Origin of the sequence: Allokutzneria sp. A3M-2-11 16, assembly GCF_024213555.1 — a bacterium.
GTDB lineage: Bacteria > Actinomycetota > Actinomycetes > Mycobacteriales > Pseudonocardiaceae > Allokutzneria.
Genome location: NZ_JANAVO010000002.1, coordinates 634,754 through 691,037 on the forward strand (window position 1 = coordinate 634,754; position 56,284 = coordinate 691,037).

At 70.6% G+C, this 56,284-nt stretch carries 58 protein-coding genes and 1 riboswitch (1 of these 59 only partly in view); of the genes, 24 read left to right on the forward strand and 34 right to left on the reverse strand.

Translation table 11 applies throughout. The annotated features are described in order from the left end of the window. Nucleotides 1-137 precede the first annotated feature (137 nt). The gene (locus tag NLX83_RS41085; RefSeq protein WP_256564037.1) at nt 138-263 is read left to right on the forward strand and encodes a hypothetical protein; all 126 of its coding nucleotides are present in this window, start codon (nt 138-140) and stop codon (nt 261-263) included. A gap of 74 nt (nt 264-337) precedes the next feature. Here NLX83_RS41085 and NLX83_RS21075 read toward each other — a convergent pair whose 3' ends face one another. The 11 genes from NLX83_RS21075 to NLX83_RS21125 form a co-directional block, all read right to left on the reverse strand. Beyond that, nucleotides 338-1,297 (reverse strand): ROK family glucokinase, encoded by a 960-nt coding sequence (locus NLX83_RS21075; protein ID WP_254236796.1) that lies wholly within the window; start codon nt 1,295-1,297, stop codon nt 338-340. Continuing rightward, on the reverse strand, nt 1,291-1,656 hold the full coding sequence (locus tag NLX83_RS21080; protein WP_254236797.1) for a hypothetical protein: 366 nt from the start codon (nt 1,654-1,656) through the stop codon (nt 1,291-1,293). Before NLX83_RS21080 ends, NLX83_RS21075 begins: the two co-directional genes overlap by 7 nt. Before the next feature lies 1 nt (nt 1,657). Continuing rightward, a complete protein-coding gene (locus NLX83_RS21085) occupies nt 1,658-2,866 on the reverse strand; it encodes an ArsA family ATPase (RefSeq protein WP_254236798.1) in 1,209 nt (402 codons plus the stop codon). Between the two features lie 26 nt (nt 2,867-2,892). Further along, complete coding sequence (locus NLX83_RS21090) at nt 2,893-3,333, reverse strand: SRPBCC family protein (RefSeq protein WP_254236799.1); 441 nt, start codon at nt 3,331-3,333, stop codon at nt 2,893-2,895. 22 nt (nt 3,334-3,355) lie between these two features. Further along, complete coding sequence (locus NLX83_RS21095; protein WP_254236800.1) at nt 3,356-4,141, reverse strand: metallophosphoesterase family protein; 786 nt, start codon at nt 4,139-4,141, stop codon at nt 3,356-3,358. Nucleotides 4,142-4,315: 174 nt separating this feature from the next. Beyond that, the gene (locus NLX83_RS21100; protein WP_254236801.1) at nt 4,316-5,005 is read right to left on the reverse strand and encodes an ESX secretion-associated protein EspG; all 690 of its coding nucleotides are present in this window, start codon (nt 5,003-5,005) and stop codon (nt 4,316-4,318) included. Beyond that, entirely contained in the window at nt 5,002-6,303 is a 1,302-nt protein-coding gene (locus NLX83_RS21105; protein ID WP_254236802.1) for a hypothetical protein, read from the reverse strand. The genes NLX83_RS21100 and NLX83_RS21105 overlap by 4 nt, the downstream gene beginning before the upstream one ends. A gap of 8 nt (nt 6,304-6,311) precedes the next feature. Next, entirely contained in the window at nt 6,312-6,854 is a 543-nt protein-coding gene (locus NLX83_RS21110) for a DUF3558 family protein (RefSeq protein WP_254236803.1), read from the reverse strand. Continuing rightward, nucleotides 6,851-7,261: a hypothetical protein gene (locus NLX83_RS21115; protein WP_254236804.1), complete on the reverse strand. Its 411-nt coding sequence runs from the start codon at nt 7,259-7,261 to the stop codon at nt 6,851-6,853. Before NLX83_RS21115 ends, NLX83_RS21110 begins: the two co-directional genes overlap by 4 nt. Before the next feature lie 73 nt (nt 7,262-7,334). Further along, complete coding sequence (locus NLX83_RS21120; RefSeq protein WP_254236805.1) at nt 7,335-7,769, reverse strand: iron chaperone; 435 nt, start codon at nt 7,767-7,769, stop codon at nt 7,335-7,337. Nucleotides 7,770-7,773: 4 nt separating this feature from the next. Continuing rightward, the gene (locus tag NLX83_RS21125; protein WP_254236806.1) at nt 7,774-8,151 is read right to left on the reverse strand and encodes a polyketide cyclase / dehydrase and lipid transport; all 378 of its coding nucleotides are present in this window, start codon (nt 8,149-8,151) and stop codon (nt 7,774-7,776) included. 109 nt (nt 8,152-8,260) lie between these two features. On the opposite strand from NLX83_RS21125, the gene NLX83_RS21130 reads away from it, so the two are divergent. Next, entirely contained in the window at nt 8,261-10,087 is a 1,827-nt protein-coding gene (locus NLX83_RS21130; RefSeq protein WP_254236807.1) for an AMP-dependent synthetase/ligase, read from the forward strand. 37 nt (nt 10,088-10,124) lie between these two features. Here NLX83_RS21130 and NLX83_RS21135 read toward each other — a convergent pair whose 3' ends face one another. Further along, nucleotides 10,125-11,390: a cytochrome P450 gene (locus NLX83_RS21135; RefSeq protein WP_254236808.1), complete on the reverse strand. Its 1,266-nt coding sequence runs from the start codon at nt 11,388-11,390 to the stop codon at nt 10,125-10,127. 461 nt (nt 11,391-11,851) lie between these two features. Here NLX83_RS21135 and NLX83_RS21140 point away from each other — a divergent pair, with 461 nt between their 5' ends. From NLX83_RS21140 to NLX83_RS21155, 4 genes are all read left to right on the forward strand, one after another. Beyond that, entirely contained in the window at nt 11,852-13,123 is a 1,272-nt protein-coding gene (locus NLX83_RS21140) for an AfsR/SARP family transcriptional regulator (RefSeq protein ID WP_254236809.1), read from the forward strand. A gap of 72 nt (nt 13,124-13,195) precedes the next feature. Further along, entirely contained in the window at nt 13,196-13,471 is a 276-nt protein-coding gene (locus NLX83_RS21145; RefSeq protein ID WP_254236810.1) for an AfsR/SARP family transcriptional regulator, read from the forward strand. A gap of 133 nt (nt 13,472-13,604) precedes the next feature. Continuing rightward, a complete protein-coding gene (locus NLX83_RS21150) occupies nt 13,605-13,880 on the forward strand; it encodes a hypothetical protein (RefSeq protein WP_254236811.1) in 276 nt (91 codons plus the stop codon). Then, the gene (locus tag NLX83_RS21155; RefSeq protein ID WP_254236812.1) at nt 13,877-16,687 is read left to right on the forward strand and encodes an AfsR/SARP family transcriptional regulator; all 2,811 of its coding nucleotides are present in this window, start codon (nt 13,877-13,879) and stop codon (nt 16,685-16,687) included. The genes NLX83_RS21150 and NLX83_RS21155 overlap by 4 nt, the downstream gene beginning before the upstream one ends. Here the strand turns inward: NLX83_RS21155 and NLX83_RS21160 are convergent, their stop codons facing one another. The 4 genes from NLX83_RS21160 to NLX83_RS21175 form a co-directional block, all read right to left on the reverse strand. Then, the gene (locus NLX83_RS21160) at nt 16,688-18,052 is read right to left on the reverse strand and encodes a basic secretory family protein (protein ID WP_254236813.1); all 1,365 of its coding nucleotides are present in this window, start codon (nt 18,050-18,052) and stop codon (nt 16,688-16,690) included. Between the two features lie 84 nt (nt 18,053-18,136). Beyond that, entirely contained in the window at nt 18,137-19,126 is a 990-nt protein-coding gene (locus NLX83_RS21165; RefSeq protein ID WP_254236814.1) for an NlpC/P60 family protein, read from the reverse strand. A gap of 73 nt (nt 19,127-19,199) precedes the next feature. Then, nucleotides 19,200-19,339, reverse strand: a riboswitch (cyclic di-AMP (ydaO/yuaA leader). A gap of 158 nt (nt 19,340-19,497) precedes the next feature. Further along, complete coding sequence (locus NLX83_RS21170) at nt 19,498-19,731, reverse strand: hypothetical protein (protein ID WP_254236815.1); 234 nt, start codon at nt 19,729-19,731, stop codon at nt 19,498-19,500. A 78-nt stretch (nt 19,732-19,809) separates the two neighbouring features. After that, on the reverse strand, nt 19,810-21,126 hold the full coding sequence (locus NLX83_RS21175) for an NYN domain-containing protein (protein WP_254236960.1): 1,317 nt from the start codon (nt 21,124-21,126) through the stop codon (nt 19,810-19,812). 151 nt (nt 21,127-21,277) lie between these two features. Here NLX83_RS21175 and NLX83_RS21180 point away from each other — a divergent pair, with 151 nt between their 5' ends. Further along, nucleotides 21,278-23,029 (forward strand): DEDD exonuclease domain-containing protein, encoded by a 1,752-nt coding sequence (locus tag NLX83_RS21180; RefSeq protein ID WP_254236816.1) that lies wholly within the window; start codon nt 21,278-21,280, stop codon nt 23,027-23,029. Between the two features lie 34 nt (nt 23,030-23,063). Here the strand turns inward: NLX83_RS21180 and glsA are convergent, their stop codons facing one another. Continuing rightward, a complete protein-coding gene (gene glsA, locus NLX83_RS21185) occupies nt 23,064-24,686 on the reverse strand; it encodes a glutaminase A (RefSeq protein ID WP_254236817.1) in 1,623 nt (540 codons plus the stop codon). Nucleotides 24,687-24,948: 262 nt separating this feature from the next. Between glsA and NLX83_RS21190 the strand changes: the two genes are divergently transcribed. Then, nucleotides 24,949-25,758, forward strand: a complete 810-nt coding sequence (locus tag NLX83_RS21190; protein WP_254236818.1) for an ion transporter — start codon at nt 24,949-24,951, stop codon at nt 25,756-25,758. Between the two features lie 26 nt (nt 25,759-25,784). On the opposite strand, the gene NLX83_RS21195 is transcribed toward NLX83_RS21190, so the two are convergent. From NLX83_RS21195 to NLX83_RS21205, 3 genes are read right to left on the reverse strand one after another with little or no spacing between them, the layout of a single operon-like run. Beyond that, on the reverse strand, nt 25,785-26,066 hold the full coding sequence (locus tag NLX83_RS21195) for an Lrp/AsnC family transcriptional regulator (RefSeq protein ID WP_030428690.1): 282 nt from the start codon (nt 26,064-26,066) through the stop codon (nt 25,785-25,787). 20 nt (nt 26,067-26,086) lie between these two features. After that, nucleotides 26,087-27,145 carry an anthranilate phosphoribosyltransferase gene (gene trpD / locus NLX83_RS21200; protein ID WP_254236819.1) on the reverse strand — a complete coding sequence of 353 codons (1,059 nt, stop codon included), beginning with the start codon at nt 27,143-27,145 and terminating at the stop codon, nt 26,087-26,089. A gap of 11 nt (nt 27,146-27,156) precedes the next feature. Further along, nucleotides 27,157-27,567: a hypothetical protein gene (locus NLX83_RS21205; protein WP_254236820.1), complete on the reverse strand. Its 411-nt coding sequence runs from the start codon at nt 27,565-27,567 to the stop codon at nt 27,157-27,159. Between the two features lie 200 nt (nt 27,568-27,767). Between NLX83_RS21205 and ctaE the strand changes: the two genes are divergently transcribed. The 4 genes from ctaE to qcrB all read left to right on the forward strand — a co-directional run bounded on the left by ctaE (nt 27,768) and on the right by qcrB (nt 32,088). Then, entirely contained in the window at nt 27,768-28,376 is a 609-nt protein-coding gene (gene ctaE, locus NLX83_RS21210) for an aa3-type cytochrome oxidase subunit III (protein WP_254236821.1), read from the forward strand. An 81-nt stretch (nt 28,377-28,457) separates the two neighbouring features. Continuing rightward, nucleotides 28,458-29,303, forward strand: a complete 846-nt coding sequence (gene qcrC, locus NLX83_RS21215) for a cytochrome bc1 complex diheme cytochrome c subunit (RefSeq protein ID WP_254236822.1) — start codon at nt 28,458-28,460, stop codon at nt 29,301-29,303. After that, nucleotides 29,300-30,418, forward strand: a complete 1,119-nt coding sequence (gene qcrA / locus NLX83_RS21220) for a cytochrome bc1 complex Rieske iron-sulfur subunit (protein WP_254236823.1) — start codon at nt 29,300-29,302, stop codon at nt 30,416-30,418. The genes qcrC and qcrA overlap by 4 nt, the downstream gene beginning before the upstream one ends. Continuing rightward, nucleotides 30,415-32,088: a cytochrome bc1 complex cytochrome b subunit gene (gene qcrB, locus NLX83_RS21225; protein WP_254236824.1), complete on the forward strand. Its 1,674-nt coding sequence runs from the start codon at nt 30,415-30,417 to the stop codon at nt 32,086-32,088. The genes qcrA and qcrB overlap by 4 nt, the downstream gene beginning before the upstream one ends. 205 nt (nt 32,089-32,293) lie before the next feature. Here the strand turns inward: qcrB and NLX83_RS21230 are convergent, their stop codons facing one another. After that, nucleotides 32,294-32,491: a hypothetical protein gene (locus NLX83_RS21230; RefSeq protein ID WP_254236825.1), complete on the reverse strand. Its 198-nt coding sequence runs from the start codon at nt 32,489-32,491 to the stop codon at nt 32,294-32,296. Nucleotides 32,492-32,526: 35 nt separating this feature from the next. Continuing rightward, a complete protein-coding gene (locus tag NLX83_RS21235; protein WP_254236826.1) occupies nt 32,527-33,504 on the reverse strand; it encodes a GlxA family transcriptional regulator in 978 nt (325 codons plus the stop codon). A gap of 99 nt (nt 33,505-33,603) precedes the next feature. On the opposite strand from NLX83_RS21235, the gene NLX83_RS21240 reads away from it, so the two are divergent. Further along, a complete protein-coding gene (locus NLX83_RS21240) occupies nt 33,604-34,476 on the forward strand; it encodes a DMT family transporter (RefSeq protein WP_254236827.1) in 873 nt (290 codons plus the stop codon). Nucleotides 34,477-34,531: 55 nt separating this feature from the next. On the opposite strand, the gene NLX83_RS21245 is transcribed toward NLX83_RS21240, so the two are convergent. Both NLX83_RS21245 and ctaC read right to left on the reverse strand, forming a co-directional pair. Beyond that, complete coding sequence (locus NLX83_RS21245) at nt 34,532-34,930, reverse strand: cytochrome c oxidase subunit 4 (protein ID WP_254236828.1); 399 nt, start codon at nt 34,928-34,930, stop codon at nt 34,532-34,534. Nucleotides 34,931-34,964: 34 nt separating this feature from the next. Beyond that, on the reverse strand, nt 34,965-35,858 hold the full coding sequence (gene ctaC / locus NLX83_RS21250; RefSeq protein ID WP_441296814.1) for an aa3-type cytochrome oxidase subunit II: 894 nt from the start codon (nt 35,856-35,858) through the stop codon (nt 34,965-34,967). Between the two features lie 410 nt (nt 35,859-36,268). Between ctaC and asnB the strand changes: the two genes are divergently transcribed. Beyond that, nucleotides 36,269-38,185 (forward strand): asparagine synthase (glutamine-hydrolyzing), encoded by a 1,917-nt coding sequence (asnB, locus tag NLX83_RS21255; protein ID WP_254236962.1) that lies wholly within the window; start codon nt 36,269-36,271, stop codon nt 38,183-38,185. 158 nt (nt 38,186-38,343) lie between these two features. On the opposite strand, the gene NLX83_RS21260 is transcribed toward asnB, so the two are convergent. Next, nucleotides 38,344-39,279: a carbohydrate kinase family protein gene (locus NLX83_RS21260; RefSeq protein WP_254236963.1), complete on the reverse strand. Its 936-nt coding sequence runs from the start codon at nt 39,277-39,279 to the stop codon at nt 38,344-38,346. 177 nt (nt 39,280-39,456) lie between these two features. On the opposite strand from NLX83_RS21260, the gene NLX83_RS21265 reads away from it, so the two are divergent. After that, nucleotides 39,457-39,630 carry a hypothetical protein gene (locus tag NLX83_RS21265; RefSeq protein WP_254236829.1) on the forward strand — a complete coding sequence of 58 codons (174 nt, stop codon included), beginning with the start codon at nt 39,457-39,459 and terminating at the stop codon, nt 39,628-39,630. Nucleotides 39,631-39,702: 72 nt separating this feature from the next. Here the strand turns inward: NLX83_RS21265 and NLX83_RS21270 are convergent, their stop codons facing one another. Together NLX83_RS21270 and NLX83_RS21275 are read right to left on the reverse strand one after the other, a co-directional pair. Next, nucleotides 39,703-40,065 carry a HesB/IscA family protein gene (locus tag NLX83_RS21270; protein WP_254236830.1) on the reverse strand — a complete coding sequence of 121 codons (363 nt, stop codon included), beginning with the start codon at nt 40,063-40,065 and terminating at the stop codon, nt 39,703-39,705. An 89-nt stretch (nt 40,066-40,154) separates the two neighbouring features. Next, entirely contained in the window at nt 40,155-41,264 is a 1,110-nt protein-coding gene (locus NLX83_RS21275; protein ID WP_254236831.1) for a glycerate kinase family protein, read from the reverse strand. Nucleotides 41,265-41,313: 49 nt separating this feature from the next. Between NLX83_RS21275 and NLX83_RS21280 the strand changes: the two genes are divergently transcribed. Further along, entirely contained in the window at nt 41,314-41,958 is a 645-nt protein-coding gene (locus tag NLX83_RS21280; RefSeq protein WP_254236832.1) for a DUF3043 domain-containing protein, read from the forward strand. Nucleotides 41,959-42,023: 65 nt separating this feature from the next. Beyond that, nucleotides 42,024-43,010 (forward strand): aldo/keto reductase family protein, encoded by a 987-nt coding sequence (locus tag NLX83_RS21285; RefSeq protein ID WP_254236833.1) that lies wholly within the window; start codon nt 42,024-42,026, stop codon nt 43,008-43,010. Between the two features lie 120 nt (nt 43,011-43,130). Here the strand turns inward: NLX83_RS21285 and NLX83_RS21290 are convergent, their stop codons facing one another. Continuing rightward, nucleotides 43,131-43,337 carry a hypothetical protein gene (locus NLX83_RS21290; RefSeq protein WP_254236834.1) on the reverse strand — a complete coding sequence of 69 codons (207 nt, stop codon included), beginning with the start codon at nt 43,335-43,337 and terminating at the stop codon, nt 43,131-43,133. 46 nt (nt 43,338-43,383) lie between these two features. Between NLX83_RS21290 and cobU the strand changes: the two genes are divergently transcribed. From cobU to NLX83_RS21310, 4 genes are all read left to right on the forward strand, one after another. Next, a complete protein-coding gene (gene cobU, locus NLX83_RS21295; RefSeq protein WP_254236835.1) occupies nt 43,384-43,923 on the forward strand; it encodes a bifunctional adenosylcobinamide kinase/adenosylcobinamide-phosphate guanylyltransferase in 540 nt (179 codons plus the stop codon). Between the two features lie 21 nt (nt 43,924-43,944). Then, nucleotides 43,945-45,120, forward strand: coding sequence for a nicotinate-nucleotide--dimethylbenzimidazole phosphoribosyltransferase (gene cobT, locus NLX83_RS21300; RefSeq protein WP_374118782.1), 1,176 nt, complete (start codon nt 43,945-43,947; stop codon nt 45,118-45,120). A gap of 124 nt (nt 45,121-45,244) precedes the next feature. Further along, nucleotides 45,245-45,979, forward strand: coding sequence for an adenosylcobinamide-GDP ribazoletransferase (locus tag NLX83_RS21305; RefSeq protein WP_254236836.1), 735 nt, complete (start codon nt 45,245-45,247; stop codon nt 45,977-45,979). Nucleotides 45,980-46,019: 40 nt separating this feature from the next. Continuing rightward, on the forward strand, nt 46,020-46,739 hold the full coding sequence (locus NLX83_RS21310) for an SDR family oxidoreductase (protein ID WP_254236837.1): 720 nt from the start codon (nt 46,020-46,022) through the stop codon (nt 46,737-46,739). Between the two features lie 61 nt (nt 46,740-46,800). On the opposite strand, the gene NLX83_RS21315 is transcribed toward NLX83_RS21310, so the two are convergent. The 5 genes from NLX83_RS21315 to NLX83_RS21335 form a co-directional block, all read right to left on the reverse strand. Beyond that, nucleotides 46,801-47,901 (reverse strand): branched-chain amino acid aminotransferase, encoded by a 1,101-nt coding sequence (locus NLX83_RS21315; RefSeq protein ID WP_254236838.1) that lies wholly within the window; start codon nt 47,899-47,901, stop codon nt 46,801-46,803. 62 nt (nt 47,902-47,963) lie between these two features. Further along, entirely contained in the window at nt 47,964-48,320 is a 357-nt protein-coding gene (locus NLX83_RS21320) for an MmcQ/YjbR family DNA-binding protein (RefSeq protein ID WP_254236839.1), read from the reverse strand. A gap of 1 nt (nt 48,321) precedes the next feature. Next, a complete protein-coding gene (locus NLX83_RS21325) occupies nt 48,322-48,957 on the reverse strand; it encodes a DUF402 domain-containing protein (RefSeq protein ID WP_254236840.1) in 636 nt (211 codons plus the stop codon). Then, nucleotides 48,957-50,066, reverse strand: coding sequence for a glycine cleavage system aminomethyltransferase GcvT (gene gcvT, locus NLX83_RS21330; RefSeq protein ID WP_254236841.1), 1,110 nt, complete (start codon nt 50,064-50,066; stop codon nt 48,957-48,959). The genes NLX83_RS21325 and gcvT overlap by 1 nt, the downstream gene beginning before the upstream one ends. 11 nt (nt 50,067-50,077) lie before the next feature. Then, nucleotides 50,078-51,298 (reverse strand): hypothetical protein, encoded by a 1,221-nt coding sequence (locus NLX83_RS21335; RefSeq protein ID WP_254236842.1) that lies wholly within the window; start codon nt 51,296-51,298, stop codon nt 50,078-50,080. 175 nt (nt 51,299-51,473) lie between these two features. On the opposite strand from NLX83_RS21335, the gene NLX83_RS21340 reads away from it, so the two are divergent. Further along, nucleotides 51,474-52,970 (forward strand): leucyl aminopeptidase, encoded by a 1,497-nt coding sequence (locus NLX83_RS21340; protein ID WP_254236843.1) that lies wholly within the window; start codon nt 51,474-51,476, stop codon nt 52,968-52,970. 266 nt (nt 52,971-53,236) lie between these two features. On the opposite strand, the gene NLX83_RS21345 is transcribed toward NLX83_RS21340, so the two are convergent. Continuing rightward, nucleotides 53,237-53,584, reverse strand: a complete 348-nt coding sequence (locus tag NLX83_RS21345) for an oxidoreductase (protein ID WP_254236844.1) — start codon at nt 53,582-53,584, stop codon at nt 53,237-53,239. Between the two features lie 222 nt (nt 53,585-53,806). On the opposite strand from NLX83_RS21345, the gene lpdA reads away from it, so the two are divergent. Next, nucleotides 53,807-55,177 carry a dihydrolipoyl dehydrogenase gene (lpdA, locus tag NLX83_RS21350; RefSeq protein WP_254236845.1) on the forward strand — a complete coding sequence of 457 codons (1,371 nt, stop codon included), beginning with the start codon at nt 53,807-53,809 and terminating at the stop codon, nt 55,175-55,177. Nucleotides 55,178-55,236: 59 nt separating this feature from the next. Then, a protein-coding gene (sucB, locus tag NLX83_RS21355) for a 2-oxoglutarate dehydrogenase, E2 component, dihydrolipoamide succinyltransferase (RefSeq protein ID WP_254236846.1) crosses the window boundary here: on the forward strand, nt 55,237-56,284 show its 5' portion. Its footprint extends 683 nt past the window's final position; 1,048 of the gene's 1,731 nt are visible here — the first part of the coding sequence; its start codon is at nt 55,237-55,239; its stop codon lies beyond the right edge, outside the window.

A 56,284-nucleotide genomic window follows, 5' to 3' on the forward strand; every position in this document is an offset into this window, starting at 1 on the left:
TCACGGCCGCTGAGCTAACCCGGTGAGATCGCACACGAAAGCGCTTTTCCGCTTGTGACAACGATTCAGTGCTGCCGTAACGTGATCGCGGGAACCGGGGCACAACCCCGGGACCCGCGCACCGAAGGGAGTGACTCATGGATCAGTTGCAAGCCTTCGTGCTCGTGCGTGCGCTGACTCAGGCCGCCGAACAGCGGTCCGAGCGGCGCGCGCACCACTCCGAGAAGCCCCGTCGCCGGTTGCTCCGCCGTCGCAACCGCTAGGACCTTCTCCGAAGAGCACGACGAGTGAGCGCTGTCGGCAGCGTCGCCGACCGCGTCCCTTCCTCCCCGCGAACTCAGCGCGGGTTGAGCCGCCGCCCGGCCAGGTCGGCCGCGAGCGAGGCGGCCCCCACGATCCCGGCGTCATCGCCGAGCTGCGCCGCGCGGATGCGCGCCAAGGGCCGATGACCGGCCCCCGTCACCAGCGACGCGTAGTGCTCCCGGGCGTCGTCGAGGAACAGCGGCGCCGACTGCGAGACTCCCCCGCCGATCACGATGACCTCGGGGTCGTACACGTCCGCCACCAGCGCGAGGCCCTGCCCGAGCCAGCGGGCCAGCTCGTCCATCGCGCGCTGCGCCAACGGATCGCCGTCCTGCGCGGCACCCGCGACCTTCCGGCCGGTCACCGCCCGCATGTCGCCCGCAGCCTCACGCCCCAGCAGCGAACAGCCAGGATCGCGGGCTAGCATCTCCACCGCGGTCGCGGCGAGCGCGGTGCCGCTGCAGTACCGCTCCCAGCAGCCGCGCTTCCCGCACGGGCACGGCCGCCCGTCCGGCACCACGCGCAGGTGCCCGAGCTCGGGGGCCACGCCGTAGCCCCCGCGGAAGATCTCGCCGTCGATCAGCAGCGCACCGCCGATGCCCGTGCCCAGCGCGACCAGCGCGGCGACCCGCGTCCCGCGCGCGGCGCCGAAGCGGTATTCGGCCAGCGCGGCCGCGTTGGCGTCGTGCTCAAGCACCACCGGCAGGCCGAGGCGACCGGAGATCCGTTCGGCCACGTCGGCGTTGCGCCACGCCAGGTGCGGAGCGAACCGCACTCCCCTGCGGTCGGCGGTGACGAACCCCGCCACGGCCAGCCCGAGCGAGGTCACCTGGTGCCGCGAGGCGAGTTCCTTGACCTCCGCGATGATCGCGTCCTCCAGCGGCGCCTCTCCGCTCGGAGTGGGCGCCACCGCGGTGTCCAGGATGGAGCCGTAGGCGTCGACGACGCCCGCTCGGACGCTGGTACCGCCGACATCGACACCGATGGTCAGCACCGGTCGACGCTGATCTTCTGCACCCGCGGCGCGGGTTCGGGACGCGGCTCCGGTTCCGGGGCGGGCTCGGGCTTCGGCGGCTCCGGCTCCATGGAGGCGCGCAGCACCGTCAGCAGCCCGGTGAGGTGTTCAGCGGCCTTGGCGGCCAGCTCGGGCCGTTCGCCGCGAGCCAGGGAAATGGCCGCGCACAAAGGGCACCACGTACAACTCGCCCGATGAGAGGCTGCGGACGGGCTGCCGGCATCTTTGCTCGATCCCGCAAGCGGATCTTCGGCGGCGATCTTGCGCAGCCACGGCTCGGCGCGCTGGGCGACGGCGTCCAAAAGCTGCCTCAGCTCCTGGTTCAAGTTCTCGCTCATGTCACCGCATCCACACTCGAGGGTCGGGTCTGAAGCGCACGGTGATGCCCTCGTCGTCCGCGCTCGCGCCGACGATCTCGCAGCGGCACAGCACCGCGGGCAGCGCGACGAGCCTGCGGCGGCCGTCGAGGGTGATCACCAGCTCGTCGTCGACCCTGGCGAGGTCCAGCTGCGCGTCCGCGGCCAGCGGCAGGTGCAGCCGCATCGCGTACTCGGCGTCCAGGCCCTTGCCCCCGCCGGTGACCTCGATCAGCTCCGCGCTGCCCGCCCCGCCAAGGGGATCGCCCTCGCCGTACAGCTCGGCGGCGACCTCCAGCAGTGCGGGCACCCCGATGGGCTCCTCCGCGCGGTGGCCGACCGTCTCCAGGGGCGTCCGCACATCGCCGCCGAGTTCGCCGAGCACCGCGGCCTGCTCGGCGCGCCTGGTGCGCAGCCACGCGGCCGCGACGCCCTCCTCCCGCTCGACCTCGGGCAGCAGGCGGTTCGCGATCAGCCGGTCGACGCGGATGCCCTGCAACGCCAACGCGGTCAGCGTCCGGCGGGTCTCCGCGGCGACGACGCGCTCCGGCGTCAGCACCAGGCGGACGCTGGTGACCTCCTGGTCGACCAGCATGGCGCGCAAGGACTCCAGCCGTTCGGCCAAGCGGCCCAACGCGTCGGCCGCTGAGTCCCAACGCTCCACAGTGGAGCTTCCGGCCAGCCCGGCGAGCAGTCCTCGCACCACCCGGCGGTGGGTCGGGAACAGCCGCTCCAGGTACCCCGCCAGGGCCTCGGGCAACGCGAGCAGCCGCAGCGTCTCCGCGGTCGGTCCACAGTCGACGATCACCGTCTCCCACGGGCCGGTCGCCGCGAGCCGCTGCACCTCCGAGAGCGCCAGCAGCTCCTCGACGCCGGGCAGCACGGTCAGCTCCTCGGCCTGCACCTCGTCCACCCCGGCCCCGGAGAGCACGGTGTGCAGGTGCTCGCGCAGCTCCCGCCACGCGCCGTCGACCAGCGACCTGGCGTCGACCTGCGCCGCGAACAGCCCCGAAGGACCCGCCTCGGCGGGCTCGGCGGTCAGCGGCACGCCGAGCGCGTCGGCCAGGGAGTGCGCGGGATCGGTGGAGACCACCAGCGCCTTGTGGCCGTCCGCGGCGAGGCGGGCGGCGGTCGCGGCGGCGAGGGTCGTCTTGCCCACGCCGCCCTTACCGGTGAACAGCAGGACGCGCACGAGGGACGATTGTGCGTGACGGCGGTTCAGGCCGCGCTCTCGGCCCTGTTCTTGAGCTCCTTGAGCGCCACGTCCATGATCATCTTCTCCGCCTTGCGGCGGAACAGGCCGATCATCGGGATGGTCAGCTCGACCGACAGGGAGTAGGTCACCTTGGTCGAGGAGCCCTCGGGCGCCAGCACGTAGCTGCCCGACTGCGCCTTCTGCATCTGGCCCTTGACCAGGTTCCAGCTCACCGAGCGGCCGTCGTCGGCCCAGTCGTAGTCGAGGACGTACTCGTCCTTGAGCGGGCCCGCGTCGATGACGAACCGGACCTGCTCGCCGCGCCCGGCGGAGTCGCTGCTGAGCACCTCGGTGTGCTTCACCGCCTCGGCCCATTCCGGGTACTTCGCGAAGTCCGAGATCACCGCCATGATCTGGTCGGGGGCGGCGTCGATCACGATGGACTGAGTGGACTGGTCGGCCATGCCGCGCAGGTTACCCGTACGCCTACCACCGCAGTACATACGGCTGACGGGTGCGCTTGAAGTGGCCGACGTTCACGCACTCCGTGCGCCCCACCCGGACCCGCTGGGCGAGCGGCTGGTGCACGTGGCCGAACAGCGACCAGCGCGGCGAGTGCTTCGCGATCGCCTCCAGCAACGCCGTCGAGCCGTACTCCGCGCGCGTGGCGACGACGTCGTAGGTCAGCTCCGCGACCGCGGGCGGCACGTGGCTGCACAGCACGTCCATCGCGGGCAGCGCGCGCACGGCCTCGGTGTGCTCGTCGACCGAGCGGATGTAGGGCACCCACGGCGCGTCACGGTTCAACGTGAAACCAGGAGGGATCAAGGTCCCGCCGACGAACCCGAACGTCAGCCCGCCGATCTCGGCCGTGCCGCCGTCGACCAGGCGCACCCCGTCACCGGCGAACTCCGACCACAGCTCGGGCAGGTCGACGTTGCCGGGGATGGCGTAGGTGGGCGTCGTCATCGCCGCGAACATCTCGGCGTACTGCTCCCTGGCCGCGTCCCGGACCACTGCGGCGGGGTCGTCCAGCGTGGCCCACAGGGAGCGGACGTAGACCCCCGCCTCGCGCCCGTGCTGCCGGCGCAGTTCCGCGAACCGGGTGACCCGCTCCGCGCCGAAGACCGCGCCCAGGATGCCCTTCGAGTGATCGTGGTAGTCGACGAAGTCGATCAGGTCGCCGAGGACGACCAAGGCGTCCGCGCCCTCCCCCGCCCTCGCCAGCGCTTCGGCCTCACCGTGGACGTCGGACACCACATGGACTCGCACGAAACGACCTTAGGGGGTGTTTCAGGGGTCTCGTTCGATGAGAGTCGGGATCGAGGTCGTTCCTGGCAAGACGGCGGGAAGACCGCGTACCGGTGTTGTACGTGGGCTTTCCGCCGACGCAGCCAGGGGCGGGCTCGGCCCGGCTATCGCGAACACGGACCTCTGAAACGCGCCCTACAGGTCTCCGAGCCTGCTCGTGATCCGTTCGGCGTCCGCGGGCATGATCGACAGCGACCCGTTCTCGCTGACCTGGAGGTAGCGGCCGTCGTCGGCGTCGAACCACGCGAGCACGACGGGGTGCTGCCGCCCGCGAATCGTCACGCCGAACTGGCCACCACGCCACCTGGTCGACGCCAGCCGTTGCACCATCCGCACCTGAGTGGCGGGCATACCGTTGGCGCTCAACACAGCTGCCTCATCGGCCAGCGGTCCCCGGTCAGGATTCGTCGCCGCGAGAAGCACCTCCGCCGCCACCGTCACCGGCTGGCCCCGCCCAGCACCGCCGGGCGGCAGCACGCTCACCGCAGCCCTGGCCAGCTCCCGCGCGGGCATCGTGGCCAGCCGGAGCGACTCCCCCGCCAACACCGCGAGCACGGCGTGCTCACCCCGCGCGGCGGCCAGGGCCTTGACCGGCTCGCCCACGTGCTGGACCAGTTCGACGGCCTTCTCGTGCTCGTTCAGCACCCCCAGCGCCCAGGCCACCTCCGGCGCCGCACGGACACCTCGGCGGGCGTGGATGTCTGCCCTGATCCGGGCGCGCTCTTCGAGGGTGGTGCCCAGCGGCAGCACGTCGATCGGGTACGGCCTCCGTCCTAGCTGAAGATCACCCCAGCGGACGTTGTACTCGGCGAGGGAAAGGATCACGGGTCCTCCCCGATCACCGGGGGCGCGACCCGCTCGATGTCACCGAAGACGTTCTCGGTCTCCACCAGCCACTCCGGCCTGCGGTGCTCCTTGTCGTCCTCCTTGCGCGTGGTCCCGGCGCTCATCGCGGGCATTGCCTGCGCCCCAGGCGCTTTCGCGCTGTTCGCCGCCCCTGCTCCAGGCTGCCCCAGCCCAGGGCCACGCCGCGTGGACTCCGGCGGGTGCTGGATACCACCCGCGATCCCGCCGCCGAGCGCACCAAGCCCACCGACCGCGCCAAGGCCGCCAAGCGCGCCGCTGTCGCTCCCCGAACCACCCAGGCCACCGAGGCCGCTCTGTCCGCCTTGCCCGCCGCTGCCGGTGGTTCCGCCGCTGTCCTGGGGCCGTCCGGGATCGAGGCGTTGCACCTCGGTCTGCCCCGGGCGCCACTCCGGCGGCGTGTTGTCGGGTGTGGGACCCGGGAACTGCCCGCCCCCACCCACGCTTCCGCCTCCGTTGGGCAGGCGGCCGATGGGCGGCACGCCTGGATCACCGGGTCCGGGCGGGCTCGGGCTCGGCACTGGTGGGGTTCCGCCGCCCTTGACCGCGGGCGGCGGTGCGAAGGACGGCGTGGACCCGTCGACCGACCGCGTGCCGCCCTCGTTGACCTGCATCACCCGCACGGCTTCCTGGTGCAGGGCGTCCGCGACGGCCTGCTGCGCCTTCAGCTTCAGCTCGCCCAGGTCGACCAGTCCCGCCAGCCCCGCGGCCTTGTTGAGAAACGTCGACTCGACGGTGGTCCGCTCGGCGGGCTTGGGCATGGCGTGCTTGGCCCACTCCGCGCTCTCCCCCAGGTCGGCGGTGCGATTTCCCATGTACTGCAAGGAGATCGCGGCGTCGCCCGCCCACTCGGCGAGCTTGAGCGAACCGGCGCGCGCGGCGTCGCCTCCCCGGCCGACCCACCCGCTCGCGGTCTCCGCGACCGCCCGGGCCATGGCACCCGACCGCTCCGCCATCTCGTTGCCGAGCTTCGTCCACCGGTCGGCGTCGAGGAACACGTCACCCGGCTTGTTCTTGTCGTGGATGTCGTCCCACATCTGCTGGTGCGGCACGCCCTCCCAGTGCCCGGTCTGCGTCATCGCGCGGTCGTCGCCCATTCGCACCGCGCCGCGCAACCGCTGTTCCTGGGCCGCGATGTCGTCCCGGCGCGAGGGCTCCGCCTCCCACCACTCGCCCGGGCGGTTCTCCCGATACGGCGCGCCCCGCCAGTCGGTTTTCTCGAAGCGGTTGTGCGAATTTCCCCCACCGGTCCCGCTCACGTCTCCCCCTATTTCTTCGGCAGTCGCGGAACGATGAACTTGACCATCTTCCGCGCCACCTCGCACACCGGCTCGTGCTGCCCTTGCCCGAAGAACGCCGTCTGCACCGTCACGTTCTCGTCAGTGTTGATGTCAATCGTGACCATGCACTGCTCATGATCTTGCGGGAAGACGGTCACCCCATACCCGGCAACGGTCTCCTTGCTGATAGCGGACTCGATGGCACCGGGCGGCGGCCGAAAGTCATCGAGGCCCTTGCCCGGTCCCTCGTCCAGCGTGATCGAACCCGTCAGCTTGCGCCTCTCCTCGGGCGTTCCGTCGAACTCGCAGATTCGGAGGTCTGCCAGCTGGTTTGGTCTGCCCGCGGGCAGACCAGCACTCGCGGCTTCATCCGGCTTCACCAATGAACACGCATCGACGGGCTTCAACACCGGGACCCGTGGCGGAGGTGGCCCCGACACCGTCTCCGACGCCCCCCGCACGACAGTGGGCGCGCATCCAGCCACAGCCAGCACCAACCCGACCGCCACCACCGACCTGATCATGCTCATGATTCCAGTCTCCCGAAACCGGACGCGCCGCCCTCATCCGCAGCTCGCGTCACCTTGACGGCCTGGTCGACCACCTCAATGGCGTCCGTCAGCGCCTGGACGTAGAGCAGCAGCTGTTCCCGAATCGACCCCGGCCCTCGCGCGCGCTGGTCCCACTTCGCCGCCATCACCCGCCCAACCCAGTGATCACCCAACGGAAGATTCACAGCGAGATAGTTCGTCCGCTTCAGCCACTCACGCGCGTGGAACAGCTGATCTTCCAGGGCCTTCTTCAGCTTCTCGGCCGCCCAGGGCTCCAGGCGCACCTCGCCGTTGGCCACGAGCGACTGCAAGGTGGCCACCCCGTCCACCGACGCGCGCAGCGACTCCGCCGACTGCTGCCACGCCGTATCCCCCGATTCCGACACAATTTGCCAAGGTAGCAAGCAGCGCGAAGGCGAGCTGGCGAATTCGGGCAGTTCCCGGTGGGCATTCGGGTGATCAGCGCGAACGGCTGCTCTCGTACCGCGCGATGTACTCGTCGACCGAGACCCCGGCCACCGTCTCCGCGATGAGGTCGAGGGGCAGATCGGCGAGTTCCCGGAATCGAACGCACGACTTGCCCATATCCAGCTTCTTGCCCGTCTCCGCCCAGCGCTCGCGGAACTCCACTTCACCGCCCGGGTTCGCGTAGACGCCCATCAGGTAAAGCGACAGGTAGTTCTTCTGCGACGCCAGTGCCACATATCCCAGCGGCTGCTTGTTGTAGGTGACCGGGTAGCGCTCAAGCGGGATGTAGTAGCCGATCATCCCGTACTGGATGCCCTCCTCGTAGCCCTCGGGAAGGTTGTCCAGGATGATCCGGCGCAGTTCGCTCACGGTGCCGCGCCGGTCCTCCGGCAGCGACTCCAGGTACTCCTCGACGGTGTTCGGCATGCGCTCAGTCTGCGTCGGGGGGTGGACACCCGGGGGCCCGTCCCGCTTCGAGCCGGGCCTTCAGCGTGAACCCCACCCGCTTCGCCGCGAGCTGCCTGCGCTGGGCCTCACCCGGCCGCACGGTGCCGCCCGGCGGCGGGTCGGCCCGCAGGAAGTAGTGCAGCAGGGTCCCGTCGAGCATCGGCTCCAGCCAGACCTCCTGGGTGCCGACGAGCGCGCCGTCGACCGTCCAACGCAGACCTTCGGCACCGCGGTCGGCGTAGACCTCCAGGCTCAGGTCGGGCCAGAAACGGCGCCACACAAGGGGATCCGCGAAGACCGCGGCCACGCCCGCGGGCGGCACGGCGAGGAAGATCTCGTCAAGGACGTCGACCGATGGCATAGCGGCAGCGTGCCACGGTGGGGAACATCTGGGTTACGGCCTATTGTCTGCGCGTTACCGCGCGCTACGTTAACCGGTCAGTAACACCCGTCGCTCGGAGGTCAATGACGTGCGTGAGTTCAGCGTCCCCGCCACCGCCACCGTGGCTGAGGAAGAAAACCTCACCGACATGGTGTGGGCGAATGCGGAGCGGTTCGGCACGGCGGTGAGCTTCCGCCGCCGCATCGACGGGACCTGGGTCGACGTCACGGCCGCCGACTTCGCCGCCCAGGTGCTCGCGGTGGCGAAGGGCCTGGTCGCGGCCGGGCTCGAGCCCGGGGACCGGATCGGCCTGATGTCCAAGACCCGCTACGAGTGGACGCTGCTCGACTTCGCCATCTGGGCGGCGGGCTGTGCGACCGTGCCGATCTACGAGACCTCCTCGGCGCACCAGGTGGAGTGGATCCTGTCCGACTCCGGCGCCAAGGCGGTGTTCCTGGAGACCGCCGCGCACCGCAGCACCGTGGACGGCGTGGTCGACCGGCTGCCCGAGGTGCGGCACGTCTGGCAGATCGACGGTCCGGGCAGCGGCGGCCCAGACCGCGACAACACCGCGGGCGCGGTGGACGAGCTGACCGCGCTGGGCGCCGACGTCACCGACGCGCAGGTGCACGACAGCCGCAAGGGTGTGAAGGCCGACGACCTGGCGACGCTGATCTACACCTCCGGCACCACCGGCCGCCCCAAGGGCTGCGAGCTGACCCACCGCAACCTCATCGCGGAGGTGCGCGCGGACATCGCGGCCTTCCCGCGGCTGATGCAGCCGGGCAACTCGCTGCTGGCGTTCCTGCCGCTGGCGCACGTGCTGGCCCGCGCGATCACCCTCTGCGGCGTGTACGCGCGGCTGACCATCGGGCACACCGCCGACGTGAAGAACCTGGTCCGCGACCTCGGCTCGTTCCGGCCGACCTTCGTCGTCGCGGTGCCCAGGGTCTTCGAGAAGGTCTACAACAGCGCGAAGCAGAAGGCGCACGCCGAGGGCAAGGGCACGATCTTCGACGCCGCCGAGGCCACCGCCGTGGCCTTCAGCCAGGCACGGGACGCCGGTGGCGCCGGGATCGCGCTCAAGCTCAAGCACCTGCTCTTCGACAAGCTGGTCTTCACCAAGCTGCGGGCCGCGCTCGGCGGGCGCTGCGTGGCGGCGGTCTCCGGCGGTGCCCCGCTCGGCGAGCGGCTGGCGCACTTCTTCCGCGGCGTCGGCATCCCGGTCTTCGAGGGCTACGGCCTCACCGAGACCTCGGCCGCGGCCTGCGTGAACACCGAGCAGGCGTTCCGGGTCGGCACCGTGGGCAGGCCGGTCCCCGGCACCTCGGTGCGCATCGCCGACGACGGCGAGATCCTGGTCAAGGGCGAGATCGTCTTCGAGCGCTACTGGCGCAACGAGGCCGCCACCGCCGAGTCGGTGCGGGACGGCTGGTTCCACAGCGGCGACCTCGGCACGCTCGACGGCGACGGCTTCCTGAGCATCACCGGCCGGAAGAAGGAGATCATCGTCACGGCGGGCGGCAAGAACGTCTCCCCCGCCATGCTGGAGGACCGGCTGCGGGTGCACCCGCTGATCAGCCAGTGCATGGTGGTCGGCGACAAGCAGCCGTTCATCGCCGCGCTGATCACCATCGACCCCGAGTTCTTCCCGGCGTGGAAGGAACAGCACGACAAGCCCACCGACGCCTCCGTCGAGGAGCTGTCCACCGACGCCGACCTGGTCTCGGAGATCCAGGCGGCGGTGGACGAGGCCAACCAGGCGGTCTCCGCCGCGGAGTCGATCAAGAAGTTCCGCATCCTGCCGGTGGACTTCACCGAGAGCGGCGGCGAGCTGACGCCGAGCCTGAAACTGCGTCGCAACGTGGTCGCGGAGACCTTCTCCGGTGACATCAAGGCGATGTACACGAAGTAATGGGAAGGGCGGCCGGGAACTCCGGCCGCCCTTTTCGCTACAGCCGGACCGGCAGTGCCACCGGTGTCCGGAAGAGGTAGTCGGGGTCGTAGTCGGCTTCGGCTCCGGAAAGCGCGAGCCGCATGCCGGAGAACCGTTCCCGCAACACGCTCAGCGCCTCACCGATCTCCAGCCGGGACACCTCGCGGCCAATGCACAGGTGCGGGCCGGCGCCGAAGGTGAGCGCCTTGGGCTCCTTGCGCTCCGTCCGGTCGAGGCGAATGCGGTGCGGTTCGTGGAAATGCTCCGGATCGCGGTTGGCCGCGCCGAGCATCACCAGGATCTGGCCGCCTGCCGGGATCTCGGACTCGCCGAGCCGCACGGCGTTGCCCGCCTTCCGTTTCCAGCCCGTCAAACCCGTCTCGACGCGCATCAGCTCACCGGCCAGCGTGGGCACGATCGCCTTGTCCTGCAAGGCATCCCAGTGTTCGCGCCCATCATCGGCGAGCAGATAGCGCATCGCGTTGAGCAGCGTTCCGTAGGTCGTGGAGTAACCAGCGGCCATGATGTTCATCAACACCGCCGCCGCCCGCTTCTCCGGCAGTCCCTGGCGCAGCAGGTGGCTCGCCATGTCGTCGGCGGGCGTCCGCACCCGCTCGGCGACCAGGCGGCGGCACGCCCGCGACAGGTCGCTGAGCCCGCGCACGCCCGCCACCTGGCCGGGGCGGTCGAGGACGCGGCCGAGCAGCGCGGTCTGGCCGTCGCTCCACGCCCGCACCTGTCCCTCGTCCGAGGCGGCGAAGCCGACGATCTCGCTGATGATCCCCGCGGACAGCGGGCGCGCGAAGATCGCGGCGAAATCCACGACGTCACCGCCGGAGGAGGAGCGCTCGACGTCGTCGGCGACGGCGGCGACCCGGCGCCGGATCAGCTCGCCGAAGCTCTCCTCGTTCGTGGCCGGGCTCAGCGAAAGGCCGCCGGGCGGGGCGAAGACGGCTCGGCGCACCTCCTCGTGCGCGGCGCCGTTGGAGTTCGCGGTCGCTTTCGGGACGCCGACCAGGTGCACCAGGCTCGACCACGTTCCCGGATTGGCGGCGAAGCGCCCCATGGGGGTGAGCGGGTCGAGGGTGTTGGCGTTGGTGACCGCGGGGTCGGCGCCCTTGAGGATGTTCTCGACGAACTCGTAGCGCCACACCGGGAACAGTCGCGACCCGGCGTCGCGGAAGGTGCCGAGCCCGGAGGCGTGCAGCCGGTCGTAGAAGGCCGCGAGCGGACCGGGCGCGTGGGCTCCGGGATCGGTCAGCGGCAGTCGCCATGAAGTCATGTGAATCCCCAGATCCGACGGCGAAATCCGGGGGAGGCTAGCACTGGCAAATGCCCAGGAGCACGCTTCGGAGCTGGGCGAAAACAATGAGGGTGACCCGCACCTGGTCATCCCCCCTGGCGCGGGTCACCCCCGTTTCCCTCAACGACCGCGGTGTCCAGTACCGGTTCATGGCTACCGGCACTCGTCCCCGGATCACCACCGCCGCACGCACGGGCCGTCGGCGTGCAGCGGCGGGTTGCCGGGCGATCCCCGGCTGGGGGACCTGGGAAAGCCCGGTGAGGGAAGTCCGTCGGGGGGATTCTTGGATGGCCCGCACCGAGTCCCCCCGGCTCTGCGTGCGGGCCATCCCCTCCCCCTCGAAGAGAATCCTGGCAGCCGGTTCTGTCGTATCGCTGACGTCGGGCTGACGCGGCCTAAAATCGCCTTTCGCACGTGGGGACTGCTCAGGGGAGGGCGGGGTGGAGACGGTCTTCCGGGTCCTCGGGCCGATGGAGATCGACCGGGACGGGGAGCCGGTGCGGCTGCGCCCGGCCAAGCAGCGCACCCTGCTGGCCGTGCTGCTCCTGCGGGCCAACGTGGTGGTGCCGGTCGCCACGCTGGTGGACTGCCTCTGGGAGGACGCGCCGCCCGCCGGGGCGAAGGGCACGATCCAGGCGTACGTGATGCGGCTGCGGCAGGCCATCGGTGACCAGGACGCGCGGCTGATCAAGACCCGCCCGGACGGCTACGCGCTGGAGACCGCCGTCGAGAACATCGACCTGCAGCGCTTCCACGTTCTCGTGACGCACGCACAGGCGTCGTGCGAGCCCGAGGAACGGGCCGCGGCACTGCGCGAGGCGGTGGGGCTCTGGCGCGGTCCGCTGCTCGCCGACGTCGGCGGCGCCGCGCTCCGCGAGCGGATTCCGGACATCCCGATCCACGCCGAGGCGCGGCTGCAGGCACTGGAGCAGTACTTCGACGCCGAACTCCAGCTCGGCAGGCACAACGAGCTGCTCGACGAGCTGCGCGCGACGACGGCCGAACACCCGCTCCGGGAACGGTTCTGGGGTCAGCTGATGGTCGCCCTGTACCGCGCGCACCGGCAGCGGGAGGCGCTCGCCGCCTACGCCGAGGTGACCCGGCGGCTCGCCGACGAGCTGGGCATCGACACCGGCGCGGAGATCCGCGCGCTGCACGAGCGCGTCCGGGACGGCGATCTGCCCCTCACCCCCCAGCCACCGCAGGTCCCGGCGGTGGTGCCCGCGCAGCTGCCCGCCGACCCCGGCGACCTGCCGGAGCGGGCGGAGCTGGTCGACGAGATCACCGAGCTGCTGGTCAACCCGGACGACCGGCCGACCGTGCCGCTGGTGGTGCTGACCGGCTGCCCGGACGGCGGTCGCGCGGAGCTCGCCGCGCGCATCGCCCACCGGGCTCGCCCCGCCTTCCCCGGCGGCCAGCTGCACGCCACGCTGAACACCGACACCGCGAACGTCCTGATCGGGTTCCTGCACGCGCTCGGCGTCCGCGAGGAGCAGGTTCCGCCGGAGGCCGAGGAACGCACCGCGCTCTACCGCTCCCTGCTGGCCAAGCGCCGCGTCCTCGTGGTGCTGGACTCGGTGGCCGGGCCCGACCAGGTCCGGCCCCTGCTGCCGGGGGACTCCGGCTGCGCGGTGCTGGTGACCAGCGAGAACGACCTCCGCGGGCTGACCGCTCTGCAGGGTGCGCGCCAGTTCCGGGTGGGCCCGACATGAGCGAGGAGCAGGAGTTCCGCATCCTCGGCCGCCTCATGGTCACCCGCGGCGGTGAGGAGGTGGCCATCCGCGATGAAGCACCGAGTGCTGCTGGCCTGCCTGCTCATCGCGCCGAACACGGTGGTCCCGGTGCGACGGCTGATCGACCGGATCTGGGGTGACGCACCGCCGGACGACGCGCGGGCGGTGGTGCACACCTACGTCAGCAGGGTGCGCGCCGTTCTCGGCTGCCCCGAGCTCATCGAGACCCTGCCGGAGGGCTACCGCATCCACGTCCGGGAACAGCTTCGCACGACACGCGCCGCGTCCGGCTGGAGGAGCTCACTCGCGGTTCCGCGGAGGCGCTGATGGGCTCGCTCCAGTGCGAGCGCTCCGCCGCGCTCACCGAGATCATCGAGCTGTGCGGCGGTTTCCCGCTGGCGCTGCGCATCGCCGCACACGTGCGCCACGGCGGCGCCGAGTCCTTTGTGGACAGACTCAGGTGCGGCTTGTCGGCGCTGAGCATCGACGGCGACAGCGCGGCGGATCTGCGCTCGCCTTCGACCTGTCCTACAACGGTCTCTCCGTCGAGGCGCAGCATGCGTTCATCGCCCTGGCGCACGCCGACTTCGGTGACTTCTCCGTGCAGGACGCGGACGCGGTCGCCGCCGCCGAGCTGGACCAGCTCGCCGACGCGAACCTGATCCGGAACACCGCCCCGGACCGCTTCCACTTCCCCGCCCTGCTGCGCCGGTACGCGCTAACGTTCAGCCAGTGAGTCGGGGAATCGAGTTCCGCATCCTGGGCCCGTTCGACATCACCCGCGACGGCGAGCCCGTGCGGGTGGCGGCCACGAAGCACCGGGTGCTGCTGGCCCGCTTGCTCGTGGACGCGAACCGGGTGGTGCCGGTCGACCGGCTGATCGAATGCCTGTGGGACAACGATCCGCCCGCGACGGCGCGCGCGGTCGTGCACACCTACGTCAGCAGGCTCCGGCAGGCGCTCGGTTCGGCGGAGCTGATCGAGACGCTGCCCAACGGCTACCGCGCAACCGTCCGGAATGGTCAGCTCGATCTGCTCCGGTTCCGCGAACTCGTGCGGCTCAGCCGACAGGCCCGCGATCCCGCCGCCGAGTCCGCGCTGCTCCACGAAGCCGGAACCCTGTGGCGGGGCCCCGCGCTGGCGACCGTGCCTTCGGACGCGCTGCAACGGGAAGCGGCCCAGCTCGACAACGAGGAGCTGGCCGCCGCCGACCGCCGCGTCGAACTCGACCTGGCACTCGGACGCCACCGTGGTCTCGTGCCGGAGCTGCGCGCGATGGTGGCGCGCCGCCCGTTCAGTGAGCGGCTCCTCGGCCAGCTGATGCTCGCCCTCCACCGCGGCGGCCGCCAAGCCGAAGCGCTGACCAGCTACCAGGAGTTCCGCGCGGAGTTGGGCGCCGAGCCCGGCACCGAGCTTCGCGAGCTGCACCAGGCGATCCTGCGCGGCCAGGACGAGCCACCCGCTCTGTCCACTTCGGACTGGACCCCGGTTTCCCAGCTACCGCCGCACGTCGGCCACTTCGTCGGCCGCTCCGACGAGCTGAGCACGATCTCCGCGCTGCTCAGGCACCGGGGCTCGCTCTCCGCTCCGCTCGTCGTCCTCTCCGGCCCGCCCGGTGTCGGCAAGACCGCGCTCGCCGTCCACGCCGCGCACGGCCTGAAGGACGATTTCCCCGACGGCCAGCTCTACGTGAACCTGCGCGGCTACTCCCCCGAGCCCGCGCTCACCGCCGCGCAGGTGCTCCCCCGGTTCCTCCGCGCGCTCGGCGTACCTCCCGAGCAGGTGCCGCTCACCGAGGCGGAACAGGCTTCGCTGTACCGCACCCTGTTGTCCGGTCGCCGCGTCCTCGTCGTGCTGGACAACGCTTCCGCCGTCGACCAGGTCCGCGTCCTCGCGCCCAGTTCCTCGACCTGCGCCACCCTCGTCACCAGCCGCAACAACCTCGGCGAACTCGTCGCGCTCAACGGCGCCCAGGTCCTGCGCGTCGACGTGCTCGCCCAGGACTCCGCGTTGCTCCTGCTGGAGCGGATCATCGGCCCCGTTGCCTCTCCCGAGGCGGCCTCCGCCCTCGTCGACCTGTGCGGCGCCCTCCCGCTCGCCCTCCGCATCGCCGCCGCCAACATCGCCTTCTCCTCGCACGACATCGAGTCCTATGTGGACGATCTCCGCGGTGACCGGTTCTCCGCGCTCGCCATCGAAGGCGACCGCGAGGCCGCCGTGCAGGCCGCCTTCGACCTCTCCTACGCCACCCTTCCCCTTGAGGCGCAACGCGTCTTCCGCTTGCTCAGCCTCGTTCCCGGCACCGACTTCACCGCCCACACCGCCGCCGCGCTAGGCGAACTCGTCGTCCCCACTGCGGAGGCCGTTCTCCAGCAGCTGGCCACCGTCAACCTGCTCCAGGCTCATCTTCCCGGCCGCTACCAGTTCCACGACCTCATCCGCGCTTACGCCTCCACGCTGGCTTCTACGCACGACACCACCGAAGCGCCTTTCATCCGGCTCCTCGACTACTACGCAGGCACCGCGTACCGCGCGTCCGCCGTCCTCTACCCGGACGCCATGGGCATTGAGAAAGAACGCGATTTCGACAGCGCGACGACAGAGCTGTTCGAGGACGCTCCGACCGCGCTCGGCTGGTACCGGCAGGAGGTCGAGAACATCGCCCCAGCCATGACCAGCGCACAGGAGTCCGACTATCCACTGTGGCATCTCATCGTCCCCTTGGTGACCGCGCACACCGAGCGCGGGAACCTCACCGGGGCCCTCGCGTTGGCGCGCAAGTCCCTCGAACTCAGCGGGCAACTCGGGATCGTCCCGCTCGAAATCACCTCCTTGGCCAACATCTCGTTCATCCTCTTTCTCGTCGGCCATCTCCACGAGTCGGCCGAGAACGCGAACTTGGCGATCGCCACCGCCCAGCGCACAAGCGCCCAGCACGCCGAAGTGATGAGCCACGTGACCCTGGGAAACTGCCACCGCGCGCTCAACCAGACCGATCTCGCGATCGCCCACGCCACCATCGCGCTGGAGAACGCGGTCGAAGCCGGATACGACTGGATCGAGGCGGCGGCACTGCTCGCACTGGGCGAGGCATACCTGGATGCCGGGCGGATGGAGGAAAGCCTGCACTGCCTCACCACGGCCTTGAAGCTGTACGAGGGGTTCTCCTGCGCGACCCAACTCATCGCGCCGTCCTACAACCTCGCCCGTTTCTGGCGAGCGTCGGGCGAACCGGCTCGGGCGAGAGACCTCGCCAATGAGGCACACGCCCTGGCCCGCGGTTCCCACCACCTCCTCATGGACCCCGAGATCTCTTCATTGCTGGCGCTGCTCGACCTGGACACCGGTGACATCGCAGGCGCACGTCAGCACATCGACACCGCCGCCGAGGCCTGCGACCGCATGGGCAGGCGCCTCGCTCGTGCCCACGCCCACCACGTGTCCGGCCTCGTCGCCCAGGCGGCCGGAGACAACGACACAGCCCTGGCCGAGTGGCACAGCGCGAATTCGATCCACACCGCACTTCGTGAGCTGAAGGGTTGATCAGCCGAAGGTCTTGCGGAGGAACTGGCCCCAGCCGCGGATGATCTCGGCGCGGTCGGTGTCGAGGACGTCGCGGAGGACGCCGTCGACGACGCCGTCGGGGACGCGGCCGACACCGGCGAGGCGGCGGTAGAGCTCGACGACCTTGGCCTCGCCGTAGCGCTGCGAGAGGTAGAGCATCGTCGTCCACGCGGTCTGGTAGGCCACGTCCAGGCGGCTGCCACCGGCGCGGAAGTCGGCGTCGGTGGGCAGGGCCAGCGGTGGGCCGGAGTTGCGGAGCTGCCGGGCCAGGTCGGGGGCGGCCTCGCGCGGGGAAATGCCGCTGTCGCGATATCCGACGTAGTCGGCGAAGCCCTCCAGCAGCCACATCGGCGCACCGTCCACGGTGTCGGACCGGGCGGCGATGTGGGTGATCTCGTGGCGGAGGACGACGCGGAGCGAGCTGGCGGACAGGCGCGAAGCCGTGCGCGGGTTGAAGACGACGCGAGCGCCCTCGACGATGTCGCTGTCGTGGTCGACGCGATCGGCCACGGCGACAGCGGCGATGGCGTCGACGGCGAACTCGGTGCCGACCATCGCCTGGAGCTCAGCGGTGGTCTCGGGCAGCATCACGGCAACGCGTTGCGTCCACTGCTGGCCCCACACCTCGGAGACCGCGCGGATCGCGGCGTCGAGCTCGCCCGCGACGCGGTTCGCGAGTGCCTGGTTGCCACCGTGGCTGAGGACCATCCCGAACTCGGTCTTGTCGACCCGGCAGTGCCCGAAATCCCACGGGCCACGCCACGTCTTGCGACCGCGATCGTTCAGCGCGGTGTCCGACGTCAGGAACCAGTCGTTGCCGCGCCTGGCGAAGAGATAGCCCATCGGACGGCTGGTCGCGGCGCGGTCCACGCCGTCGAAGGCGTAGCTCAGCTCCACCCGTGGCGCCCACAGCTCGTCCGGCGGGCGCTCGCCGAAGAGCGCGTCCAGCTCGGAGAGCGAATCGGTGGAGTCGATGCGGTAGCGCCACTCGCGCAGCGGGACCCCGCGGAGGTTGGCGAACATGGCCTGCTGCGTCGCGACGAACTTCGGGTCGGCGAGCGGGTCCAGGGTGCTCATGAACGCGGGCAGATCGCGGTTCTGCACGGCGTCGGCCCGGCGGCGGAGCAGATCGGTGACCGACGAGATCCGGCTGCGGCCCAGCTCCACCGAGGGCTCGACGGCCGCGTCCGGCGGGGCCGGGCGGCCGTTGGGGTCCAGCGCCGGGGCGGGTTCCGCGGACACGACGGGGTCGGCCGACGGCAGGGACACCACCGTGAGCCCCGCGAGGAGGACGGCGGCGACCGCCGCGGCCAACCAGTTCCGGTAGCGGCCCTGCCTGGTCACCCTGGAATCGTAGGCCCCGACGTGCTTCGAGGCCGGTAGCCCACTAGGGGGACCGGCCTCGAGGCCTTGCTCACAAGCGGAAGATCAGCCCATCCGGCGAACGCCGGAGAGCCCGCTCTGCACCTTGTCGAACTTCAGCGGCTGACCGGTGGTCGAGGCGTGGAACTGCATGCCGTTGCCCGCGTAGATGGCGACGTGGTGCACCCTGTTCCCGAAGAAGAGCAGGTCACCCGGCTTCCACGCGTCCCGGTTGTTCAGCGGGACGGCAGAGCCGACCCGGGCCTGCGCGGCACTGGAGCGCGGCAGGCGGACGCCGACCTTGCCGAAGGCCCAGGAGGTCAGGCCGGAGCAGTCGTAGGAGTCCGGACCCTCAGCGCCCCAGACGTAGGGCTTGCCCTTCTGGGTCACCGCGATCTTCAGCGCCGACGCGCCGATACCGCCGTCCGGCAGGCCGGACAGGTCGATGTCCAGACCGGCGTCCTGGAGCTTCTTCTTCTCCGCGTTGCTCAGGCGGTCCAGCGCCTGCTTGGCCTTCTCCTGCTTCTGGGCCGCTTCCTTCTTGCGGTTCTCCAGATCGCCCTTGATCCGGGCGGACTCGGCGGCGGCCGCCGCTGCCTTCGCCTTGGCCTCGTCGGCCAGCCGGGCGGCGGTCTTGGCCTGGTTGATCGTCGCGTTGAGCTTGTCCAGCGAGTCCTTGCTCTCGCTCGTGATCAGGTCGACCACGGAGAGCTTGTCGAGGAACTCGTTCGGGGACTTGCTCAGCAGCAGGGCGCTGATGTGGTTGACCCGGGTGCCCTGGAAGTTGGAGCTGGCCAGCTGGTCGACGCGACCGCGCAGCTCACCTTCCTGCTTCTTCGCCAGGTCACCGGCGGCGTTGGCCTTCACCAGCTCTTCGTTGGCCTTGCCGACCTCGGCTTCCTTCGCCTTGAGGTCGTCGTTGGCCTTGTGCAGTTCCTCGGTGAGCTTCTCGGCCTCGTCGCTGAGCGCCTTGAGCTGCTTCAGCGCCTCGGAGGCGTTGGACGGAGTGTCCGGGTCGGCGATAGCCGGGCTCGCCGGAACCATGCTCACGGCCATTGCGACAGCGCCGGCGGTCAGTGCCCCGCGCATAGTGCGCTTCAGTCGGTTCGACGCCACGTCGACGCATTGCTCCTTCATGCTCCGACCGCCTACCGGGTTAGCTGACGGGTTCGGGCCGGAAGCTGCCCTACCGGCACTGGGCCGGATTCACCCCAACTCACTGGGTCCCCGGTTCGGCACCCCGACAGGCCGATTCGACGGTGATCCCGCGGAGCCGCCCGCTGTGGACGGCAGCCCGCCGCGAAATCTCGGCTAGGTTACGAAACGTGAGACCTCGCGTCCACAGGCCCCCACGAGAAAGTCGTGAAAATGTGCACAAGGCATCGTTCGGCGTAGCGGCCACTGCGCCTTGTGACCGGTTGCGCTGATCAGCCCACGCGGCGCCTTGCCCGTTCGGCCTCATCGGCGGACCGTTCGGCCTCCTGGGGCTTCAGCGGCTCGAGCGGGATCAGCCGCAGCACCGGCAGGTCGACCGCCAGCGGGGCCACGACCTGGGGTTCAGGCCCTTCGAAGAGCTCCGGCGGGACACCGATCAGGACCGCTATGGCGCAGTCGTGGCAACCCGGACCGCGTCGCGGGCACCCGTCGCAATCGATGATCACGCCGTCGACCTCCGTTCGATCATATGTTCGAACGAAGCTTAGGGATCGGTGGCCGACTTGTCGAAAGAGAGGTGTGTCTCATACCCGTCCGAGGCGCGCGATCACCACGGCGGAGGGAACGGGATGGGCGCCGCGGCGGCGCACGGAATCCGCGACGGCGCGGTCGGAAGTGGCCACTACCACCGGTCTTCCTTCGGGCTCAGCGGTGACCAACGCGCGGATCACGTCGTCCGCGAGCACACCGGGATCGCTGAACAGCACTCGAACGCCGCGCGGCGCGGCCTGGGGCACGGCGACGACTCCAGCACCGTCGAACACCACTGTGACTTCGGCGCCGGTGCGCGCGGCGAGCGCGGCGAGCTGCTGGTTGAGCCGGTCGCGCTGCTCGGAGAGCGTCAGGCCGGGATAGCCGGTCTTGGTGACGTTGTAGCCGTCCACCACCAGGTGCACGCTGGGCAGCGCCAGCAGCCGGTCCAGCGCCGCCGGGTCCTCGACGCGCCCCACGGTGCCGTGCGCCGTCGTCGCGCCGCGCACCATGTCAGCCGGGCGCGGCCCGCTCCCGCCGAGCGCGAGTTCCCGGCGCAGCCCCGTGACCGCCCCGGCGAGCGTGTCCACCAACAGCTCCAGCCGCACTTCGTCGGCCTGGCGGGCCTCCCTGGCGGACTGGCGCGCGATCTCCGCGTCTTCCTTCGCCCGCGCGGCGCGGTTGCGCTCCAGCTCCGCACGCTCGCGCTCGCGGTCCCGCGCGGTACGGAGCGCCTGCGTCTCCGTTTCGAACTCGGCACGGCTGCGCTGGAGCTCGTCGACGGCTGCGGTGGCCTCGTCGCGCGCCTGCTTGAGCCGGACGCCTTGTTCGCGGAGCCGTTTGCGGAGCTTTTCCAGTTCCGCCTCGCGATCGGCGCTGACCTGGTGCGCGGCGCCCTTGGCGGCCTCCAGCTCGGCGTGCAGCTTCTCGGTCTCGGCGGCGAGCTTGTCGGCCCTGGTGATCGCCGCCTCGCGGTCGGCGCGCAGGTGGGCGTCCTCGGTGCGGCGGGCGACCAGCTCGATGTACAGCTGCGTCGTGTCGGCCTGGGTCAGCACGGCGGCCGCACCCGCGGCAACGGCGTCGGACGGGTTCAGGTCCAGCACCGACGGCCGGTGCTCGCGGCACCACTCGACGACGGCGGTGCGGAATGCCTGGTTGTCGCGGAGCGCGGCCAGCAACGGGCCCGCGCCGAGGCGGGCGCGCTTGGCCGGGGCGAACTTCGCCACCGCGCGCAGCGTCTGCGGGATGTCGACCTTGGTCAGCGTGCCGAGCGCCTCCGCCGCGAGTTCGGCGAGGCGGGCGCGGATCGGGTCGGGAATCCCGCCCCAGTCCGGAATGTCCTCGGAGCCAGCCGTCGGCGCACCGTCCATCGTGGACTGCGGGTGGCCCGGATCAGGCTGTTCGCCGCCGGAAGGCTGTTCGTGGGCTGACACCGTCCCAGGCTACGGCCTGCCCCCTCGGGGTCGCAGCTGGCTTACCGGCGGGCGGCGCTGTCAGACCTCTGCCCTAGCTTGACCGGCGATGACGATCACGGAGCCGCGCGACACCCAGCTCTCGTTCGACGAGCTGGGCACACCGCTGCGCGACACCACGTTCGTCGTCGTGGACCTGGAGACCACCGGCGGCAGCGCGGCCGAGGACGCGATCACCGAGATCGGCGCGGTGAAGGTCCGCGGCGGCCAGGTGATCGGCGAGTTCGCCACGCTGATCGACCCGGAGCGCGGGATCCCGCCGAACATCGTCGCGCTGACCGGCATCACCCAGGCGATGGTGGTGGACGCGCCCAAGCTGGCCAGCGTGCTCCCCGCCTTCCTGGAGTTCGCGGGTTCCGCGGTGCTGGTGGCGCACAACGCCGGGTTCGACATGGGTTTCCTGCGCGCGGCGGCCGAACGCCACGGGCACGTCTGGCCGAAGCGCACGGTGCTGTGCACGGTGAAGCTCGCCAGGCGGGTGCTGTCCAGGGAGGAGGCGCCGAGCTGCCGCCTGTCCGCGCTGGCCGATCTCTTCGGCGCCGCGACGACTCCGACCCACCGCGCGCTGGACGACGCCCGCGCGACCGTGGACGTGCTGCACGCGCTGCTGGAACGGGTCGGCTCGCTGGGCGTGCAGACGTTGGAGGAGCTGCTCGGCTACCTCCCGGACGTGACACCGGCGCAGCGCAGGAAACGGGAGCTGGCGAAGGACCTGCCGAGCGCCCCGGGGGTCTACCTGTTCCGCGGCCCGCGCGAGGAAGTGCTCTACGTGGGCACGGCGAGCGATCTCCGGCGGCGAGTTCGCCAGTACTTCACGGCGAGCGAGAACCGGCGCCGGGTGCGCGAGATGGTCGGCATCGCCGAACGCGTCGACGTGGTCGTCTGCGCGCACTCGCTGGAGGCGGAGGTGCGCGAGCTGCGGCTGCTCGCGGCGCACCGGCCGAGGTACAACCGCCGCTCCACCAACCCGCACCGGCGCTGGTGGGTGGCGTTGACCGACGAGGCGTTCCCCCGGCTGTCCATCGTGCCCGTGCCGAAGGCGGGTGCGTTCGGGCCGTTCGCTTCGCGTGGCGCGGCAACGGAAGCGGTGGAGGCGCTCCAGGACGCGCTGCCGGTTCGCCGTTGCACGCAAAGGATTCCGGCCCGGTCGCCGAAGGCCGTGCCGTGCGCGCTGGCCGAACTGGGGCGGTGCGGGGCGCCGTGCGCGGGTCGGCAGAGCGTCGAGGACTACGCCCCCGCCGTGCACGAGGTGCGGCGGTTGTTCACCGGGGATTCCGTTGCGGCACTGGACATCCTCGCCGCGCAGCTGGACCGCCTCGCGGAGGTGGAGCGCTTCGAGCGGGCGAGTGCGGAACGCGACCGGTTGATCGGGTTGGTCAGGGCGCTGGACCGGGGTCAGCGGCTGGCCACCTTGGCGGCGCTCGCGGAACTGGTGGCCGCGCGGCCGGACGGCACCGGCGGCTGGGACTTCGCGGTGATCCGGCACGGGCGGCTGGCGTCGGCGGGTTCGGCGCGGCGCGGCGTGCGGCCGATGCCCGTGGTGGACCAGCTGATCGCGGTTGCGGAGACGGTGCTGCCGGAGGACGGGCCGCTGCGCGGGGCCTCCGCCGACGAGGTCTCCGTGGTGCTCCGCTGGCTGGAGCGGCCCGGGACGCGGTTGGTGCACTGCGAGGTGCCCTGGGCCGAGCCCGCTCGCGCCGCGGCCTCCTGGCGCTCGTGGGTGGCCCGCGCCGAAACGGCCCGCGAAGCGCTCACCCCTCAAGATCAACGCCGCGTTCGGCGCGCTGGAAGCCCTGAATGACCCTTTCAGGGCCCCAACGCACCGAACGGGTCGTTCAGGGCCGAGCGCCGTCCGCGGCTCGGAGCAGCGCGACGACCTCGTCGTGGCCCCGGCGTTCGGCGTCCATCAGCGGGGTACCGCCCCACCTGTCGACGGCGGTCGCGTCGACTCCCCTTGTCAGCAGGTACTTCACCACGTTGACCTGGCCCTCGGTGGCCGCCAGGTGCAGCGGGGTGCGCCCGTCGTAGTTGGCTGTGCTCAGGTCGGCGCCCGCGGCGGCGAGCACCCGGATCGCGTGCAGGTCGCCCTCGGCGGCGGCCCAGCACAGGATGGCGACCGCCTCGGAGTTGGTCTGGCTCTTGTGCCTGCGCAGGTCCCGCTTGACCGTCTGCCCCTCGGCCGAGTCGTGGGGGTGCACGCTGTAGCGCTCGACGAGCTTGCGGCAGAACTCGATCCCGCGCACGGAGTTGCCGTGCTCGTCCAGCCGCGGTGACCACACGCAGATCCCCATCAGCCCCGGCACCACCACCATCAGCGCCCCGGACACCCCGCTCTTGGCGGGCAGGCCGATGCTGAAGGCGAACTCGCCGGAGAAGTCGTACATGCCGCACGAGGACATCAGCGACAGGCAGTGCTGCACGGTCTGGGTGGCGAAGACCCTCTCCCCGGTGAGCGGGCAGATGCCGCCGTCGGCGAAGGTCGCCGCCACGATCGCCAGCATCTCCGCGTCCAGTTCGATCGCGCAGTTCTGGAAGTAGAACTCCAGCGTCTGCACCAGGTCGGTGCCCTCGGGGAAGGCCCGCTGCTCGCGCATCGAGTAGCCGAGCGCGAAGTTGCGGTCGGCCGTCTCCCGCTCGGAGAGGTAGACGCTGTTGTGGAAGCCGACCGGGCGCCCCGCGGCCAGCCGCGACCACGCCTTGGAGACGTGGTCGAAGCGCTCGGCCAGGTCGGCGTCCGGGCGGATGAGCGCGCAGCTCATGATCGCCCCCGCGTTGATCAGCGGGTTGTGCGGGCGGCCCTTCTTGTTCAGCGTCAGCTCGTTGAAGCTCACCCCGCTCGGCTCGCGGCCGACGTGCTGGTGCACCTTGTCCGGCCCGTGCTCCTCCAGCGCGAGGCAGTAGCTCACCGTCTTGGAGACCGACTGGACGCAGAACCTGCTGTGCGCGTCGCCGACGACGTGCCGCTGGCCGTCCACCGTGCAGATCGCGATGGCGAACTGGTCCGGGTCCACCCTGGCCAGCTGCGGGATGTAGTCGGCGACCGCTCCCCCGGTCTCCGGCAGCAGCTCCCGGTGGATGTCGTCGATCTCGGCCGCGAACTCGGCGAAGTCCGGGATCACCAGGTTGTCCTCGGCCACCCGGCGGACCAGGCCGCTGCTGTTCTGGATCAGCGAGACGAACTCGGCGAAGTCCAGGCCCTCGCTGCCGTCGCCCTTGCGCGCGGCGATCAGGGTCTCCCGCATCCGGGGGTCGTCCTCCAGGATGCCCGCCTTCGCCAGCCGCTCGACCAGCTCCTGGCGGGAGAGCTGCCCGCTGGCGTCATCGTCGAACGCGGCGAAAAGGGCGCGGTAGGAGGCTTCCAGTGGATCGGACCCACCGGGTCTCTGGTGCGGGATCTCGTGTTTCACGTCCACTATTTCCGGACTGGTTCCAGTTTCCGCTTCCTGCGTGATCTCCATATCCGCAATGCTGCGGCGGACTTCCCGGAACCCACCACGTGAAAATCAGAATACGACGCTTGTAACTTCGCCGGACTAGCCTGGCGAGTGAGCGCACGATCACTGCCCACGCCTGGTCAGCGCACTCCGGATGACACGGGCGCGCACCCGATCAGGGGCGGCGACGCCTTCTCTGCGACTGTGCGTCGCATTTCTTTACCCACTGCACCATTCGCCTGCCGTGGGTACGATTCCGCCACACGTGCGAATCCAGGGAGGGCTCATGCCCCTGCGTGAACGCGTCCGCGCGCTGACCGATGGCGAACGATTTCAACGAGTGATCATTTGCGTCATCGTGGTCAACGCGGTCGTACTCGGGCTGCAGACCTCCGCGCGGCTGACCGCGGAGTACGGCGGGCTGCTGGAGGCGCTGGACGGCGCCGCCCTGGTGATCTTCGTGGGCGAGCTGGCCCTGCGGCTCTACGCGCACCGGCTGAGCTTCTTCCGGGACCCGTGGAGCTGCTTCGACTTCGTGATCGTCACCATCTCGCTGCTCCCGGCGAGCGAAGGGCTGTCGGTGATCCGCGCGCTGCGCATCCTGCGGATGCTGCGGCTGGTCTCCATGGTGCCGAGCATGCGCAGGGTGATCTCCGCGCTGCTGTCCGCGATCCCCGGGATCACCTCGCTGGCCGCCCTGCTCGGGCTGCTGCTCTACGTGGGCGGGGTGATGGCGACGACGTTGTTCCAGGCGGGCGGGGACCCGCGGTTCGCCGACCTGGGCTCGACCATCCTCACCCTGTTCCAGATCACCACCGGCGACGGCTGGTCGGACGTGATGCGCGACGTGATGGCGAAGCAGCCGCTGGCGTGGATCTTCTTCGTCAGCTACCTGCTCGTCGGCACCTTCACCGTGCTCAACCTGTTCATCGCCGTGGTGTGCTCGGCGATGGAGGGCGCCATGTCCACCGAGCCCGGCGATACCCCGGTCCCGGCGCAGCGTGCCGTCGAACCGGCCGAGCACGACCCGGTGCTCGGCGAGCTGCGCCTGCTGCGCCAGGAGGTCCAGGCGCTGCGCGCCCAGCAGCCGAGCTGAACCGCCGGCTCAGTCCTCCGGTGGGCTCAGTCGTCCAGGCCGATGCTGAACGCCGCCTCGGTGTCCCGCTTGGAGTAGGAGCGGAACGCGATGTGGGTGTCGGTGTTGAGCACCCCGTCGACCTTGCCGATCCGGCTCGGCACCAGGTCGGCGAGGTCCTCGTGGGTGGGCACCTTGACCAGGGCGATCAGGTCCACGTCACCCGCGCAGGAGTAGACCTCGGTGACGCCGTCGATATCGGCGATCTCCTGGGCGATCTCCGGGATGGCGCCTGCCTCGGCCTGGATCAGCACGATGGCGTTGATCACGATGAGCTCCTTGGGAAAAGTCAGCGGACGAGTTCGGCGCGCAGCTCGGTGGAGCGCCGCGCCCAGGTCTGGAGCAGCCGCGCCGCCGCACCGGAGTCCACCGCCTCGGCGACCCGGTCCATCCCGGCCCGCAGGTCGGCGAGGAGGTCGTCGGTGGTGCCGGTGTAGGCGGCCACCGCGCCCGCGGCGTTGAGCAGCACCGCGTCGCGCACCGCCCCGCGCTCGCCGTCGAGCAGCTTGCGCACGGCCAGCGCGTTCACCGAGGCGTCCCCGCCGAGCAGGTCGGCGGGCTCGCACGGCGGCACGCCGAGGTCGGTGGGGTTGAGCGTCTCCTGGCGCACCTCGCCGTCGCCGACCACCCAGACCGAGCTGGTCGTGGTCGTGGTCAGCTCGTCGAGGCCGTCGTCCCCGCGCACCACCAGCACGCTGTGCCCGCGCTCGGCGAAGACCTCGGCCATCAACGGCGCGATCCTCGGGTCGGCGCAGCCGATGAGGCCCGCGGACGGCTGGGCCGGGTTGCTCAGCGGGCCGAGCAGGTTGAAGACCGTGGGGATGCCGATCTCCCGCCGCGCCTGGGCGGTGTAGCGCATGGCGGGGTGGAAGACCGGCGCGAAGCAGAAGCCGATGCCCAGCTCGGTGACCGTGCGCTCCACCCCGGCCGGGGGCAGGTCGATGGCGACGCCGAGCTCCTCCAGCACGTCGGCCGTGCCGCACTGCGAGGACGCGGCGCGGTTGCCGTGCTTGACCACCGGCACCCCGGCGGCCGCCGTGACCAGCGAGGCCATCGTGGAGATGTTGACCGTGCCGGAGCGGTCACCGCCGGTGCCGACGATGTCCACCGCGCGGACGTCCACCCGCACCCGGCGGGAGTGGTCGAGCATCGCCGAGGCCATGCCCGCCACCTCGTCGGCGGTCTCACCCTTGGCGCGCAGCGTCACCGCGAGCGCGGTCACCTGGGCGATCGTGGCGTTGCCGGACATCACCTGGTCCATGGCCCAGCGGGTCTCCTGCGCGGAGCAGTCCTGCCCGCCGACGAGCTTGCCCAGTAACGCGGGCCACGCGCGTTCCGTGCCGGCCACCGCCCGCCGCCTCAGCCGTGCACGGCGGGCAGCCGGTGGGAGCGCAGCACCTCGGCCACGGTCTCCGCCGACGCCAGCGGGTCGAGGGGGTGCACCAGCACCGCGTCCGCCTGGGACCAGGTGGCCAGCCAGCGGTCGTCCTTGCGGCGCACGGCGACGATCACCGGCGGGCAGGCGTCGATCTCGTGCTTGAGCTGGCGGGACAGGCCCATGCCACCGGTCGGCTGCGCCTCGCCGTCCAGGATCGCCAGGTCGATCGCCCCGGAGTCCATCTCGGAGAGCACCTCGGCCACGGAGTCGGCCTCGATGTAGCGCACGCGCCCCAGGTCGGGGGCCGGCCTGCGGCCCACAGCGGTGATGATCGCCTCGCGCACCTCGGCGCGGTGGCTGAACACCAGAACGGTCATGGCCTGCGTGCTCATCGGTGGGTGTCCTCCCGACAGTGCGATCCCGACGACCGTCGATGCTATAGCGCGGCCCCGGCACCTCGGTGGTTGTGTCCGCGGAAGGAAAACGGAGTGCTCACCCGGAGTGCACCGGGCCTGACGGACGGTGTGCTCCCGGCCACCCCCTCGCGCGCGGCGTGGACCCGCCCCTGCATGCGCCATCCCTGCAAGACATAATGCGTCGCGTGACAACGGCTGCGCCCTCAATCGGCCAACGGGTGCACTCGCTGAACCGTCCCAACATGGTCAGCGTGGGCACGATCGTCTGGCTCTCCAGCGAACTCATGTTCTTCGCCGGTCTCTTCGCCATGTTCTTCACGGTGAAGGCCCAGAACGAGGGCGCGTGGCCTCCCGCGCCCACCCATCTGAACCTGCCCTACGCCCTGTTCTTCACCGTGATCCTGGTGGCGTCGTCCTTCACGTGTCAGTGGGGCGTCTTCAAGGCGGAGCAGGGCGACGTGTTCGGGCTGCGGCTCTGGTACACGATCACCCTGATCATGGGCGCGATCTTCGTCGGCGGCCAGGTCGGCGAGTACATCACCCTGGTCAACGACGGGACGTCCATCTCGTCCTCGGCCTACGGCACGGTGTTCTACCTGACCACCGGCTTCCACGGTCTGCACGTGATCGGCGGGCTGATCGCCTTCGTGTTCCTGATCTGGCGCACGAAGCTGAGCAAGTTCACCCCGGCGCAGGCGACGGCGGCGATCGTCGTGTCCTACTACTGGCACTTCGTCGACATCGTCTGGGTCGGCCTCTTCGCCTGCATCTACCTCATTCCCTGACGTGCGTGCCCACCCCCCGGGCGGCTTCGCCCGGTACGCACGCAACGAGCCCCGAACTCGACAGCAAGGGTTGCCGCAGACATGACCACCAGGAAAGACGCCGCCTCCGCGGAAGCGGGAGGACGTGGCGCAGAACGGAACCGCAGGCCGCGCACCAAGCTGCGGCGTCGGCTCTCCGGTCTGCTGGCACTGGGTGTCGCTCTCGTCGGAGCGGGCGCGCTCTACGCGGGCGCGGTGACCCAGCCGCACAAGGCGCAGGCCGCCGAGGATCCCGCTCTGGTCCGCAAGGGCGAGCAGATCTACAACAACGCCTGCATCACCTGCCACGGCGCCAACCTGCAGGGTGTCGAGGACCGGGGACCGAGCCTGATCGGCGTCGGCGAGGCGGCCGTGTACTTCCAGGTCTCCTCCGGCCGCATGCCGATGGTGCGCCAGGAGGCCCAGGCCGGGCGCAAGCCGGTCAAGTACACGCCGAAGGAGATCGACGCGCTGGGCGCGTTCATCCAGTTCACCGCGGGCGGCCCGGCCAAGCCGCACGAGTCGGGCGCGCAGCTGCGCGGCGACAACCCGGCCCGCGGCGGCGAGCTGTTCCGGCTCAACTGCGCCTCCTGCCACAACTTCACCGGTCGTGGCGGCGCGCTGTCCTCGGGCAAGTTCGCCCCGCACCTGGACGGCGTGACCGAGGAGCAGGTCTACACGGCGATGCTCACCGGGCCGCAGAACATGCCGAAGTTCTCCGACCGGCAGCTCTCGCCGGACGAGAAGAAGGACATCATCGCCTACGTCAAGTCGGTGACCGACGGCAACAACAACCCCGGCGGCAACCCCCTCGGCGGCTTCGGCCCCGGCACGGAGGGTCTGATCGCCTGGATCATCGGCCTCGCCTCGCTGATCGGCGTGACCGTGTGGATGGGAAGCAGGGCATGAGCGAGCAGCAGCACACGCCCGGCGAGGCGGAACTCGCCGAGATGAGCCGGGACGAGCTCGTCGCGGCCGGTCTTGAGGCCGACCACGTCGTCATCGCCAAGCGGGTCGAGCGGTTCCCCGTTCCCGGCACCCGCGCGGAGAAGCGGGCCGTCCGCGGGGTGGCCGCCTGGTTCGCCGTCACGGCGATCTCCGGGCTGGCGTTCCTCGCCGTGTACGTGCTCTGGCCGAACGAGTACCGCACGCCGGACACCCCCGGCAGCTTCTGGTACGACCTGTACACCCCGATGCTGGGCCTCACCCTCGGCCTGAGCGTGTTCGCGCTCGGCATCGGCGTCATCGCCTACGCGAAGAAGCTGCTGCCGGACGAGACCGCGGTGCAGCAGCGGCACGCCGAGGGCTCCACCGAGTTCGACAAGCAGACCACCGCGGCGATCCTGGCCGACTCGGGCGCCACCAGCGGCCTGGCCCGGCGCAAGCTGATCACCCGCAGCGCGGGCGCGGCCGCCGGTGTCTTCGGCCTGGGCGTCGGCGTGTTCGCGCTCGGCGGCCTGGTGAAGAACCCGTGGGGCAAGGGCGACAAGTCCGACCTGCTGGTCACCGGCTGGGCCACGGAGAACGGCGAGAAGGTCTTCCTGCGCCGCGACGTCGGCGACCCGCTCAAGGTCTCGCTGGTGCGGCCGGAGGACCTGGACGCGGGTGGCTTCGAGACGGTGTTCCCGTTCAAGAAGTCCGAGGAGCACGACGAGCACGCGCTGATCAAGGGCGTCCGCCGCTCCGACAGCCCAGTGATGCTGATCCGCCTGCGCCCCGGCCAGAAGGTGGTCAAGCGCAAGGGCCAGGAGGACTTCAACTACGGCGACTACTACGCCTACTCCAAGATCTGCACCCACCTGGGCTGCCCGACCTCGCTGTTCGAGCAGCAGACCGGCCGGTTGCTCTGCCCGTGCCACCAGTCGCAGTTCGACGTCTTCACCTACGCCAAGCCGATCTTCGGCCCCGCCACCCGGTCGCTGCCGCAGCTGCCGATCACGGTGGACCCCGAGACCGGTTACCTGATCGCGCGCGGCGACTTCATCGAGCCGATCGGCCCCGGCTACTGGGAGCGTAAGTCATGAGTTCCATCACCACGCCGACCAAGTCGGCAAGCGCGGTGAGCAAGGCGGCGGCCGGTGCCGCGAAGTGGGCCGACGACCGGTACCACCCCGCGTCCGGGCTGCGCCGCCAGATCAGCAAGGTCTTCCCGACCCACTGGTCGTTCATGCTCGGCGAGATCGCGCTCTACAGCTTCATCATCCTGCTGCTCTCCGGCGTCTACCTGGCGTTGTTCTTCGACCCCTCGATGCAGGAGGTCCAGTACAACGGCTCGTTCACCAACCTCCAGGGCGTCTGGATGTCCCGCGCGTTCGAGAGCGCGCTGGACATCTCCTTCGAGGTCCGCGGCGGCCTGTTCGCGCGTCAGGTGCACCACTGGGCGGCGCTGCTGTTCATGGCCGCGATCGTCGCGCACATGCTCCGGGTGTTCTTCACCGGCGCGTTCCGCAAGCCGCGCGAGGTCAACTGGGTCATCGGCATCCTGCTGTTCGTGCTGGGCATGTTCGAGGGTTTCACCGGCTACTCGCTGCCCGACGACCTGCTCTCCGGCACCGGCCTGCGGATCGGCTCCGGCATCGTGCTGTCGATCCCGGTGATCGGCACCTGGATCCACTGGGCGCTCTTCGGCGGGGAGTTCCCCGGCACCGAGATCATCCCGCGCCTCTACACGATCCACATCCTGCTGCTGCCCGGCATCATCCTCGGCCTGGTGGCCGCGCACCTGGCGCTGGTCTGGTACCAGAAGCACACCCAGTTCCCGGGTGTCGGCCGCACCGAGAACAACGTGGTCGGCGTGCGCATCATGCCGCTGTTCGCGGCCAAGGCGGGCGGCTTCTTCGCCGTCACCACCGGTGTGATCGTGATGATGGCGGGCCTGTTCCAGATCAACTCGATCTGGAACTTCGGGCCGTACAACGCCGCCCAGGTCTCGGCGGGCTCGCAGCCCGACTGGTACATGGCCTGGACCGACGGCATGAGCCGGTTGTGGCCCGCCTGGGAGGTCTACCTCGGCGACTTCATGCTGCCCGCGATCTTCTTCCCGCTGGTGCTGGGCATGGGCATTGTGTTCACCCTCGCGGGCGCCTACCCGTGGATCGAGGCCAAGCTCACCAAGGACAAGGCCCCGCACCACCTGCTGCAGCGCCCGCGCGACACCCCGGTACGCACCTCGCTGGGCATGATGGCGCTGACGTTCTTCATGGTGATGGCGCTGTCCGGGTTCAACGACCTGATCGCGGACAACTTCAACATCTCGCTGAACGTGATGACCTGGGCCGGCCGCATCCTGACGCTGCTGGCGCCGCCGATCGCCTACTACGCCACCTACCGCATCTGCATCGGCCTGCAGCGCTCGGACCGCGCGGTGCTGGAGCACGGCGTGGAGACCGGCATCATCAAGCGCCTGCCGCACGGTGAGTTCATCGAGATCCACCAGCCGCTCGGCCCGGTGGACGACCACGGTCACCCGATCCCGCTGGAGTACCAGGGCGCGTCGGTGCCGAAGAAGATGAACAAGCTGGGCTTCGCGGGCGAGCCGGTCCCCGGCAGCCTCCTGCGCCCGGACCCCGCCGAGGAGACCGCGGCGCTGGAGCGGGCCAGGAAGTCGGGCGGGGACGACCTCAACCCCGCCAACGGCTCCGCTGGTTCCGCCAAGGAGATCACCGCGGGCAAGCCGCAACAGCCCACGGACTGATCGCACGAACGAAAGGGCCCCGCCTCCCGGTGGGGCCCTTTTCGTTGCCCTACAAGGGTTAGACGGTCTTCAAGTACACCCCACCCCCACCCCAGACGTCTCAAACCGCCTCATACCCACGGCTACCTCCGAGGTATGGGGCGGTTTGCGATCGCTGTGGGTGGGGTTCGGGGTACTTGAAGACCGTCCAACCCGCGAGCAGGGTTCAGGCGCGCTTGCGACGGCGCGAGGCCGCCCCACCACCGGCGAGGAAGAAGCCGATGGCGCCGACCGCGATGTGGGCCCAGGGGGAGTAGGGCGTCGCCCACTCCATCAGGAACCACTCGGAGCCGTTGAAGACCTCCTTGACGATGAGCGAGCCGAAGCCCTGCACCATGAAGATGATTCCGATTACTTCCAGCATGGGTGCCAGTTTGCCTACGAAAACGTCCTCTTCCATCAATCGAAGGGCTCGCCCGGCGTCGGTCGGCCGGTGGACCCGAACGCCCTCCGATAGGCACTGGGGTTGGTGCCCCGTAGTCGCGTGAACTGATGCCGCAGCGCCGCGGCCGAGCCGTAGCCGCACGCGACCGCGATCTCGTCGACGCTGAGCCCGGTCTCCTCCAGCATCCGTTGCGCCCGGTCCAGCCTGCGCTGCGTCAGCCAGCGGTGCGGCGTGGTGCCCGTCCCCGCGGCGAAGCGGCGCAGGAACGTCCGCTCCCCCAGCCCCGCCCGGCGGGCCAGCTCGGCGACGGTGACGGGCTGGTCCAGCCTGCGCTCGATCCACTCCAGCAGCTCGGCGAGCACGTCGTCCTCGGCGGCCGGGACGGGCATCTCGACGAACTGCGCCTGCCCGCCTTCGCGGTGCGGCGGCGCGACCATCCTGCGGGCCAGCACGGTCGCGGCGCGCAGCCCCCTGGTCCGCCGCACGATGTGCAGGCACAGGTCGACCGCGGCCACCGTGCCCGCGCTGGTGAAGACCCCGGAATCCTCGACGTAGAGCGCGCTCGGATCGACCAGCGCCCGCGGGAACCGTTGGCGGAACTCGGTTTCGTAGACCCAGTGCACGGTGCAGCCGCGTCCGTCGAGCAGTCCGGCGTGGCCGAGCATGAACACCCCGGAGCAGAACGCCGCGACCAGCCTGCCCTCGGCGGCGGCGGTCGTGATCAGCTCGGCGACGGCGGGCGAGGGCGCCTGGGTGCGGTCCACGCAGGTGGGCAGGATGATCAGGTTGGCGGCGGCGGCCACGTCCAGGTCGGCGAGGTCGGTCAGCCCGAACCCGGACCAGCCCCGCGTCGGCCGACCGCCCGGGGAGCACACCGCGAAGTCCCACCCCGCGATCCCGTCCGCGCTGCGGTCGGTACCGAAGACCTCGCACGCGACGCCGAGCTCGAACGGCGACACCACTCCGTCGACCACCACCGCGACCCGGTCCACCGCAACTCCGCCATACCGCACAGCCTATGTCAGAAGCTTTGCGTCGCATGTCATCTCTGCCACTCGTCGATCCACTCCGCCCGGCGGAGCATTTCCGGCATGACGAGCACCCTGGCCACACCGAACACGAAGCGCGCCACCCTGGAATGGGCGGGCGCGATGGCGCTCTCCGGCACGATCGGCGTCGCGGTCCTGGAGTCCGGCGCGGCGGCGCCCGCGGTGGCCTTCGCGCGCTGCCTCGTCGGCGGCCTGCTCCTCGCGCTGTGGTGCGCGTGGCGGGGCTGGCTGCGCCTGTCCGCGCGGGACCTCCGCCTCGCCGCGCTCGGGGGCGTGCTGCTGGTGGCGAACTGGGTGCTGCTGTTCGCCTCGTACTCCTACTCCTCGGTCTCCGTGGCCACGGTCGTCTACCACACCCAGCCGTTCCTGTTGCTGGGCTTGGCGGGCGTGGTCCTCGGCGAGCGGGTGCGCGGGCGGGACCTGGGCCACGGCGCGATCGCCTTCGCGGGCGTCGTGCTGATCTCCTTGGGCGGTCACGGCATGAACGGCCGGCCAATCGACGTCATCGGCATCGCGCTCGCCCTCGGCGCCGCCGCGCTCTACGCGGGCGCTTCCCTGGTGGCAAAGCAGCTTTCGCACGTGAAGCCGCACCTGGTGGCCGCGGTGCAGTGCGCGGTCGGCACGCTCGTGCTGGCCCCGGCCCTGTTGATCACGCCGCTGCCCGCGTTCGGTCCCGGCTGGTGGTGGCTGCTGGTCCTCGGCGTGGTGCACACGGCCCTGATGTACGTCCTGATGTACCGCAGCATCGGCGTCCTGCCCACGGCGACGGTGGCCCTGCTGTCCTTCCTCTACCCCGCCGTGGCGCTCCTGGTGGACGTCGTGGTCTACGCGCACCACGTCACGCTGCTGGAGGCCCTGGGCATGCTCGCCGTCCTCGTCGGCGCCCTCGCCCACAAGCTCCCGGCGCGGACATGACAGCGGACATGACGAAGGGGCGGGCGCATCACGCGCCCGCCCCTTCGGTCAACGATCAGTGGTGGTCAGGCCCCACGTGGTACTCGAAGAGCAGACCGGCCACCATGATCAGCACGACGACCACGCCGACGCCGATCATCCAGGGCTCGAAGAACGCCAGCGAGACACCGGTGAACGCGGCCGCCAGCGCCAGGCCGAACGGCCAGTAGCTGCCGGGCGAGAAGAAGCCCAGCTCGCCCGCGCCGTCGCTGACCTCGGCGTCCACGTCGTCCTCCGGCCGCACCTCGATGCGGCGCGCGACGAAGCGCAGGTAGGTGCCGACGAGCAGGGTCAGGCCGCCGGTCAGGCTGATCGCCACCGTGCCGACGGGCTCGTGCGACCAGACGCCGTAGCCGATGGCCGCAACTAGGCAGAACGCCGTGACCAGATCGAAGATCCGTGCCTCGGTCCTCATGGATATGCCCTCGCTCTCGAATCCGGCTCGACGCTCAGCGGCCGGACGCGGTGCCCGCGGTGCGGTCGGTGTTGAACGGCTTGGTGGTGATGGCCTGCGGAGCGCAGAGCTCGCCGCAGTTCAGCTCGGCCAGCGCCTCGGCGGCGGTGTAGTGCTTGCCGGTCTTGGCGTTCTCCTTGACCCGCAGCGCCATGTAGCGGTCGAACACCTCCGAGGGCAGGCCCCTGACCTCGAAGTTCATCACCGCGTGGTAGGTGCCGCAGAGCTCGGCGCAGCGGCCGACGAACGCGCCGGGGGTGTCGATCCGGTTCTGGAAGACGTTGTCCTGGTTGTTCTTCTTCGGGTACGGGAAGGTGTCCCGCTTGAAGAGGAAGTCCGGGACCCAGAACGAGTGGATGACGTCCTTGGACTGCAGCGTGTAGCGCACGTTCTTGCCGGTCGGCAGCACCAGCAGCGGGATCTCCGAGCTGGAGCCCACGGTGCTGACCTGGCGGTTCTGGCCGATCTGGTACTTCGGGTCGGTGTAGGTGAACTCCCAGTTCCACTGGAACGAGGTCACCGTGACGTTGACGTCGGCCGGCTCGTCCTTGGCGTTGACGAAGTTCTGCGTCACCGCGGTGAAGTAGAAGAGCACCACGACGATGATCGTCGGGACGGTGATGTAGACCATCTCCAGCGGCACGTTGTACTGCGTCTGCCGCGGGAACTCCTCGCTCTTCTTGCGGTGGAAGATCACCGACCAGAGGATCAGGCCCCAGACCAGGACGCCCATCGCCAGGGCCGCGATCACCGACCAGGTCCAGAGCTGGCGCATCTGCTCGGCCTGCGGCGTGACGCCCTCCGGCCAACCGAAGCGCAGCACCTCCTCGGTCGAACAGCCGGTGGCGACGACGGCCACCATGCCGACCAGGGCGAGAACCTTGGTCAGGCGCGCTGCCCTTGCGGGGCGCTGGCGCAGCCCCGCGAGCAAGTGTCGCTCCTCCGTGCGGCTCACTGCCGACGCCTCCTCGCTGCGGTTGACGGCCCACCTGATCCGACAGTGGTGATGATCCAGCTCACAGGCTGCGACCTGCACCGACGGCGGGCCGACGAAGTCATGCGGGAGCCTAGCTCAGCGGGTGCGCGCTCACCTGTCCGGGGTTGGCTGGCTACGGGTGGGGATTCTCCTGACACGACAGGGCTGTCAAGGCCCCCGGCGACTTTCGGCATACTGGGCTCTTGGGCGCGTTTCACAGGTCTCGTTCGATGAGAAGCACGCCCTGGACCGATGACGACACCCCCGACGGCGAGACCCGCTCCCCGGGCAGCGCTGTTCGACACGAGAGGTGCGCGAGAAGCGTGTGCGGCCTGCTGGGACTTGTTTGCGCTCCCCACAACAACACCGCGGCGGCAGTCAGCGCCGTCGCCAACGCCCTGCACTGCCAGCGGCACCGTGGCCCGGATGAAAGCGACACCTGGCACAACGAGTCGGTGGTGTTCGGCTTCAACCGGCTCTCGATCATCGACCTGGAGCGGTCCCACCAGCCGCTGCAGTACGCCAACGGGCGCTACACGATCGTCTTCAACGGCGAGATCTACAACTACCTGGAGCTGCGGGCGGAGCTGGTCGCGCAGTTCGGCGCGCGCTTCGCCACCGACGGCGACACCGAGACGATCGTCGCGGCCTACCACTACATGGGCCCGTCCATGGTGACCAGGCTGCGCGGCATGTTCGCGTTCATGATCTGGGACGCGGAGAAGCGCGTGGTCTTCGGCGCCCGCGACCCGTTCGGCATCAAGCCGCTGTTCTACGCGCAGGGCCCCAACGGCGTCGCCTTCGCCAGCGAGAAGAAGAGCCTGCTGGACCTGGCGGGCGGCCTCGGGCTGCAGCCGCAGCTGGACCGCACCGCGCTCCAGCACTACCTGATCATGCAGTACGTCCCGGAGCCCGCGACGCTGCACACCAAGATCCGCCGCATCGAGTCCGGCACCTCCTTCACCGTGGCGCCCGGCGGCTCGGTGATCACCGAGCGGTACTTCAACCCGCAGTTCAACGCCCGCCCGCTGCGCAGCTCCAGCGAGGTCAACCAGCTGCACCGGCAGATCGCCGACGTCATGCGGGACTCCGTCGCCAAGCACATGCGCGCCGACGTCACGGTCGGCTCGTTCCTCTCCGGCGGCATCGACTCCACCGCGATCGCGGCGCTGGCCAAGGAGCACAACCCGGACCTGATCACCTTCACCACCGGCTTCGAGCGCTCCGGCTACTCCGAGGTCGACGTGGCCGCGGAGTCGGCCGCGGCCATCGGGGTCAAGCACGTGGTCCGCACGGTCTCCGCCGAGGAGATGATGCAGGCCCTGCCGCTGATCACCTGGTACCTGGACGACCCGGTGGCCGACCCGGCGCTGGTGCCGCTGTGGTTCATCGCCCGCGAGGCGCGGCAGTACGTCAAGGTGGTGCTCTCCGGCGAGGGCGCCGACGAGCTGTTCGGCGGCTACACGATCTACCGCGAGCCGCTGTCGCTGGCGCCGTTCGAGAAGGTGCCGGGCGCGCTGCGCTCGGTGATGGGCAAGGTCTCCAAGCGCATCCCGGACGGCGTGCGCGGCAAGGACCTGCTGCGCCGGGGCGCGCTGTCGCTGGAGGAGCGCTACTACGGCAACGCGCGGATCTTCCGCGACGACCAGATCAAGGCCGTCCTCAAGGGCTACGACCCGGCGATCCGGCACACCGACGTCACCGCCCGCCCGTACCGCGAGTCGGCGAACTGGGACCCGGTGACCCGGATGCAGCACGTCGACCTCTACACCTGGCTGCGCGGCGACATCCTGGTCAAGGCCGACAAGATGACCATGGCGAACTCGCTGGAGCTGCGGGTGCCGTTCCTGGACCCGGAGGTCTTCCGGGTGGCCTCGACGGTCCCGCTGGAGCAGAAGATCACCAAGGAGACCACGAAGTACGCGCTGCGCAAGGCGATGGAGCGGATCGTGCCCGCGCACGTGCTGCACCGCCGCAAGCTCGGCTTCCCGGTGCCGATCCGGCACTGGCTCAAGGACGAGATGCACGACTGGGCGCGGGAGATCGTGCAGGGCTCCGGCACCGACCACCTGATCGACAAGGCCGCGGTCATGCGGATCCTGGAGGAGCACCGCTCCGGCGTGCTCGACCACAGCCGCCGCATCTGGGCGCTGCTGGTCTTCATGATCTGGCACGGCATCTTCATCGAGCGCTCGATCCAGGTGCGGGTGCCCGAACCGCACTACCCCGTCAAGCTCTGAGCGCATGACCGACGAAGGGCCCCTTCCCGTCTAACCGGGAAGGGGCCCTTCGCGTGCGCCGGTGCGGCTTCCAGTGAACCCAATGTGGCATTCGTTACGTCAGACGTAACCAAAGCCGCATTGGGTACATCAGTCTGCGCTGAAAAGGTTGAGTTGGGTCAGGCGGGGAGCATCGGGGCGATGTCCTCGGCCGCCTCGGGGCCGTATGCCTCGCTGAGCCTGCGCAGGCCCTCGGCGCGGTCGAAGCTCCACTCCTGGGTGCCCACGGTCTCCAGCACGTTGACCGCGATCAGCGAACCGAGCTGCGCGGCGCGCTCCAGCGGCAGGCCGCGGGTGAGCCCGGCAAGGAACCCGGCGCGGAAGCCGTCGCCGACGCCGGTCGGGTCGGTCTTCGCGGTCTCCGGGACGGCCTGCACCTGGAGGGCGCCGACCTCGCGGCCGACGATCTCCACGCCCTTCTCGCCGAGCGTGGTGATCCGCATGCCGACCTGGTCGAGCACCTCGTCCTCGGTCCAGCCGGTCTTCTTCAGCAGCAGCTTGAGCTCGTAGTCGTTGGTGAACAGGTACTTCGCGCCGGTGACCAGCCTGCGGGCCTGCTCGCCGTCCATCCTGGCCAGCTGCTGCGAGGGGTCGGCGGCGAAGGCGTACCCGCGCTGGCGGCACTCCTCGGTGTGCCGCAGCATCGCCTCGGGGTCGTTCGGGCTGATCAGCACGAGGTCGAGGACGCCAGCGCGCTCGGCGACCGGGGCCAGCTCGATCTGCCGGGCCTCGGCCATGGCGCCCGCGTAGAACGACGCGATCTGGCACATGTCGTCGTCGGTGGTGCAGACGAACCGCGCGGTGTGCTTGACCTCGGAGGTGTGCACGCCCGAGCAGTCGACGCCGTGCCGCTCCAGCCAGGACCGGTAGTCGGCGAAGTCGGCGCCGACGGCGCCGACCAGGACGGGGTTGTGGCCGAGCACGCCCATGCCGAAGGCGATGTTGGCGGCGATGCCGCCCCGGCGCACGACGAGGTCGTCCACCAGGAAGCTCAGCGACACCCGGTCGAGCTGGTCGGCCACGAGCTGCTCGGCGAACCGGCCGGGGAAGTGCATCAGATGGTCGGTTGCGATGCTTCCGGTGATCGCGACGGGCACGAAAGGCTCTCCTCGTTCGGCGGTGACGGCGTCTGACCAGCCGACTTCACCCTTTCAGGTGCACACCGGCCAACCGCGAAGACTACTGCTTGGTAGAGCTGTTCCACATCCGTCGTGAGTCATAACGTCCTCGATGTGACCAGCACCGAACCCAACACCATCGCCGAGTTGATCAAGGATTGCGCGGACCTGCCCGAATCGCTCCGATCCAGCTCAGAAGGCGTTCCGCAGCAGCGCTCCGCCGCACCGTGGCGGGTGAGCGACGCCAACACCGCCCAGGTGCGCGACATGGACGACTACGGCTGCTGAGCGCCGAAGTCTGGACGAACGACAAGGGCCGCGGGCATCACCTGCGGCCCTTCGTCGTCTGTCGCGCGACCGCTAGTTGAACGAGTCCCCGCACGCGCAGGAACCGGTGGCCTGCGGGTTGTCGATGGTGAAGCCCTGCTTCTCGATGGTGTCGACGAAGTCGATCACCGCGCCGTCGACGTAGGGGACGCTCATCCGGTCGACCGCGACCCGGAGGCCGTCGAAGTCGCGGAAGGCGTCACCGTCGAGCGTGCGCTCGTCGAAGAACAGCTGGTAACGGAGGCCGGCGCAGCCGCCGGGCTGGACGGCGATGCGCAGGTGCATGTCGTCGCGGCCCTCCTGCTCCAGCAGGGCCTTGGCCTTGGAGGAGGCCGCCTCCGTCATCGTCACGCCGTGGGTCGGCGTCTCGGTGCCGGTTTCCTGCGCAGAAGTCATGGTTCTCCCTCGGTCTTCCTGAGGCGCTACCTCGGCTGCAACGCATCGGATGGCCTGCTTGTTCCACTTCCATGGTGGCACATCCGCGCTCAGCGGCCGCTCCACTGCCCGGCCACGTGTTCGGCCAGGTCGGCGAGGGTACCGGCGGGGTCGGCGAGCGAGGCCGCCACCGAGCCCGCGTGCTCGGCGACCGCATAGGAGTCGTCGATGCCGACCGCAGCCGACTCGCGCCTGCCCACGCTGACCTGACCTGCCAGGACCAGGCACGGCAGGCCGCGTTCGGCGGCGCCCGCGGCCACCGCGGTGATCAGCTTCCCGCGCAGCGACTGCCAGTCGAAGCTGCCCTCGCCGGTGATCGCCAGCCGCACCGAGTCCAGCGCGGAGTCCAGCCCAGTGAGATCGCGCACAAGTCCGGCTCCCGAGACGACCTCCGCCCCGAGCGCGAGCAGCCCGGCGCCGAGCCCGCCCGCCGCTCCGGCGCCCGCGGTGTCGCGGACGTCCTCGCCGGTGGCCTCGGCGAGCACGTCGGCCCAGCGGCCCAACGCCCGTTCCAGGGCTTCGACCTCCGCGGCGTCGGCCCCCTTCTGCGGTCCGAAGGTGTGCGCGGCGCCGTGCCTGCCGAGCAACACGTTCTCCACGTCCGACGCCATCACCAGGCGCGCGGGGAACCGCGGCTTCGCGGTCAGACCCGTACAGCCCGTCAGCGGTCCGCCTCCCGGCGGCAGCTCGACACCGCCCTCGCCGAGCGGTGCGAACCCGAGCGCGGCGAACAGCCCCGCTCCGCCGTCGGTGCTCGCCGAGCCGCCGAGCCCGATCACGACCGTGTGCGCGCCCTCGGCCAACGCGGAGTTGACCAGCTCTCCGACACCGCGGGTGGTCGCTCGGGAAGCGTCGCGCTCGGCAGCGGGCACGAGGTGGAGGCCGCACGCCTGGGCGCACTCGATGTACGCGGTGCCGTCGTGTTCGAGCCATTCGGCCTCGACGCGCGCACCGAGCGGCCCCGTCACCTCCGCGCGGTGCACGGTCCCGCCGAGCGCCGCGTGCAGCACCTCGACGAAGCCGGGCCCGCCGTCCGCGAGCGGCCGCAGCACGAGCTCATCATCGGGGGCGGAACGCCGCCACCCCAAGGAAATCGCCTCCGCCGCCGCCCTCGCCGAGAGGGTGCCGCCGAAGCAGTCTGGCGCAACGAGAATCCGCACGGGGCGGACGGTACATCTTCGCGATTCGGACTGTCCTACTCTGTACGCCGTGAGGTTCCTTCGCCGCAACTCAGCCGTAGACCCCACGAACCCCGAAGAGGAGGTCGTGGAGGTCAACGCGGACGTCGCCGACGACCCGAAGGGGCACACCGCGGGCAAGGGCAAGCCCACCCCCAAGCGCCGTGAGGCCGAGGGCCGCCGTCGCGGTCCGGTCCCGCCGCCGCCGCGCACGCAGCGGGAGGCGCTGCGCCGGATGCGCGGCAGCCAGGCCAGCAAGGAAGAGCGCCGCAAGGCCGCGCAGTTCCGCCGCGAGCGGATGATGGCCGGTGACGACAAGTACCTGCTGCCCCGCGACCGCGGCCCGGTGCGCGCGTTCGTGCGCGACCTGGTGGACTCGCGGCGCAACCTCATGGGCCTGTTCATGCCGCTGGCCATCGTGGTGTTCATCGCGGTGCTGACGCCGAACCTCCTCGTGCAGCAGTACGCCAGCCTCGCGTGCATGTTCATGCTGCTGGCCATGCTCATCGAGGGCGTCATGCTCGGCAGGCTCGTGTCGAGGCGGGCCCGGCAGAAGTTCCCCGACGAGAACTTCAAGGGCTTCGCGCTCGGCTGGTACGCGTTCACCAGGGCCACCCAGCTGCGCAAGCTCCGCGTGCCCAAGCCGCGGGTCGGCTACAGCGACCGGGTGGTGTAGTTCACACACCTGGAGCGCGCTCCAGGTACTTAGCGAGGCGAACGAACCCGGTCTAGGCTCGTGGCATGGAGTTTCGTCGTCTCGGCCGCAGTGGCCTTTCAGTCAGTGCCATCTCCTACGGCAACTGGATCACCCACGCCTCGCAGGTCGAGGAGGACCAGGCGCTCGCCTGCGTGAAGGCCGCGCTCGACGCGGGCATCACGACCTTCGACACGGCCGACGCCTACGCCAACACCGCGGCGGAGTCGGTGCTCGGGCGCGCGCTCGCCGGACAGCGCCGGGAGAGCCTGGAGATCTTCACCAAGGTCTTCTGGCCGACCGGCCCCAAGGGCGAGAACGACAAGGGCCTCGGCCGCAAGCACATCACGGAGTCCGCCAACGCCTCGCTGAAGCGGCTCGGCACCGACTACCTCGACCTCTACCAGGCGCACCGCTTCGACCGGACGGTGCCGCTTGAGGAGACGATGCTGGCCTTCGCCGACCTCGTGCGGCAGGGCAAGGTGCTCTACATCGGCGTCTCGGAGTGGAACGCCGACCAGATCACCCGCGGCGCCGCCATCGCCCGCGAGCTCAACGTCCCGTTCATCTCCAACCAGCCGCAGTACTCCGCGCTGTGGCGGATCATCGAGTCCCAGGTGGTCCCGGCCAGCGAGCGCGAGGGCATCAGCCAGATCGTCTGGTCGCCCATCGCCCAGGGCGTGCTCACCGGCAAGTACAAGCCCGGTCAACCCGTCCCCGCGGGCTCGCGCGCCACCGACGAGGGCGGCAAGAACTTCGTCGCCCGCTTCCTGCGCGAGGACGTGCTGGAGAAGGTGCAGCTGCTGGAGCCGATCGCCGCCGAGGCCGGGCTGACCATGGCCCAGCTGGCCGTCGCCTGGGTCCTGCAGAACCCCAACGTGGCTTCGGCGATCATCGGCGCCTCGCGCCCCGAGCAGGTCACCGAGAACGTCAAGGCCGCGGGCGTGAAACTCGACGCGGAGATCCTGAAGAAGATCGACGAGGCCCTCGACGGCGTCATCGAGTACGACCCCCGCCTCACCATCACTCCCTAACCCCCTTTGCTCTGAACGACCCGTTGACGGCGTTGAACGCCCTGAACGGGTCGTTCGGGGAATCTAACGCCCCCAACGACCCGTTCGGGGAATCTAACGCCCCGATTGTTCCGTTGACGCTTACTGCTCCGGGGGGTGGAGGCTCATGGGGCCGTAGACGGGGGTGTCGTCGCCGTCGAGGAGGGTGACCTGGTCGACCCCGCCGTCGAGCAGGTCGGGCCAGTTCTCCTCCAGCCACTGCTCCGCGTCGGTCTGCTCGTCGAACTGCTCGTCCGGCCCGATCACGTCGACCTCGGTCGAATCCTGGTAGCGCCAGCGGTATCCCACGTCGCTCTCCCTCTCGCTCGGCCAGCGCAACGGTAACGTGGCGCCGGTGAGTCGACGCACGCTCGTGCTCGGCGGCGCCCGCTCCGGCAAGTCGGCCCATGCCGAGGGCCTGGCGCCCGCCGACCCCTCGGTGACCTATGTGGCGACGGCCCGCCGCCGCGAGGACGACACCGACTGGGAAGCCCGCATCGCCGAGCACACGCGGCGCCGCCCGGAGTGCTGGAAGACGGTGGAGACTGCGGACGGCCCCGCTCTCCCGGACTTGCTCACCGATGCGAGAAGCGACGAACTGCTGCTGGTGGACGATCTCGCGACCTGGCTGACCGACGTGCTCGACACCGCGAACGCCTGGGACGGCGGCGAAACGGGGCCCGTGCGCGCCGAAGTGGACCGGCTGACGAAGGCGCTGGCCGGGAGCGCGGCGCGGGTGGTGCTGGTGTCCGCGGAGGTCGGCCTGGGCGTCCATCCCGCGACGCCTTCTGGCAGGCTCTTTCGTGACGAGCTTGGCAGGCTGAACGCCCGCGTCGCCGAGGTGTGCGACACGGTCACGTTGCTGGTGGCGGGAATCCCGCTGCGGCTGCGCTGACCGCCGGATATGGAGGTTCGAGTGCCCGAGGACAGCGCTGACAAGGCTGTGGAGGATGCGGGTGTCTTCCCGCCGATCACACCGCCCGACGACGAGGTCCGCGAGCGGGCGGTCGCCCGGCACGCGCAGCTGACCAAGCCGGCGGGCTCGCTCGGCCGTCTGGAAGAGCTCGGCACGTGGATCGCGGCCTGCCAGGGCGCGTGCCCGCCGAAGCCGTTCGAGCGGGCGCGCGTGGTGGTCTTCGCCGGGGACCACGGCATCGCCGCCGAGGGCGTCTCGGCCTACCCCAGCGAGGTCACCGCGCAGATGGTGGCCAACTTCCTCTCCGGCGGAGCGGCGGTCAACGTGCTCGCCGCGGCCGCGGGCGCGACCGTCCGCGTCGCCGACATCGCGGTCGCTGGCGAGACCGCGCCGATGGTCAGCAAGTACAAGGTGCGCAACGGTTCCGGGCTCATCGACCGCGAGGACGCGCTCACCGCGGAGGAGACCGTCGCGGCGCTGCGCGCGGGCCGCGACATCGCCGACGAGGAGATCGACGGCGGGGCGGACATCCTCGTCGCCGGGGACATGGGCATCGGCAACACCACTCCGTCGGCCGTGCTCATCGCGGCGCTGACCGGCACCGAACCCGTGGCCGTCGTCGGGCGCGGTACGGGCATCGACGACCAGGGCTGGATTCGCAAGACCGCGGCGATCCGCGACGCGCTCCGGCGAGCCCGCAAGGTGGGCGCCGACCCGGTCGGCCTGCTGCGCACCGCTGGCGGAGCGGACATCGCCGCCATCGCGGGCTTCCTCGCCCAGGCCGCGGCGCGGCGCACCCCCGTGGTGCTCGACGGCGTCGTCGTGGGCGCGGCGGCGATGGTCGCCGAGGAGATGGCGCCCGGTTCGCGCGAGTGGTGGGTCGCCGGGCACCGCTCGGTCGAGCCCGCGCACACCATCGTGCTGGACCACCTGGACCTCAAGCCGATCCTGGACTTCGGCATGCGCCTCGGCGAAGGCTCAGGCGCCCTCACCGCGCTCCCCGTCCTCACCGCCGCCACCAGAATCCTCGCCGAGATGGCCACCTTCGCCGACGCCGGAGTCACCACCACCGCATCCTCCGACGCCCCAGCTCCCCCTCCCACGCCGAAGCCCCAAACCATCCCCGAACCCCCGCCCGCGCCGACCTACACCGTCGCCCCACCCCTCGACCTCTGACCCTCCACCTCGGCCAGAGCCGCCAAGAACGCCCGTTTCGTACTCTTAGCCGCTGGTGGAATCGATTTCTTCACGGCTTTGAGTACGAAACGGGAGATCTCCAGGTGGGCGGAGTGCGGGTGTGATGCGCGGAGTGCGGCTGGCGTTCTCGATGTTGAGCGTGTTGCCCGTGCGCGTTGATCACGTCGATCGGGAGACGGCGGGCAGGGCGATCACGGCGGCACCGCTCGTCGGCCTGGTGCTCGGAGTGCTCGCGGCGGGCGCGGCGTTGGGCGGAGCCGCGATCGGCCTGGCGCCGCTGCTGGTCGGAGTGCTCGTCGTGGGTCTGCTCGCCATCGCCACGCGGGGCATGCACGTGGACGGGCTCGGCGACGTCGCGGACGGCCTGGGGTGTTACGGCCCACCGGAGCGCGCGTTGAAGGTCATGCACGATCCCGCGGCCGGGCCGTTCGCGGTGGTCGCGCTGATCGTGAACCTGGGCGCACAGGCCGCGGCCATCAGCTCGCTCATCGCCCAGAACCGTTGGGGCGCAATAGTGATCGCCGTCGTCGCGGGACGCGTCGCCTTCGGCTGGGGGTGCCGCCGAGGTGTGCCGCCCGCGCAGGAGAAGGGCCTCGGCGCGCTCGTCGCGGGCACGCAACCCGCGGTCGTCCCCGCGATCTGGACGGCGCTCCTGGCAGCCGCCGCGATCACCGTGCACCCGTGGCTGGGCCCGCTCGCGGTGCTCGCCGCGACGGCCGCGGTGCTCGGTCTGCTCGCCCACACCACGAAGCGGTTCGGCGGTGTCAACGGCGACGTGCTCGGCGCCTGCTGCGAGGTCGCGACGACGGTCGTGTTCGTTGTCCTGTCAGGGAAGTGAACATTTTTGAAGCGCCGGTGCCGTCGGTTATGTGTGGTCGATGACCAAACCGCTCATCGTGATCACCGGAGCCAGCTCCGGGATCGGTTCCGCGACCGCGCAAACGTTCGCAGAGCTGGGCCACCCCCTGCTCCTGCTGGCTCGTCGCCTGGACCGCCTCGAGGACCTCAAGCTGCCCAACACCCTGTGCCGCTCCGTCGACGTGACGGACGCGAAGGCCGTCGCCCGCGCGGTGGCCGAGGCCGAGGCCCAGTACGGCCCCGCCGACGCCATCGTGAACAACGCGGGCGTCATGCTGCTCGGCCGCATCGGCGACCAGCCAACAGCCGAGTGGCGGACGATGTTCGACGTCAACGTGCACGGCCTGCTCAACGGCGTGTACGCGGTGCTGCCAGGCATGATCGAGCGCGGACGGGGCACGGTGATCAACGTCAGCTCGGTCGCGGGCCGCAAGGGCTTCCCGAACCACACGGTCTACTGCGGCACGAAGTTCGCGGTGCACGCGATGTCGGAGAACCTGCGCGAGGAGGTCGCGGCCAAGGGCGTGCGCGTGACCACGATCGCGCCCGGCGCGGTGGAGACCGAACTGCTCTCGCACACCAGCGACGAGGGCATCAAGGCCGACTACCAGGCGTGGAAGGAGGCCAACGACGTGCTCACCGCCGAGGACGTCGCGGCCACCATCCGGTTCACCTACGAGCAGCCGCAGCGGGTCTGCGTCCGCGAGGTCGTGCTGGCCGCGACCGCGCAGCAGGCGTAACCAAAAAGAGGGGCTCCGCCGCGAAGCCGGACCGCGGCGGAGCCCCTACTCGAACTCAAGATCAACCCAACGTGTGCATCCAGCCGTGGGTGTCCTCGACGGCGCCGCGCTGGAGGTCGGTCAACCGCTTGCGCAGCCTCATGGTCAGCTCGCCCGAGCCGCCGCCGTTGATGGTGAACTCACCGCCGGCGTGCTTCACCCGGCCGACCGGGGTGATCACCGCGGCGGTACCGCAGGCGAAGACCTCGGTGATCTCACCGGAGGCGACGCCCTTCTCCCACTCGTCGGTGGAGATCCGCCGCTCCTCGACCAGGTGGCCGAGGCCGGCGGCCAGCTCCAGCAGCGAGGCCCTGGTGATGCCGGGCAGCAGCGTGCCGGTCAGCTCGGGGGTGACGATGCGGGCCTCCGCGCCGGAGCCGAAGACGAAGCACAGGTTCATCCCGCCCATCTCCTCCACCCAGCGCCGCTCCACCGCGTCCAGCCAGACCACCTGGTCGCAGCCCTGCTCGGCGGCCTGGGCCTGGGCCAGCAGCGAGGCCGCGTAGTTGCCCGCGAACTTCGCCGCGCCGGTGCCACCGGGGGCCGCGCGCACGTACTCGGTGCTCAGCCACACGCTGACCGGCTTGATGCCACCGGCGAAGTACGCGCCCGCGGGCGAGGCGATCAGCAGGTAGCGGTACTGGCTCGCCGGGCGCACGCCGAGCCCGGCCTCGGTGGAGATCATGAAGGGCCGCAGGTACAGCGACTCCTCGCCGCCCGCCGCGGGCACCCAGTCGCGGTCGATGTCGATCAGCTCGCGCAGCGAGTCGAGGAACAGCTCGTCCGGCAGCTCCGGCATGGCCAGCCTGCGGGCTGACGCACGGAAGCGCTCCGCGTTGGCGTCAGGCCGGAACGAGGCGATGGTGCCGTCCGGCTGCCGATAGGCCTTGAGCCCCTCGAAGATGGCCTGGCCGTAGTGCAGCACCATGGCGGCCGGGTCGAGCGGGAAGCTGCCATAGGGCAGCACCGCGGCGTCGTGCCAGCCGCGCTCGCGGTCCCAGTCGATGCTGACCATGTGGTCGGTGAAGTACTGCCCGAAGCCCGGCTTGGCGAGTACCTGCGCCCGACGCTCCGCCGACACGGGGTTCGGGTTGGACGTCCGGGAGAAGGGCGCTGTCGTCATGGCAGCACGATAAACCTTCTTCAATCATCCGAACATCGCGATCCCGAACATCGGACGCCCGACTATTGCGCGGACCGGGACCCGGCGGCGTCATGCATGTTCACCAGGCGCTTGGGCGCGGTGCGCCGCCACGCCTCGCGAACCAGCTCGGCGATTTCCTCCGGATCGGCGGCGCGCAGGTCCACGCTCACCCACCCGTAGCGCCCGACGTAGTCCGCGACCGCGTAGACCTCCGGCGCGGCCGCGATCAACGCCTCCTGCTCCTGGGGCGTCGCCTTGACCGTGGCGCGGTGCCCGTCGCTGTCCATCGCGGCGAACATCTTGTCGCGGACGCGGAACGTCGGGTGCCCCCAGGTCTCCACCTCCTCGGACTCCAGGAGGTTCAGCGCCAGATCTCGGAAGTCCTCGGCGGAGAGCACGTCAGCGTTCCTCCATCACCTCGTCGGGCAGCGTCGGCAGCGGCCAGCCGGGCTCCGGCCGGAACTCGCACCACGTCCCATCGAAAGGGAAAAGTCCCGATTCGGCCAGACAGATCATCCGTTCGCCCTCCGCGCGCAGCCGGTCAAGCTGCTCCTGGGTGATCTTGCCTGCGGCCAGCGCCTCGACTGCCTCGTCCTCGTCCTTCCAGGACCAGCTCAGATCCGGTAGAACCTCGACGTCGAGCACGCCGTCCACGCGGCACACGGACGTGTCCGTGCGCCCCAGCGGGATCTCCAGGTTGACGTACCAGTTCAGGAAGGTGCCGTCCGGCAGGTAGAACCACCAGACGCTGGACCACTCCTCCTCGAACACCAGGCGCAGCGTCGAGGAGCCGACCCAGGCCGAGCGCACAGGCACCCTGCCGAGCCGGAACCGCTGGTCCAGCGGCACGTCGCGGGCGTGCTGACCCCCGGGCGCCCTGGTGGCGCGCACGGGGGTGCCGTCGGGAACCCAGCACACCAGCTGGTCCCCGTCGTCGGAGAGCACCCGTGCCGGGGTCACCGCGCCGAGCGAGCCGTCATTGCGCCGGAACGCGTAGAGGACCTCCTCGCCCGGCGCCCAGAGCCGCCCCGCCACTACTTGACGTTGGTCTGCACGAACGGCGGCTTCACGACCTCGCAGCGCAGCGAGCGCCCGCGCACGTCGAGGGTCACCTCGTCACCGATCTTCACGCCCGCCGAGGTGTCCAGCAGCGCCAGCGCGACGCCGATCTTGAGCGTCGGCGAGAAGGTGCCGGAGGTGGACTCGCCGATCCGCTCCCCCGCCGCGTTGAGCACGTCCATGTGCGAGCGGGGCACTCCGCGCTCCAGCGCGCGCAGGCCGAAGAGCTTGCGGGCCGGGCCGTTCGCCTTCTCCGCGCGCAGCGCCTCGTGGCCCCAGAAGGAGTCCTTCTTCCAGCCGACCGCCCAGCCGGAGCCCGCCTGCACCGGGCTGATCTCCAGCGACAGGTCCTGGCCGTGCAGCGGGTAGCCCATCTCGGTGCGCAGCGTGTCCCGCGCGCCGAGCCCGCAGGCGCGACCGCCCATGGGCGCCGCCGCGTCGAGCAGCGCGGCCCACAGCGCGGGCGCGTCGTCCCAGTTCGGCACCAGCTCGAAGCCGTGCTCGCCGGTGTAGCCGGTGCGGCAGACCCGGACCGTGCGGCCCTCCCACTCCGCGTCGGCGAAGGCCATGTAGTCCAGCTTCGTCGGCAGGCCGAGCGCCTCCAGCAGCTCCGAGGACTTCGGTCCCTGGACCGCGAGCACGCCGTAGTCGGTGTGCTGTTCGGTGACGGTGATGCCCTCCGGCGCCGCCGCGGCGAGCATCCGGCAGACCTCGGCGGTGTTCGAGGCGTTGGGGATGAGGAACACCTCGTCGTCGCTGACCAGGTAGGCGATCAGGTCGTCGACGACGCCGCCGGACTCCACGCAGCACAGCGTGTACTGGGCCTGCCCCGCGCCGATCTTGCGCAGGTCGTTGCTCAGGCAGGAGTTGACGAACTCGGCCGCGCCGGGCCCCGCGACGAGGGCCTTGCCCAGGTGCGAGACGTCGAAGACGCCGACCGCCTCGCGGACCGCGGTGTGCTCCGCGACGACTCCGCCGCCGGAGTACTGGATCGGCATCTCCCACCCGCCGAACGGCGCGAACGTGGCGCCGAGGTCGCGGTGCGCGGCGTGCAGGGGACTGGTGCGGAGCTGAGAGTCGGTCACATCGCCAGAAACTACCGCCACCGATGGGAAATCAAAGCCCCCAGGCAGGAACCCACCGCGAGCACCATGAGCGTGGTGAGCAACGTCATCGGCGGCAGGCTCATCGCGAGCATGACCGAGATCCCCAGCCCGAAGCACGCGGTGCGCATCGGCCAGGTCCGGTCCTGCTCGATCAGCTCCACCCGGGTCGCCGCGTTGGCGAAGGCGTAGTGGACCAGCACGCAGCACGCCGCCAGGTGCACCGCGTGCGCGGGGTCCAGCAGCGGCAGGGCCAGCGCGACGAATCCGGCCACGACCAGGTCGATCGGCCAGGTGGCGCCCGCGCGGGCGAGCGTGGCCAGCGGCGTCGCGACCTCGCGCTCGATCGCGGCCTCCACCACCATCCGGCGCATCGCGGCGAGCACCAGCACCAGGCAGGACGCGAGCCCCACCCCCGCGCCGAACTCCACGAACGGCACCATCACCGCTCCGTCGGCGGCGATCACCGCGTCGCGGAGCGGGGTGGGCGACAGGGCGAGCCGCGCCGGACCGAGCTGGTGCAGCAGGGCCAGCGCGAGCAGGGTGTAGAGCACGGTGATCACCGCGACGATCACCGGGATGGCCCGGCGGGTGGTGCGCCAGCCGGGCTGCGGTTCTCCGTCCGCGGGCGCGGTGACCCGCTCGAACCCGGCGAACCCGAGGAACAGGATCGCGGCCGCGGTCATCAGGCTGCGCGGATCACCGGCCTGGGGCACCGGGGCCCCGATCGGCGCGACCGGGGCGGGGACGGCCAGGCACGCGGCGATGACCAGGACGAGCACGATCAGCACGACGCCGCCGATCAACCACGCCAGTCCGCTGCCCCACCGGGACAACCCGCCCGCGTTGCCCGCCGCGGCGACCGCGAGCACCACGAACGCGGCCAGGCTCGGCTGGTCGGGCGCGACGTACTCGCCGAAGGTCGTCGCGAGCACCACGGCGAGGCAGCCCAGCGCGACGAACCGCCCGGTGCCCGCGACCCGGCCCGGCCAGCGGCCCATGTACTCGCGGATCGAGGAGCGCTCCGAGGTGGAGTACATCGCGCACAGCGCGGTGATCGCGGCCAACGGGAGCCCGGCGAGCAGCCACACGCCCGCGCCCGCCGCGGCGGGGGCCATGAGCAGGAACGGGCCGAGGCCGATCATGGCGCCTAGCCCGAGGACCACGACGCCGGGAAGCCGGATCGCGGTCGGTTGACGCGGCTTGATTGCCACGCGCACACCGTATGCCCCGCATCACCGTCACGCACAGCCACCTGACGGCTGACAGGGCGCGCTTCGCGATTACCATCCGGTAGCGAAGGCCGTGGCCCTGTACCTCCACGTCTTTCCCACACTCGAACCAGCGATCAGGCCCGGCACCGGCGCCGGGCCACGACGAGGAGCAAGCGTGACCGTCCCCAAGCTAGCGCTCACCGACAGTGACCCCACCACCGCCGCGACCGACACCGTCGTCATCGGCACCGTGCAGGGGGCGGACGGCCTGGCGCTCGCCGACGGCGCGGCCGCGGTGGACGCCGCGTTCGACGGCAAGCTCGTCGAACTGCTGGAGACCCTGGGCGCCTCCGGCAAGGCCGAGGAGGTCGTGAAGCTGCCCACCGCGGGCAAGCTGTCCGCCGCGCTCGTCGTCGCTGTCGGTGTCGGCGCCCCGAACGACGAGGGCACCGTCACCGCCGAGCAGGTCCGCAGGGCCACCGGCGCCGCGGCGCGCACGCTCAACGGCACCGCGCGCGTGCTGAACACCCTCGGCGAGCTGGACCTGGCCGCGGCCGTGGAAGGCCACGTGCTCGGCGGCTACACCTTCACCGAGTACAAGAGCGACAAGTCCGACGACAAGGCCGCGAAGGTCGAGTTCACCTGCGCCGCGGGCGCGAAGGACAAGGGCGCCAAGGCGAAGCTGAAGGCCGCCACCGCGATCGCCGAGGCCGTGATCACCGCGCGCGACTTCGTCAACACCCCGCCGAACGACCTGTTCCCGGCGTCCTTCGCCGAGCGCGCGAAGAAGCTCGGCGAGGCCGCGGGCCTGACCGTCGAGGTCCTCGACGAGAAGGCGCTGCGCAAGGGCGGCTACGGCGGCATCCTCGGCGTCGGCGGCGGTTCCTCTCGCAAGCCGCGCCTGGTCCGGCTGAGCTACAAGGGCCCGAAGGCGCGCAAGAAGGTCGCACTCGTCGGCAAGGGCATCACCTTCGACACCGGCGGCATCTCCATCAAGCCCGCCGCCGAGATGCACCACATGACCAGCGACATGGCCGGTGCGGCCGCCGTGGTCGCGACCGTGGTGCTCGCGGCGAAGCTGAAGTACCCGCTGGAGGTCATCGCGACCGTGCCGATGGCGGAGAACATGCCCGGCGGCGAGTCCTACCGCCCCGGTGACGTGCTCACCTTCCTCGGCGGCAAGACCTGCGAGGTGCAGAACACCGATGCCGAGGGCCGCCTCATCCTGGCCGACGCCATGGTCCGCGCGTGCCAGGACGGCCCGGACTACCTGGTCGACACCGCCACCCTGACCGGCGCCCAGGTCGTCGCGCTCGGCAAGCGCACCGCCGGTGTCATGGGCACCGACGAGTTCCGCGACCGCGTCGCCGCGCTCGGCCGGGGCGTCGGCGAGCACGCCTGGGCGATGCCGCTGCCGGAGGAGCTGCGGGCCGACCTGAACTCCAACGTCGCCGACCTGGCCAACATCACCGGCCACCGGTGGGGCGGCATGCTCTCCGCGGGCATCTTCCTGCGCGAGTTCGTCGCCGAGGGCGTCCAGTGGGCGCACGTCGACGTCGCGGGCCCGGCCTTCAACTCGGGCGGCCCCTGGGGCTACACCACCAAGGGCGGCACCGGAACCCCCGTCCGCACCCTCGCCGCCGTCCTAGCCGACATCGCCGAAAACGGCTGACCCACCCCACGTTTTGCCCTGAACGAGTCATTCGGGGAGTTGGGGGCCCTGAACGAGTCATTCAGGGCCCCCAACGCACCAAACGCGACATTGGCGAGGCCCGTTTCCCCAGGACGACGGACCTCCACACGCCCCCACCACCCCTCCCCACCCCCACGTTTACGTGCTGAATGAGTCATTGAGGGCGCTCAAGTACCTCAATGACTCATTCAGCACGTTCAACGGACCAAACGCGACATTGGCGAGGGCGGTGGTGGAGCGCGGGGTCAGTTGAGGTCGTCGCGTTGGGCTCGCTTGCGCAGGACGCGCTGCCGTTCGGTGTAGTCGCGCATCCGCTTGGGGTAGCCGACCAGTGCCACGTCGTAGACGGGAATGCCCAGCTTCTTGCCGAGCTTGCGGGCGCCTTCCGGGCCGTCGACGCGCCTGCGGGTCCACTCGCCGTCGTAGGCGATGAGCACCACAGTGGTCTCCGTCACCGTGGTCTTCGGCTCGACGTAGGCCTCGACGCCGCGCCGCTGCTTCGCCCACGCCACGAGGTGGTCGGTGTCGTCGTTGGACGATCCCCGCAGCGTCCCCGGCTTCTGCCGCTTCCGGAACCGGTCGAAAAGACCCATCGCGACACCTCCTTCACCTGGTCGTCAGATCTTGCCAGCAGGCGTGTGGGGCCGCCGTTGCGATCCATCGGTTGTCATCCGGAGGACTCGCTGACGGGCCGCGTCGCCAACAGAGCCGAACAGGTGACAAGATGGCGCTTGCTCGCGCGCCGAGTCGCGCACGCGGGCACAAGGGCCTTGAAGACCAGTGATTGAAACCGTTGCCTCCTCAGAGGAGATGCTGTGACCGACACCTCCGCCGACCTCGTGATCCTCGGCGGCGGCTCGGGCGGCTATGCCTGCGCGTTCCGCGCGGCCGAGCTCGGCCTGTCCGTCGTACTGGTGGAGAAGGACAAGCTCGGGGGAACCTGCCTGCACCGCGGCTGCATCCCGACGAAGGCCCTGCTGCACGTGGCCGAGGTGGCCGACAACGCGCGCGAGGGTGACCAGTTCGGTGTGAAGAGCTCGCTCGCGGGCATCGACATGGCCGGGGTCAACTCGTACAAGGACGGCATCGTCGGCGGCCTGTACAAGGGCCTGCAGGGCCTGGCCAAGGCCAACAAGGTCACCCTGGTCGAGGGCGCGGGCACCTTCGTCGGCCCGAACACAGTCGAGGTCAACGGGCAGCGCTACACCGGCAAGAACGTGGTGCTCGCGACCGGCTCCTACGCGAAGAGCCTGCCCGGCCTGGAGATCGGCGGCCGGATCATCACCAGCGACCAGGCGCTCAACCTCGACTACGTGCCGCAGAAGGTGGTCGTGCTCGGCGGTGGCGTGATCGGCGTGGAGTTCGCCAGCGTGTGGCGTTCCTTCGGCGCCGAGGTCACCATCATCGAGGCGCTGCCCCGGCTGGTCCCGTCCGAGGACGAGTGGGCCTCCAAGCAGCTGGAGCGGGCCTTCCGCAAGCGCGGCATCGCCTTCAAGACCGGCGTCCGGTTCAGCGGCGCCACCCAGACCGACACCGGTGTCCAGGTGAGCCTGGAGTCCGGCGAGTCCCTCGAAGCCGACCTGCTGCTCGTGGCCGTCGGCCGCGGCCCCAACAGCGCGGGTCACGGCTACGAGGAGGCCGGTCTGCGGATGGAGCGCGGCTTCGTCCTCACCGACGAGCGCCTGCGCACCAACCTGCCCGGCGTCTACGCCGTCGGCGACCTGGTGCCCGGCCTGCAGCTGGCGCACCGCGGCTTCCAGCAGGGCATCTTCATCGCCGAGGACATCGCGGGCCAGGACCCGCGGGTCATCGACGAGGCGGGCATCCCGCGGGTGACCTACTGCAAGCCCGAGGTCGCCTCGGTCGGCCTGAGCGAGGCCGCCGCCAAGGAGAAGTACGGCTCGGTCGAGACCTACCTCTACAACCTGGCGGGCAACGGCAAGAGCCAGATCCTCAAGACCGCGGGCGGCGTCAAGCTGGTCAAGGCCCCCGAGGGTCCCGTTGTCGGCATCACCCTCGTCGGCGAGCGCGTGGGCGAGCTCATCGGTGAGGCGCAGCTGATCTACAGCTGGGAGGCGTTCCCCGAGGACGTCGCCCCGCTCATCCACGCCCACCCGACCCAGAACGAAGCCCTGGGCGAGGCGTTCCTCGCCCTGGCCGGCAAGCCGCTGCACGTGCACGGCTGACGTCGGCACGAAGCGAAGTCAGCCACACGAGCCACGAAAGCGCGAGGAGTCAGCGAGAGATGGCCTTCTCAGTCCAGATGCCGGCCCTGGGGGAAAGTGTCACCGAAGGCACCGTCACCCGGTGGTTGAAGCAGGAGGGCGACCGGGTTGAGGTGGACGAGCCGTTGCTCGAAGTGTCCACCGACAAGGTCGACACCGAGATCCCCTCGCCCGCGGCGGGCGTGATTCAGCGCATCGTCGTCGCCGAGGACGAGACCGTGGACGTGGGTGCCGAGCTCGCGGTGATCGGGGACGGCGACGGCGGCGGTTCCGCCGAGCCCGCCCCGGCCCCGCAGGCCGCGTCCGCCCCGGAGCCCGAGTCCCAGCCCGAGCCGGAGCCCGAGCCGCAGGCGCAGGCGCAGCAGGAGTCCGCTCCCGCGCAGTCCTCCGGTGGCGGCTCGGCCGAGGGCACCGACGTGACCATGCCCGCGCTGGGCGAGAGCGTCACCGAGGGCACCGTCACCCGGTGGCTCAAGCAGGTCGGCGACTCGGTCGCGGCCGACGAGCCGCTGCTGGAGGTCTCCACCGACAAGGTCGACACCGAGATCCCCTCGCCCGCCGCGGGGACCCTGCTGGAGATCGTCGTCGGCGAGGACGAGACCGTCGACGTGGGCGCGAAGCTCGCGGTGATCGGCAGCTCCGACTCGAAGCCCGCCGCCAAGCCCGAGGCCCCCGAGCCCGCTCCGGCACCGGCTCCCAAGGCAGAGGAGCCCAAGGCCGAGGAGCCCGAGCCCGCCCCGTCGGCTCCGGCTCCGGCGGCACCGGCCCCCAAGGCCGAGGAGCCCAGCACCAACGGTGACGCGAGCGGCTCGCCGTACGTCACGCCGCTGGTGCGCAAGCTGGCCGCGGAGCACCGCATCGACCTCAACACCCTGAAGGGCACCGGGGTCGGCGGCCGCATCCGCAAGCAGGACGTGCTGGCCGCGGTCGAGGAGGCCAAGGCGGCGAAGGCGGCTCCGGCCCCCGCGCCCGCCGCTGCCCCGAAGGCCGCTCCCGCCGCCGCTCAGCCGTCGGCGCAGGCGCAGGCGCTGCGCGGCAAGACGGAGAAGCTGTCCCGCCCGCGCCAGG

What these genes read in the sequence shown, in the direction of transcription:
- NLX83_RS21165 (WP_254236814.1), bottom strand. Translation starts at nt 19,126, where the DNA reads ATGGCCGTGAGCATGGTTCCGGCGAGCCCGGCTATCGCCGACCCGGAC.
- qcrB (WP_254236824.1), top strand. Translation starts at nt 30,415, where the DNA reads ATGAGTTCCATCACCACGCCGACCAAGTCGGCAAGCGCGGTGAGCAAG.
- NLX83_RS21205 (WP_254236820.1), bottom strand. Translation starts at nt 27,567, where the DNA reads ATGAGCACGCAGGCCATGACCGTTCTGGTGTTCAGCCACCGCGCCGAG.
- qcrC (WP_254236822.1), top strand. Translation starts at nt 28,458, where the DNA reads ATGACCACCAGGAAAGACGCCGCCTCCGCGGAAGCGGGAGGACGTGGC.
- NLX83_RS21270 (WP_254236830.1), bottom strand. Translation starts at nt 40,065, where the DNA reads ATGACTTCTGCGCAGGAAACCGGCACCGAGACGCCGACCCACGGCGTG.
- glsA (WP_254236817.1), bottom strand. Translation starts at nt 24,686, where the DNA reads ATGGAGATCACGCAGGAAGCGGAAACTGGAACCAGTCCGGAAATAGTG.
- NLX83_RS41085 (WP_256564037.1), top strand. Translation starts at nt 138, where the DNA reads ATGGATCAGTTGCAAGCCTTCGTGCTCGTGCGTGCGCTGACTCAGGCC.
- NLX83_RS21240 (WP_254236827.1), top strand. Translation starts at nt 33,604, where the DNA reads ATGACGAGCACCCTGGCCACACCGAACACGAAGCGCGCCACCCTGGAA.
- NLX83_RS21305 (WP_254236836.1), top strand. Translation starts at nt 45,245, where the DNA reads ATGCGCGGAGTGCGGCTGGCGTTCTCGATGTTGAGCGTGTTGCCCGTG.
- NLX83_RS21125 (WP_254236806.1), bottom strand. Translation starts at nt 8,151, where the DNA reads ATGCCATCGGTCGACGTCCTTGACGAGATCTTCCTCGCCGTGCCGCCC.
- NLX83_RS21285 (WP_254236833.1), top strand. Translation starts at nt 42,024, where the DNA reads ATGGAGTTTCGTCGTCTCGGCCGCAGTGGCCTTTCAGTCAGTGCCATC.
- NLX83_RS21345 (WP_254236844.1), bottom strand. Translation starts at nt 53,584, where the DNA reads ATGGGTCTTTTCGACCGGTTCCGGAAGCGGCAGAAGCCGGGGACGCTG.
- NLX83_RS21090 (WP_254236799.1), bottom strand. Translation starts at nt 3,333, where the DNA reads ATGGCCGACCAGTCCACTCAGTCCATCGTGATCGACGCCGCCCCCGAC.
- NLX83_RS21120 (WP_254236805.1), bottom strand. Translation starts at nt 7,769, where the DNA reads ATGCCGAACACCGTCGAGGAGTACCTGGAGTCGCTGCCGGAGGACCGG.
- NLX83_RS21230 (WP_254236825.1), bottom strand. Translation starts at nt 32,491, where the DNA reads ATGCTGGAAGTAATCGGAATCATCTTCATGGTGCAGGGCTTCGGCTCG.
- NLX83_RS21190 (WP_254236818.1), top strand. Translation starts at nt 24,949, where the DNA reads ATGCCCCTGCGTGAACGCGTCCGCGCGCTGACCGATGGCGAACGATTT.
- NLX83_RS21245 (WP_254236828.1), bottom strand. Translation starts at nt 34,930, where the DNA reads ATGAGGACCGAGGCACGGATCTTCGATCTGGTCACGGCGTTCTGCCTA.
- NLX83_RS21175 (WP_254236960.1), bottom strand. Translation starts at nt 21,126, where the DNA reads ATGGACGGTGCGCCGACGGCTGGCTCCGAGGACATTCCGGACTGGGGC.
- qcrA (WP_254236823.1), top strand. Translation starts at nt 29,300, where the DNA reads ATGAGCGAGCAGCAGCACACGCCCGGCGAGGCGGAACTCGCCGAGATG.
- NLX83_RS21180 (WP_254236816.1), top strand. Translation starts at nt 21,278, where the DNA reads ATGACGATCACGGAGCCGCGCGACACCCAGCTCTCGTTCGACGAGCTG.
- NLX83_RS21260 (WP_254236963.1), bottom strand. Translation starts at nt 39,279, where the DNA reads ATGCACTTCCCCGGCCGGTTCGCCGAGCAGCTCGTGGCCGACCAGCTC.
- NLX83_RS21135 (WP_254236808.1), bottom strand. Translation starts at nt 11,390, where the DNA reads ATGACTTCATGGCGACTGCCGCTGACCGATCCCGGAGCCCACGCGCCC.
- NLX83_RS21145 (WP_254236810.1), top strand. Translation starts at nt 13,196, where the DNA reads ATGAAGCACCGAGTGCTGCTGGCCTGCCTGCTCATCGCGCCGAACACG.
- ctaE (WP_254236821.1), top strand. Translation starts at nt 27,768, where the DNA reads ATGCGTCGCGTGACAACGGCTGCGCCCTCAATCGGCCAACGGGTGCAC.
- NLX83_RS21080 (WP_254236797.1), bottom strand. Translation starts at nt 1,656, where the DNA reads ATGAGCGAGAACTTGAACCAGGAGCTGAGGCAGCTTTTGGACGCCGTC.
- NLX83_RS21310 (WP_254236837.1), top strand. Translation starts at nt 46,020, where the DNA reads ATGACCAAACCGCTCATCGTGATCACCGGAGCCAGCTCCGGGATCGGT.
- NLX83_RS21315 (WP_254236838.1), bottom strand. Translation starts at nt 47,901, where the DNA reads ATGACGACAGCGCCCTTCTCCCGGACGTCCAACCCGAACCCCGTGTCG.
- NLX83_RS21110 (WP_254236803.1), bottom strand. Translation starts at nt 6,854, where the DNA reads ATGAGCATGATCAGGTCGGTGGTGGCGGTCGGGTTGGTGCTGGCTGTG.